The organism is Fundidesulfovibrio sp. YSD1 (assembly GCF_055397115.1).
Genome location: NZ_AP043666.1, coordinates 111,833 through 164,507, shown reverse-complemented (window position 1 = coordinate 164,507; position 52,675 = coordinate 111,833). Strand labels below are relative to the sequence as shown.

At 65.9% G+C, this 52,675-nt stretch carries 67 protein-coding genes and 1 tRNA gene (2 of these 68 cut by a window edge); 18 read left to right on the top strand and 50 right to left on the bottom strand.

The genetic code is table 11. From position 1 onward, the window contains the following. The 7 genes from ACZ5V4_RS00865 to ACZ5V4_RS00835 form a co-directional block, all read left to right on the top strand. Positions 1-808, top strand: partial view of a GGDEF domain-containing protein gene (locus ACZ5V4_RS00865; protein ID WP_464316291.1) — the 3' portion only. Its footprint begins 32 nt before the window's first position; only the last 808 of its 840 coding nucleotides appear in the window; the start codon falls outside the window, past its left edge; the stop codon is at positions 806-808. Beyond that, positions 805-1,632: a MinD/ParA family protein gene (locus tag ACZ5V4_RS00860; protein WP_464316290.1), complete on the top strand. Its 828-nt coding sequence runs from the start codon at positions 805-807 to the stop codon at positions 1,630-1,632. The genes ACZ5V4_RS00865 and ACZ5V4_RS00860 overlap by 4 nt, the downstream gene beginning before the upstream one ends. A gap of 5 nt (positions 1,633-1,637) precedes the next feature. After that, positions 1,638-2,012, top strand: coding sequence for an HU family DNA-binding protein (locus ACZ5V4_RS00855; RefSeq protein ID WP_464317854.1), 375 nt, complete (start codon positions 1,638-1,640; stop codon positions 2,010-2,012). Positions 2,013-2,021: 9 nt separating this feature from the next. Then, entirely contained in the window at positions 2,022-2,921 is a 900-nt protein-coding gene (locus ACZ5V4_RS00850; protein ID WP_464316289.1) for a UshA-like (seleno)protein family 2, read from the top strand. A 50-nt stretch (positions 2,922-2,971) separates the two neighbouring features. Further along, entirely contained in the window at positions 2,972-3,850 is an 879-nt protein-coding gene (gene dapA / locus ACZ5V4_RS00845) for a 4-hydroxy-tetrahydrodipicolinate synthase (protein ID WP_464316288.1), read from the top strand. Between the two features lie 163 nt (positions 3,851-4,013). After that, positions 4,014-4,889: a CheR family methyltransferase gene (locus tag ACZ5V4_RS00840; RefSeq protein ID WP_464316287.1), complete on the top strand. Its 876-nt coding sequence runs from the start codon at positions 4,014-4,016 to the stop codon at positions 4,887-4,889. Positions 4,890-4,907: 18 nt separating this feature from the next. After that, positions 4,908-6,116 (top strand): HDOD domain-containing protein, encoded by a 1,209-nt coding sequence (locus ACZ5V4_RS00835; protein WP_464316286.1) that lies wholly within the window; start codon positions 4,908-4,910, stop codon positions 6,114-6,116. Between the two features lie 75 nt (positions 6,117-6,191). Here ACZ5V4_RS00835 and ACZ5V4_RS00830 read toward each other — a convergent pair whose 3' ends face one another. Continuing rightward, entirely contained in the window at positions 6,192-6,944 is a 753-nt protein-coding gene (locus tag ACZ5V4_RS00830) for a tetratricopeptide repeat protein (protein ID WP_464316285.1), read from the bottom strand. A gap of 304 nt (positions 6,945-7,248) precedes the next feature. Between ACZ5V4_RS00830 and ACZ5V4_RS00825 the strand changes: the two genes are divergently transcribed. Further along, positions 7,249-7,875, top strand: a complete 627-nt coding sequence (locus ACZ5V4_RS00825) for a DUF2087 domain-containing protein (protein ID WP_464316284.1) — start codon at positions 7,249-7,251, stop codon at positions 7,873-7,875. Positions 7,876-7,929: 54 nt separating this feature from the next. On the opposite strand, the gene ACZ5V4_RS00820 is transcribed toward ACZ5V4_RS00825, so the two are convergent. The 10 genes from ACZ5V4_RS00820 to ACZ5V4_RS00775 form a co-directional block, all read right to left on the bottom strand. Continuing rightward, entirely contained in the window at positions 7,930-8,853 is a 924-nt protein-coding gene (locus ACZ5V4_RS00820) for a manganese-dependent inorganic pyrophosphatase (RefSeq protein ID WP_464316283.1), read from the bottom strand. Positions 8,854-8,947: 94 nt separating this feature from the next. After that, positions 8,948-9,562, bottom strand: coding sequence for a PTS sugar transporter subunit IIC (locus ACZ5V4_RS00815; protein ID WP_464317853.1), 615 nt, complete (start codon positions 9,560-9,562; stop codon positions 8,948-8,950). Between the two features lie 179 nt (positions 9,563-9,741). Then, the gene (locus ACZ5V4_RS00810; protein WP_464316282.1) at positions 9,742-10,197 is read right to left on the bottom strand and encodes a PTS sugar transporter subunit IIB; all 456 of its coding nucleotides are present in this window, start codon (positions 10,195-10,197) and stop codon (positions 9,742-9,744) included. Between the two features lie 4 nt (positions 10,198-10,201). After that, the gene (locus ACZ5V4_RS00805; protein WP_464316281.1) at positions 10,202-10,639 is read right to left on the bottom strand and encodes a PTS sugar transporter subunit IIA; all 438 of its coding nucleotides are present in this window, start codon (positions 10,637-10,639) and stop codon (positions 10,202-10,204) included. Positions 10,640-10,649: 10 nt separating this feature from the next. After that, complete coding sequence (gene rapZ / locus ACZ5V4_RS00800; protein WP_464316280.1) at positions 10,650-11,537, bottom strand: RNase adapter RapZ; 888 nt, start codon at positions 11,535-11,537, stop codon at positions 10,650-10,652. Between the two features lie 114 nt (positions 11,538-11,651). Further along, positions 11,652-12,104: a PTS sugar transporter subunit IIA gene (locus tag ACZ5V4_RS00795; RefSeq protein WP_464316279.1), complete on the bottom strand. Its 453-nt coding sequence runs from the start codon at positions 12,102-12,104 to the stop codon at positions 11,652-11,654. Next, positions 12,104-12,640 carry a ribosome hibernation-promoting factor, HPF/YfiA family gene (gene hpf / locus ACZ5V4_RS00790; RefSeq protein WP_464316278.1) on the bottom strand — a complete coding sequence of 179 codons (537 nt, stop codon included), beginning with the start codon at positions 12,638-12,640 and terminating at the stop codon, positions 12,104-12,106. The genes ACZ5V4_RS00795 and hpf overlap by 1 nt, the downstream gene beginning before the upstream one ends. Before the next feature lie 41 nt (positions 12,641-12,681). Then, complete coding sequence (gene rpoN / locus ACZ5V4_RS00785) at positions 12,682-14,121, bottom strand: RNA polymerase factor sigma-54 (protein ID WP_464316277.1); 1,440 nt, start codon at positions 14,119-14,121, stop codon at positions 12,682-12,684. Positions 14,122-14,314: 193 nt separating this feature from the next. Further along, positions 14,315-14,875, bottom strand: a complete 561-nt coding sequence (locus ACZ5V4_RS00780; RefSeq protein WP_464316276.1) for a KdsC family phosphatase — start codon at positions 14,873-14,875, stop codon at positions 14,315-14,317. After that, positions 14,872-16,509: a CTP synthase gene (locus ACZ5V4_RS00775; protein ID WP_464316275.1), complete on the bottom strand. Its 1,638-nt coding sequence runs from the start codon at positions 16,507-16,509 to the stop codon at positions 14,872-14,874. The genes ACZ5V4_RS00780 and ACZ5V4_RS00775 overlap by 4 nt, the downstream gene beginning before the upstream one ends. Before the next feature lie 143 nt (positions 16,510-16,652). Between ACZ5V4_RS00775 and ACZ5V4_RS00770 the strand changes: the two genes are divergently transcribed. From ACZ5V4_RS00770 to ACZ5V4_RS00755, 4 genes are all read left to right on the top strand, one after another. Then, positions 16,653-17,465, top strand: coding sequence for a phosphoribosylformylglycinamidine synthase subunit PurQ (locus tag ACZ5V4_RS00770; RefSeq protein WP_464316274.1), 813 nt, complete (start codon positions 16,653-16,655; stop codon positions 17,463-17,465). 361 nt (positions 17,466-17,826) lie between these two features. Next, positions 17,827-18,297, top strand: a complete 471-nt coding sequence (gene tadA, locus ACZ5V4_RS00765) for a tRNA adenosine(34) deaminase TadA (RefSeq protein WP_464316273.1) — start codon at positions 17,827-17,829, stop codon at positions 18,295-18,297. 21 nt (positions 18,298-18,318) lie between these two features. Then, positions 18,319-18,412: transfer RNA gene (locus ACZ5V4_RS00760), tRNA-Ser, on the top strand. 130 nt (positions 18,413-18,542) lie between these two features. Continuing rightward, positions 18,543-18,701, top strand: coding sequence for a helix-turn-helix domain-containing transcriptional regulator (locus ACZ5V4_RS00755; protein ID WP_464317852.1), 159 nt, complete (start codon positions 18,543-18,545; stop codon positions 18,699-18,701). Between the two features lie 211 nt (positions 18,702-18,912). Here the strand turns inward: ACZ5V4_RS00755 and ACZ5V4_RS00750 are convergent, their stop codons facing one another. The 13 genes from ACZ5V4_RS00750 to ACZ5V4_RS00690 form a co-directional block, all read right to left on the bottom strand. Then, positions 18,913-19,635 carry a hypothetical protein gene (locus ACZ5V4_RS00750; protein ID WP_464316272.1) on the bottom strand — a complete coding sequence of 241 codons (723 nt, stop codon included), beginning with the start codon at positions 19,633-19,635 and terminating at the stop codon, positions 18,913-18,915. 226 nt (positions 19,636-19,861) lie between these two features. Beyond that, the gene (locus ACZ5V4_RS00745; RefSeq protein ID WP_464316271.1) at positions 19,862-20,266 is read right to left on the bottom strand and encodes a bacteriohemerythrin; all 405 of its coding nucleotides are present in this window, start codon (positions 20,264-20,266) and stop codon (positions 19,862-19,864) included. Beyond that, positions 20,263-20,685, bottom strand: coding sequence for a hypothetical protein (locus tag ACZ5V4_RS00740; protein ID WP_464316270.1), 423 nt, complete (start codon positions 20,683-20,685; stop codon positions 20,263-20,265). The genes ACZ5V4_RS00745 and ACZ5V4_RS00740 overlap by 4 nt, the downstream gene beginning before the upstream one ends. 137 nt (positions 20,686-20,822) lie before the next feature. Beyond that, on the bottom strand, positions 20,823-21,815 hold the full coding sequence (ilvC, locus tag ACZ5V4_RS00735; RefSeq protein ID WP_464316269.1) for a ketol-acid reductoisomerase: 993 nt from the start codon (positions 21,813-21,815) through the stop codon (positions 20,823-20,825). 254 nt (positions 21,816-22,069) lie between these two features. Beyond that, positions 22,070-22,549 carry an acetolactate synthase small subunit gene (gene ilvN / locus ACZ5V4_RS00730; protein WP_464316268.1) on the bottom strand — a complete coding sequence of 160 codons (480 nt, stop codon included), beginning with the start codon at positions 22,547-22,549 and terminating at the stop codon, positions 22,070-22,072. 13 nt (positions 22,550-22,562) lie between these two features. After that, positions 22,563-24,263, bottom strand: a complete 1,701-nt coding sequence (ilvB, locus tag ACZ5V4_RS00725; RefSeq protein ID WP_464316267.1) for a biosynthetic-type acetolactate synthase large subunit — start codon at positions 24,261-24,263, stop codon at positions 22,563-22,565. 3 nt (positions 24,264-24,266) lie between these two features. Continuing rightward, positions 24,267-24,500, bottom strand: a complete 234-nt coding sequence (locus tag ACZ5V4_RS00720) for a DUF465 domain-containing protein (RefSeq protein WP_464316266.1) — start codon at positions 24,498-24,500, stop codon at positions 24,267-24,269. Positions 24,501-24,531: 31 nt separating this feature from the next. Further along, positions 24,532-24,837, bottom strand: coding sequence for a DUF167 domain-containing protein (locus ACZ5V4_RS00715; protein ID WP_464316265.1), 306 nt, complete (start codon positions 24,835-24,837; stop codon positions 24,532-24,534). A 3-nt stretch (positions 24,838-24,840) separates the two neighbouring features. Continuing rightward, on the bottom strand, positions 24,841-25,362 hold the full coding sequence (locus tag ACZ5V4_RS00710; protein ID WP_464316264.1) for a DivIVA domain-containing protein: 522 nt from the start codon (positions 25,360-25,362) through the stop codon (positions 24,841-24,843). Between the two features lie 16 nt (positions 25,363-25,378). Beyond that, entirely contained in the window at positions 25,379-25,684 is a 306-nt protein-coding gene (locus tag ACZ5V4_RS00705; RefSeq protein ID WP_464316263.1) for a YggT family protein, read from the bottom strand. Positions 25,685-25,774: 90 nt separating this feature from the next. Further along, the gene (locus tag ACZ5V4_RS00700) at positions 25,775-26,431 is read right to left on the bottom strand and encodes an HAD family hydrolase (protein WP_464316262.1); all 657 of its coding nucleotides are present in this window, start codon (positions 26,429-26,431) and stop codon (positions 25,775-25,777) included. A gap of 3 nt (positions 26,432-26,434) precedes the next feature. Next, positions 26,435-27,253: a hypothetical protein gene (locus ACZ5V4_RS00695; protein WP_464316261.1), complete on the bottom strand. Its 819-nt coding sequence runs from the start codon at positions 27,251-27,253 to the stop codon at positions 26,435-26,437. A gap of 11 nt (positions 27,254-27,264) precedes the next feature. Further along, a complete protein-coding gene (locus ACZ5V4_RS00690; RefSeq protein WP_464316260.1) occupies positions 27,265-27,636 on the bottom strand; it encodes a hypothetical protein in 372 nt (123 codons plus the stop codon). A gap of 75 nt (positions 27,637-27,711) precedes the next feature. On the opposite strand from ACZ5V4_RS00690, the gene tatA reads away from it, so the two are divergent. Continuing rightward, positions 27,712-27,900, top strand: a complete 189-nt coding sequence (gene tatA, locus ACZ5V4_RS00685; protein WP_464316259.1) for a twin-arginine translocase TatA/TatE family subunit — start codon at positions 27,712-27,714, stop codon at positions 27,898-27,900. A gap of 54 nt (positions 27,901-27,954) precedes the next feature. On the opposite strand, the gene ACZ5V4_RS00680 is transcribed toward tatA, so the two are convergent. From ACZ5V4_RS00680 to ACZ5V4_RS00590, 19 genes are all read right to left on the bottom strand, one after another. Further along, positions 27,955-28,536, bottom strand: coding sequence for a CDP-alcohol phosphatidyltransferase family protein (locus ACZ5V4_RS00680; protein WP_464316258.1), 582 nt, complete (start codon positions 28,534-28,536; stop codon positions 27,955-27,957). Between the two features lie 15 nt (positions 28,537-28,551). Continuing rightward, the gene (locus ACZ5V4_RS00675) at positions 28,552-29,658 is read right to left on the bottom strand and encodes an N-acetylmuramoyl-L-alanine amidase (RefSeq protein ID WP_464316257.1); all 1,107 of its coding nucleotides are present in this window, start codon (positions 29,656-29,658) and stop codon (positions 28,552-28,554) included. Then, a complete protein-coding gene (gene miaA, locus ACZ5V4_RS00670) occupies positions 29,655-30,656 on the bottom strand; it encodes a tRNA (adenosine(37)-N6)-dimethylallyltransferase MiaA (protein WP_464316256.1) in 1,002 nt (333 codons plus the stop codon). Before miaA ends, ACZ5V4_RS00675 begins: the two co-directional genes overlap by 4 nt. 46 nt (positions 30,657-30,702) lie before the next feature. Continuing rightward, on the bottom strand, positions 30,703-31,215 hold the full coding sequence (coaD, locus tag ACZ5V4_RS00665) for a pantetheine-phosphate adenylyltransferase (RefSeq protein ID WP_464316255.1): 513 nt from the start codon (positions 31,213-31,215) through the stop codon (positions 30,703-30,705). Continuing rightward, the gene (gene rsmD / locus ACZ5V4_RS00660) at positions 31,161-31,757 is read right to left on the bottom strand and encodes a 16S rRNA (guanine(966)-N(2))-methyltransferase RsmD (protein ID WP_464316254.1); all 597 of its coding nucleotides are present in this window, start codon (positions 31,755-31,757) and stop codon (positions 31,161-31,163) included. Before rsmD ends, coaD begins: the two co-directional genes overlap by 55 nt. Before the next feature lie 2 nt (positions 31,758-31,759). After that, the gene (gene fusA, locus ACZ5V4_RS00655; RefSeq protein ID WP_464316253.1) at positions 31,760-33,802 is read right to left on the bottom strand and encodes an elongation factor G; all 2,043 of its coding nucleotides are present in this window, start codon (positions 33,800-33,802) and stop codon (positions 31,760-31,762) included. Between the two features lie 8 nt (positions 33,803-33,810). After that, positions 33,811-34,635: a hypothetical protein gene (locus tag ACZ5V4_RS00650; RefSeq protein ID WP_464316252.1), complete on the bottom strand. Its 825-nt coding sequence runs from the start codon at positions 34,633-34,635 to the stop codon at positions 33,811-33,813. A 138-nt stretch (positions 34,636-34,773) separates the two neighbouring features. After that, entirely contained in the window at positions 34,774-35,508 is a 735-nt protein-coding gene (locus ACZ5V4_RS00645) for an outer membrane protein assembly factor BamD (protein WP_464316251.1), read from the bottom strand. Between the two features lie 20 nt (positions 35,509-35,528). Next, positions 35,529-36,458: a thioredoxin-disulfide reductase gene (gene trxB / locus ACZ5V4_RS00640; RefSeq protein ID WP_464316250.1), complete on the bottom strand. Its 930-nt coding sequence runs from the start codon at positions 36,456-36,458 to the stop codon at positions 35,529-35,531. A gap of 3 nt (positions 36,459-36,461) precedes the next feature. Next, positions 36,462-36,782, bottom strand: coding sequence for a thioredoxin (trxA, locus tag ACZ5V4_RS00635; RefSeq protein ID WP_464316249.1), 321 nt, complete (start codon positions 36,780-36,782; stop codon positions 36,462-36,464). Positions 36,783-36,918: 136 nt separating this feature from the next. Continuing rightward, a complete protein-coding gene (tsaD, locus tag ACZ5V4_RS00630) occupies positions 36,919-38,001 on the bottom strand; it encodes a tRNA (adenosine(37)-N6)-threonylcarbamoyltransferase complex transferase subunit TsaD (RefSeq protein WP_464316248.1) in 1,083 nt (360 codons plus the stop codon). Further along, positions 37,998-39,011 (bottom strand): class 1 fructose-bisphosphatase, encoded by a 1,014-nt coding sequence (gene fbp / locus ACZ5V4_RS00625; RefSeq protein WP_464316247.1) that lies wholly within the window; start codon positions 39,009-39,011, stop codon positions 37,998-38,000. Before fbp ends, tsaD begins: the two co-directional genes overlap by 4 nt. A 10-nt stretch (positions 39,012-39,021) precedes the next feature. Then, positions 39,022-39,882, bottom strand: a complete 861-nt coding sequence (locus tag ACZ5V4_RS00620) for a hypothetical protein (RefSeq protein WP_464316246.1) — start codon at positions 39,880-39,882, stop codon at positions 39,022-39,024. Positions 39,883-39,980: 98 nt separating this feature from the next. Next, complete coding sequence (locus ACZ5V4_RS00615) at positions 39,981-40,856, bottom strand: tetratricopeptide repeat protein (RefSeq protein WP_464316245.1); 876 nt, start codon at positions 40,854-40,856, stop codon at positions 39,981-39,983. Beyond that, positions 40,840-41,157 (bottom strand): FtsB family cell division protein, encoded by a 318-nt coding sequence (locus ACZ5V4_RS00610; protein ID WP_464316244.1) that lies wholly within the window; start codon positions 41,155-41,157, stop codon positions 40,840-40,842. The genes ACZ5V4_RS00615 and ACZ5V4_RS00610 overlap by 17 nt, the downstream gene beginning before the upstream one ends. A gap of 9 nt (positions 41,158-41,166) precedes the next feature. Further along, positions 41,167-41,442: a hypothetical protein gene (locus tag ACZ5V4_RS00605; protein WP_464316243.1), complete on the bottom strand. Its 276-nt coding sequence runs from the start codon at positions 41,440-41,442 to the stop codon at positions 41,167-41,169. Positions 41,443-41,551: 109 nt separating this feature from the next. After that, entirely contained in the window at positions 41,552-42,103 is a 552-nt protein-coding gene (pgsA, locus tag ACZ5V4_RS00600; protein ID WP_464317851.1) for a CDP-diacylglycerol--glycerol-3-phosphate 3-phosphatidyltransferase, read from the bottom strand. Positions 42,104-42,131: 28 nt separating this feature from the next. Next, on the bottom strand, positions 42,132-43,073 hold the full coding sequence (locus ACZ5V4_RS00595; protein ID WP_464316242.1) for a P-loop NTPase: 942 nt from the start codon (positions 43,071-43,073) through the stop codon (positions 42,132-42,134). Positions 43,074-43,097: 24 nt separating this feature from the next. After that, a complete protein-coding gene (locus ACZ5V4_RS00590; RefSeq protein WP_464316241.1) occupies positions 43,098-43,742 on the bottom strand; it encodes a protein-L-isoaspartate(D-aspartate) O-methyltransferase in 645 nt (214 codons plus the stop codon). Between the two features lie 130 nt (positions 43,743-43,872). On the opposite strand from ACZ5V4_RS00590, the gene ACZ5V4_RS00585 reads away from it, so the two are divergent. After that, positions 43,873-44,304, top strand: a complete 432-nt coding sequence (locus tag ACZ5V4_RS00585) for a CBS domain-containing protein (RefSeq protein WP_464316240.1) — start codon at positions 43,873-43,875, stop codon at positions 44,302-44,304. Between the two features lie 84 nt (positions 44,305-44,388). On the opposite strand, the gene ACZ5V4_RS00580 is transcribed toward ACZ5V4_RS00585, so the two are convergent. Then, a complete protein-coding gene (locus ACZ5V4_RS00580) occupies positions 44,389-45,612 on the bottom strand; it encodes a M24 family metallopeptidase (RefSeq protein ID WP_464316239.1) in 1,224 nt (407 codons plus the stop codon). 66 nt (positions 45,613-45,678) lie between these two features. On the opposite strand from ACZ5V4_RS00580, the gene ACZ5V4_RS00575 reads away from it, so the two are divergent. From ACZ5V4_RS00575 to ACZ5V4_RS00560, 4 genes are all read left to right on the top strand, one after another. After that, entirely contained in the window at positions 45,679-46,539 is an 861-nt protein-coding gene (locus ACZ5V4_RS00575) for a DMT family transporter (RefSeq protein WP_464316238.1), read from the top strand. 74 nt (positions 46,540-46,613) lie between these two features. Beyond that, a complete protein-coding gene (locus ACZ5V4_RS00570; RefSeq protein ID WP_464316237.1) occupies positions 46,614-47,033 on the top strand; it encodes a CoA-binding protein in 420 nt (139 codons plus the stop codon). Between the two features lies 1 nt (position 47,034). Next, positions 47,035-47,490 carry a YkgJ family cysteine cluster protein gene (locus ACZ5V4_RS00565; protein WP_464316236.1) on the top strand — a complete coding sequence of 152 codons (456 nt, stop codon included), beginning with the start codon at positions 47,035-47,037 and terminating at the stop codon, positions 47,488-47,490. Next, entirely contained in the window at positions 47,487-48,251 is a 765-nt protein-coding gene (locus tag ACZ5V4_RS00560; protein ID WP_464316235.1) for a J domain-containing protein, read from the top strand. Before ACZ5V4_RS00565 ends, ACZ5V4_RS00560 begins: the two co-directional genes overlap by 4 nt. A 103-nt stretch (positions 48,252-48,354) precedes the next feature. On the opposite strand, the gene ACZ5V4_RS00555 is transcribed toward ACZ5V4_RS00560, so the two are convergent. The 6 genes from ACZ5V4_RS00555 to ACZ5V4_RS00530 all read right to left on the bottom strand — a co-directional run. Next, positions 48,355-48,804: a metal-dependent hydrolase gene (locus ACZ5V4_RS00555; RefSeq protein ID WP_464316234.1), complete on the bottom strand. Its 450-nt coding sequence runs from the start codon at positions 48,802-48,804 to the stop codon at positions 48,355-48,357. Between the two features lie 101 nt (positions 48,805-48,905). Then, positions 48,906-49,319 (bottom strand): response regulator, encoded by a 414-nt coding sequence (locus tag ACZ5V4_RS00550; RefSeq protein ID WP_464316233.1) that lies wholly within the window; start codon positions 49,317-49,319, stop codon positions 48,906-48,908. 242 nt (positions 49,320-49,561) lie between these two features. After that, positions 49,562-50,719, bottom strand: coding sequence for a SufB/SufD family protein (locus ACZ5V4_RS00545; protein WP_464316232.1), 1,158 nt, complete (start codon positions 50,717-50,719; stop codon positions 49,562-49,564). 13 nt (positions 50,720-50,732) lie between these two features. Further along, positions 50,733-51,491 carry an ABC transporter ATP-binding protein gene (locus tag ACZ5V4_RS00540; RefSeq protein ID WP_464316231.1) on the bottom strand — a complete coding sequence of 253 codons (759 nt, stop codon included), beginning with the start codon at positions 51,489-51,491 and terminating at the stop codon, positions 50,733-50,735. A 94-nt stretch (positions 51,492-51,585) separates the two neighbouring features. Further along, positions 51,586-52,323 (bottom strand): rhomboid family intramembrane serine protease, encoded by a 738-nt coding sequence (locus ACZ5V4_RS00535; RefSeq protein ID WP_464316230.1) that lies wholly within the window; start codon positions 52,321-52,323, stop codon positions 51,586-51,588. 6 nt (positions 52,324-52,329) lie between these two features. After that, positions 52,330-52,675: the end of a dephospho-CoA kinase gene (locus ACZ5V4_RS00530; RefSeq protein ID WP_464316229.1), read on the bottom strand. 1,235 nt of this gene lie beyond the right edge of the window; 346 of the gene's 1,581 nt are visible here — the last part of the coding sequence; the start codon falls outside the window, past its right edge; it ends in the stop codon at positions 52,330-52,332.

Sequence of the window (52,675 nt, the reverse complement as noted above, 5' to 3'; positions counted from 1 at the left end):
GATATCCAGGCTGCGCGAGGCGTTGCTCAAGAAATCCCTCTCCCTCGCGGACTCCTGCCCCGAGGGCCTCGTCATCGCGCGCTTCTGCCCGGGGCTCACGCTGGACGACTGGGAGGAGATCGTCAGGGACGGGCGCTTCCTGCACTGGCTGGCCCTGCCCTCCTCGGGCCTGGCCCTGCCGCACCTGAAGCGCATCCAGCACACCCTGGAGGAGCTCGCCCACCAGACCCGCCACGACCCCCTGACCGGGCTGGCCAACCGGCGCGCCTTCGAGAAGACCCTCAAGATGGAGTTGGAGCGCGCCCACCGCAGCTCCACGAGCCTGACGCTCGCCGTGCTGGACCTGGACGACTTCAAGGCCGTCAACGACAACTACGGCCACCCCTGCGGCGACCGCGTGCTCACCTCCGTGGCCGGGATCATGCTCGGCCAGAAGCGCGCCTACGACATGGCCGCGCGCATCGGCGGCGAGGAGTTCGCCCTGATACTGCCGGGCTCGGGCCTGGTCCAGGCCGAGGCCACGGTGGAGCGCCTGCTCGGGGAACTGCGGGGCCGAAAGGTCTACTGCGAGGGCGTGGCCAAGCCCGTGAGCGTCACCGCCTCCGTGGGCCTGGCCTGCACCAAGGGCCGCGTGCCCGTTTCGGTGGACCACCTAGTGGACCTGGCGGACAAGGCCCTCTACGAGGCCAAGGCCCAGGGCAAGGACCGCGTGGTCAAGGCGCCCATCCCCGACCTCTTCGAGACGCCCAAATCCACCCTGGTGCACGCCAGGGAAAAACAATTCCTTTTCACGGGGCCGGACTCATGACTCACGAATCGGTCAATCCCCGCTCCACCCTGAGCGTCTCCATTCTCTCCGGCAAGGGCGGGGTCGGCAAGACCAACCTGGCCCTGAACCTGGCCTACGCGCTCTACAAGGCCAACCACAAGATGCTGGTCATGGACTTCGACGTGGGCCTGGCCAACGTGGACGTGCTGCTCGGCGTCTCGCCGGAAAAGAACCTCCAGGACCTCCTCAAGCCGGGTGTCACGCCAGCGGACGTGGTCGCGGCCGTGGAGCCGGGCGGGTTCGACTTCCTGCCCGCGGCCAGCGGCGTGCCCGAGCTGCTGGAGCTCGACGAGGACATGCGCGACCAGGTCTTCGGCAAGCTCAACGCCGTGCTCGGCGAATACGACTACGTCCTCTTCGACCTGGGCGCGGGCATCGGCAACACGGTCATGGCCCTGGCGGCCATGACCCGCATGCGCATCCTGGTGGTCACCCCGGAGCCCACCTCGCTCACGGACGGTTACGCCGTGGTCAAGGTGCTCAACTCCCAGCAGGGGATCACCGACTTCCAGGTGGTGGTCAACCAGGCGGCCAACGCGGCCGAGGCCCAGCTGACCTTCGACCGGCTGCACGGGGCCTGCAAACGCTTCCTGGATCTGGACATCGGCTACCTCGGCGCTGTGCGCACCGACTCCGCCGTGCCCGAGGCAGTGCGCAGGCAGGTGCCGCTGATCAAGTTCTCGCCGCAGTGCAAGGCCTCGCAGGACATCCTGAGCCTGGCCATCAAGATCGGGCGGAACCGGGCCGAGGCGCGCCCCCTGCTCAAGGAAAAAGAGATTTTGAAAAAAATAACACATGCTTAACTTGACTGCTTCCCCGCTATCCGCAATACATACGAAAAAGTGAAAATCGTTTTGCCAGTCCGGGCGGCCCAACCCCGCCCCGAACGCCCCAAAGGGAGGAAGTCATGAACAAGAGCGAACTCATAAGCGCCCTTGCCGAAAGCCGCGAAATCCACGTCGACGAGGCCTCGGCCATCGTCAACTCGTTCATCGACTCCATCAAGCAGGCCCTGGTCGATGGCGACAGGGTCGAGATCCGCGGCTTCGGCAGCTTCAAGGTCAAAGGCTACAAGGGCTACACCGGCCGCAACCCCAAGTCCGGGGAAGTGGTCAACGTCGCGCCCAAGCGTCTCCCGTTCTTCAGGCCCGGCAAGGAACTGAAGGAATTCCTCAACAAGTAGGTTTTTTTCATGCGATTTTTCTGTTTGCTCCTGGCGGCGTTCCTCGCCGTTTCAGGGCTCGTTTCGACCGCCCGCGCGCAGGCCGTGGCCACGCTGGTCTTCACGGGCAACTCCTGGGGCTACCTCAAACCCTGCCCCACCTGAGGCAACCGCACCATAGGCGGACTGGCCCGGCGGGCCAGTGCATTCGAGAAGTTTCGCGCCCAGGCCGGCGCGATCAAGCCCGTGTTCATCGCCGGGCCTTACGAGTTCATCTCCGACGACGGCCTGGACCACGCCCTGGACGAGGCCTACCTGCCCCTGCTTACGGCCTACGGCTCGCTGGGCTACGACGCGGGCGCGCTCTCCGTGGAGGAGGCCCAGAGGTTCACGTCCCTGGGCGCGGCACTCCCTTCGGGGTGGCTGGCGCTTGTACCCAAGGAGCCCGTGTCCACCGTGGTCGAGCGTTCGGGGCACAAGATCGGCGTGGTCTTCTTCCCCGAGGGCAAGAAGCCCGGCGACGGCCCGGACGAGAAGGCGGCCCAGGCCATCGCCCGCAAACTCAAGGAGCTCAAGGGTTCGGTGGACCTGCTGGTGGGCGTGAGCCCCTGGGGCACCCAGGCCGAGAACGACTACCTGGAAAAGGCCAAGCCGGACATGGACATCCTCCTGGGCAGCGGCTCGGGTGTCCCCTTCTCGGCCAAGACGGCCAACGCGGGGCGTACATTGTGGATGCGCACCTACTCCAAGGGCAAGGCCGTCTACACCGTTGACGTGCTGGCCTGGCCGGGTGCAAAGAACTTCAAATGGGAACCGGGAACGACCTTCACCACGCAGGCCGTGGCGTTGGACGACACCTTCACGGCCGATCCCGCCATGGAGAAGATGCTCGAGAACGTTCCCGACCCTGGCGAAAAGCAGGCGAAGTAGGCCACAGGGCGAGGCCTGACCGGCGGTTCAACTCATTTTCGGAGGGCAGCATGCAGTTTACCGGCGCTTTCACCGCACTCGTAACCCCCTTCAAGAACGGCAAGGTGGACGAGGAGGCTTACCGGGCGCACATCGAGTGGCAGATCGAACAGGGCATCGACGGCGTCGTGCCCTGCGGAACCACCGGCGAATCCGCCACGCTGTCCCACGCCGAGCACGCGCAGGTGATCAAGATCTGCGTGGACCAGGTCAAGGGCCGCGTGCCCGTCCTGGCAGGCGCGGGCTCGAACAACACCACCGAAGCCATCGAGCTGACCCGCTACGCCAAGGACGCGAAAGCCGACGGAGCCCTGCTGATCACGCCCTATTACAACAAACCCACGCAGGCGGGCCTTATCGCCCACTTCGCGGCCATCGCCCGCGAAGTGCCCATGCCCTTCATCGTGTACAACGTGCCGGGGCGCACCTCCGTGAACCTGCTGCCGCAGACCGTGGCGGCCATGCGCAAGCAGATCCCCGAGGTCATCGGCATCAAGGAGGCCACGGGTAACCTCTGCCAGGTCTCCGAGGTCATCGAGTACTGCGGCCGTGATTTCATCATCCTCTCGGGCGACGACTTCACGGTGCTGCCCACCCTGGCCATCGGCGGCCACGGCGTGATATCGGTGGTCTCCAACGTGGCCCCGGGCATGATGCGCAAGCTGTGCAAGGCCTGGCGCAAGGGCGACATCGAAAAGGCCCAGCGACTGCACTACAAGCTCTCGCCGCTCAACAGGGCCATGTTCATGGAGACCAACCCCATCCCGGCCAAGACCGCGCTCGGCCTCATGGGCCGCATCTCGCCCGAGCTGCGCCTGCCCCTGGTGCCCATGGGCGAGGAGAACAAGGCCAAGCTCGAGAGCATCCTCAAGAAGTCCGGGATTCTCTGATCCCGGGCCGCATCCGGTTCGTCTTGAAAGCGCGGGGCCAAGCCCCGCGCTTTTTTTGCCCCCGGCGGGGCGCGGGGCCAAGCCCCACTCGGCCGGCGTAGGCAAGCTGTCTTGCATTCCCTCCGGCATTGTTCTAATTATCGGTCATACCGGCAGACAGCCAATGAACACGTCCCCTGTCACATCTTTTCTTCTGCGCAAGGCTTCCGCCATCTCGGACGAGGAATTCATCCAACTCCGGGACTTCATCTACGCCAAGTGCGGCATCTGGATCGACGAGAAGCGCAAATACCTGATCCAGAACCGTTTCGAGGGCCGCGTGGCCAAGCTGGGGATGAAGACCTTCACCGAATACCTGAAGTTCCTCCAGTACGACGCCAACCGCGACAAGGAACTGCCCTTCGTCTTCGAGCTGATCACCACCAACGAGACGAGCTTCTTTCGCGATCAGAAGCAGCTCGACGCCTTCACGGACCACATCCTCATGCCCGTGCTGGCCCAGCAGCGCGCCAAGAACAGGTTCGAGCTCTCCATCTGGTCGGCCGGGTGCTCCTCCGGCGAGGAGCCCTATACCCTGGCCATGATCCTCGCCGAGAAGCTGGGGCCGGAGCTCAGGAAGTGGCGCATAAGCATCCAGGGTTGCGACATCTCCCTGCCCATGCTCGCCAAGGCCAAGTCGGGCGTCTATTCCGATTACGCCTTCAAGACCACGCCCGAGACCATGCGCCGCAAGTACTTCACCCCGGTGGAGGGCGGCTTCAAGATCTCGCCTGCGGTGTCGTCGATGGTCAGCTTCCAGCACCTCAACCTGAACGACGCCGCGGCCATGAAGCGCCTGCCCAAGTCCCAGGTGGTCTTCTGCCGCAACGTTATCATCTATTTCGACACGGCCATGCGCAAGAAGGTGGTGTCCGCGTTCTACGACAACCTGCAGCCCGGCGGCTACCTGATCCTGGGCCACTCCGAGACGCTCCACGGCATCACCATGGCCTTCGCGCCCAAGTTCTTCCCCGGCGCGGTTGCCTACCTCAAATCCTAAGCGGAGCACACAAGCGCCATGCCAACCATTGGAATCAACGAACTCAAACCGGGCGTCATCGTGGCCGAGGCCGTGGTTTCCCGGGACGGCCGGGTGCTCTTGGCCGCCGGAGGCAAGGTTGAGGCCAGGCACGTGGCGCTCTTCAAGGGGTTGGGGGTCTCGGGCGTAGTGGCGGCCGGGGGCGCGGGCGGCGCGCATGACGAGGCCGCAGCCGGATACGTGCGGGATTATTTCGTGTTCCTGAACCCGGATTCGCCCGTGGTGAACGAGCTTTTCTCCTACGCGGCCCAGGCCGTGGCGCGGCGCATGGAGTCCGGCTGGACGCTTCCCTCGCTGGCCGAGCGGCGCGCGGAGAACGTGGAGCACCTGAGCGACGTGCTGCCCATGGAGACGGCGGACCCGGACAAGATCGTGGACCACGAGGTGCAGCTGGCCAGCTTCCCGGACGTCTACTTCAAGCTGCGCCAGGAGATGGACTCCCCCACCGGCTCGGTGCAGAGCCTCGCGGAGATCATCACCCGCGACGTTTCGCTCACGGCAAAACTGCTCAAGCTGGCCAACAGCCCGATCTATTCGCTGCCCGAACCCGTGGAGAGCATCGCCCGGGCCATCGCGGTCATCGGCACCAACGAGCTCTCCACCCTGGCCCTCGGGGTGAGCACCATCAACTATTTCAAGGGGATTCCCAAGGAACTCATCGACATGGCCGCCTTCTGGCGCCACTCGGTCAGCTGCGCCATCTTCGCCCACATCCTGGCCAAGGCGCTGGGGGAGCAGAACACCGAGCGCTTCTTCATCGCCGGGCTCCTGCACGACGTGGGCAGGCTGATCCTCTTCAAGGAGATGCCCTACGCCTCCTCGGAGGCGCTCCTGCACGCCCGCGAGAACTCCCTGCCCATTGTGGAGGCCGAGCGGGCCATGCTGGGCTTCACCCACACGGACCTCGGCAGGTCGCTGCTCGCGCGCTGGGACTTCCCCCCGCAGATCACCGTGCTGGTGAACCAACACCACGACCCCATGTCCGCCCCGTCCCCGCGCGAGGCGGCCATCGTGCACCTGGCGGACTTCTTCGCCAACGTGGCGGGCGTGGCCGCGGGCTGGCTCTACGTGCTGCCGCCCCTGGACGAGAAGGCCTGGGAGCTCACCGGGCTTCCGCCCTCCTCGGCCAGGCGCGTGATGAGCGACTTCGAGAGCCAGGCGGAAAAGACTTTCAGCGCGTTCTTCTAGCGGGGCGTCCGCCGCGCGGCCCGAAACGCCCGCGTCCCGGCCGGACGGCGGGGATGGCCTTTCGACAAAGTGGCCTCAGGCCTGTCCCGCGCCGCCCTCCTCCATCCTGCGCTTGCAGTGCTCCAGGAACTTCTTCGCCTCCGCGAAGTCCGGGTTGATGGCCAGGGCGATGTCCAGGGCGTTGGCGCACTCGGCCAGGGCGTCCTTCTCGTAGTGCGCGCGGGCCATGTTGAAGTAGACGTGCTCGTCCATGGCGTCGAGTTCCAGGGCGCGCTCGTAGAACGTGAGCGCGGCGTCGTAGTGCCTGTTGCGCCGCAGGGTGATGCCGAAGGTGTTGAACTGCTCGCGGTACTCCTGGGAAAAAGCGTCCTCGAGGTTGAGGAGGGTGTTTATGACCTTGGCGAGCTTCTGGAGGTCCTTCTTCTCCGAGTACACCGTGCCCAGGCCGTAGTTGGCCTTCACATGCTTCTCGTCGATCATCAGGGCCTTGATGAAGGCCTTCTCCGCCTCGTCGAGCTTGCCCTCGGCCAGGAGGTCCTCGCCTTCGGCCAGCTTGCGAGCCAGGCTGTTCAGGGCGGGCACGGTGTACATGCGGTAGTATTGCGGCTCGGGCGTGTATTTGCCCAGGAACTCCCCCGCGCCCAGGTGCGTGATCACGCCGGAGGGCACGTGGTAGATGTTCAGGGGCTGCACGTCGAAGCTCTCCGGCCCGGTCTGGCGTGCGAACCAGTAGGTCACGGTGTCTCGGCGCGTGGACGTGTCGCCCATGCCGATCCCGCTTTCCTGCTTGAGGGAGTAGACCCCGAGTATCACCGGGTATTCCGGCATGCGCGTTCCTCCGCTGGCGTGGTTCCGGGATAGGTCCCGGAAACGGGCCACTTCAATAATACACACTCGCGCGGCGTTACAAGTGGTGAGGTGGGCTAAGGAACGCTGATAAACTCCCGGAGTGGTTGCATCCGGAGGCTTCCGGCGCTATCAGGGGGGCGGTCGGCAGTTCACCCAGGCGTCGCCGCCCCGCGAGGGGAGCTAAACCTGCCTTCATTTCGTTTCCTCCGACACCTTATCCCGTGCCGGGCCGGAAGTCGGCGACCACGGCGATCCTTCATGGATCGGCGCGAAAGGATAAGCCATGTCACCGAGGACCATCCTTCCCCTGCACGCGCAGGACATCTCCGTATTCGCCAAGTCCCTTCGCCGCCAGCTCGCCGAGTGCGGGCGCGTGCCCGGGCACCTGGAGCTTCTGAACATGCTGGCCCGGGCCACGGGCTTCCGCAACTTCCAGCACTTCAGGGCCGGGGCGGAGCCTTCGGCCGCTTTCGAGGCCCTCGCTTCGGACGCCGAGGCGGCCGCCGCGCCCATGACCGCCGAACCCGCCCGGGAGCCCGAGGCCCGCGAAACGCGCCAGGCCGCGCCGGAGCCCGGCCCTTCGGACGCGGCGCTCCTGAAGAAGCTCGCCCGCTACTTCGACGAGGCCGGCCGCCTGGTGCGCTGGCCGGGCAAGTTCAGCCACACCGGGCCGTGCCTGTGGGTGCTCTGGGCGGCCATGCCGTCCGGACGCGACCTGGGCGAGCCCGACGTGAACAGGATACTCGACGAGCGCCACCTGTTCGGGGACCCCGCGCTTTTGCGCCGGGAACTCTTCGACCGGAGGATGCTCGACCGCACGCCGGACGGCCGGGTCTACCGCAGGATCGAGAAGAGCCCGCCGCCGCTGGCCCTGGAGCTGATGCGCCGCCTGCGAGGTTCGACGGCATAAAAAAAGCCCGGAGCGGGAGACCGCTCCGGGCTTCGTCATTCAGGCGGGTTTCGCTCAGCCGGCGAAGACCTTCTCGAACTTGGGAACCACGTCCTTCTTGCGGCTCATCACGCCGGGCAGCCACACGGAAGAGCCGGCGGCCTTCACGCCGAAGGCCTTCTCGACCACGGAGGCGTCGTCGGTGGCGATCAGCATCTCGCTGCCTTCCTTCATGATGTCGGTGAGCAGCAGGAACACGGAGTGCAGGCCCTTCTCGCTCTTCACCTTGGCGATGTCGGCCTGGAGATCGGCCTTGTACTTGTCGAGGATGGCGAGGTCCACCACTTCGAGCTGGCCGATGCCCACGCCGGTGCCGGACATGCTGAAGTCCTTGTAGTCGCGGTAGACCAGCTCGCGGATGGGGGTGCCGTCCACGGCGGACTTCACCTTGAACATCTCCATGCCCAGGGCCATCATGTCGGCCACGCCCGCGATCTTGGCCAGCTTCTCGCAGGCCTTCTTGTCCTCGGGGGTGCAGGTGGGGGACTTGTACATGACGGTGTCGGAGAGAATGGCGCACAGCATGATCCCGGCCATGGCCTTGGGGATCTCGATGCCGTAGAAGTCGTACATGTTGGCGATCACGGTGCAGGTGCAGCCCACGGGCCAAACCCACATTTCCAGCGGGTTCGGGGTGGTCACGTCGCCCAGCTTGTGGTGGTCGACGACGCCCAGGATCTCGCCCTTGGAGAGGTTCTCCAGGCTCTGGGCCAGGTCGGAGTGGTCGACCAGGATGATCTTCTTGCCCTCGGCGTCGGTGACGATCTCGGGGGCCTTCACGCCGAACTTGCCGAGCACGAAGTCGGTCTCGGGGTTGGTCTTGCCCTGGGCGGCGGCCACGGCTTCGATGCCGCGCTTGGTCATCAGGTCCGCAACGGCAATGGCCGCGGCGATGGAATCGGTGTCCGGGTTTTTGTGTCCAACGACGTACGCTGCCATGTTCGAATCCCTCCTGAGGTGATGTGCAAATTGATCTTGTGGAAAATATCACAATGAAGCGCCCTTGCCAAGGGGCATCATCGCGGCCCCCGGCCTATACCACCAGCCTGGTGACGATGGCCAGCACCACCCCGCAGGCAAGAAGCACGTAGGCGGGCTTGTGCCTGAGCGAGAGCACCGCGCCGATGCTGGCCACCACCCACAGGTGCGGCCATTTCAGGGGAAGCGGCGCGAGGACGGCGGAGAGCGGCGGGAGCACCACGTGCGCCATGGCCAGGAGCAGGATGGTGGCCAGGGCGAAGGCCGCACCGCTCACGGGCAGCATCACCAGCATGGACCGGCGCGTGAGCGCGCGGGGGCCGTTGCCCCTCTCCGGGTGCTTGGCCCAGACCACCAGGCGGTTGTAGGCGTCGTTCTCGTACTGGCGGTGGTAGCGCTCGATGCGCGCAAAAATTCTCCCAAGCGGCAGGGCCGCGAGCATGATCACGGCCGCCTCGGCCGGTCCGGTCAGCGAGTACATGTGCATCACCGTGAGCGTGGCCAGGGCCGAGGCGATGGCGTTGGGCGGTATGATGGTCCCGGCCGGGAAGAGGTCCAGCCAGTAGAGCTCGAAGAAGAGGCAGACTCCCAGGCTCGTGGCCCAGTCGCCGCTGAAGAGCCCCCAGAAGAAGCCCACGGTCAGCGGGCGGTCAAGCAGGGGAAGGTTGATTATGAAGCGGAAGCAGGAAAACAGGGCAAAAAAAAAGCGCTGGCGAGGATGAAGAGGACGGCGTTCGCTTGCAGTTCCATGGATCGTTCCCGGGAAGCGTTTAGGCGAGGATGCACCAAAACGGGTGAATTGAAAAGCCCGCTGCCTCTCTCATGCCGCCCTCCCCGTTCTCCGGGCGCTCAGGAGATTTCCACCGGGTCGCTGGGGATGCAGCGGTAGTCCAGGTGCACTCCCTTGCCCTGCAAAAACGACAGGCAGCTCTCGTCCTCCTTGCTCAGGGCGACGTGCTGGCAGACCTGCTTCTTGCCCGGGCCGTAGTGCAGGTTGCCCAGGTTGAGCGTGCCGAAGCCCAGGCCCGCGTCGAAGGCCCGGCGCGCGTCCAGGCAGGAGGAGAAGAGCACGAGCACGTCCTTGTCCGTGAGCTTGCGCCCGACGAGGTAGGCGCCTATGGCGTCCACCTTCACGAAGGAGATGTCCACGCCCAGGGGGATGGCGATGGACATGATCTGCTGGCGCAGCTCGTCCGCGGCCAGCTCGTCGTTGGCCACCACGATGTTGCGCGCGTCGGTGAAGGGCAGCCAGGATTCGATGATCTGTCCGTGCACCAGCCTGTTGTCGATGCGCACCCAGAACACCGGCCTACTCCCCGGACACTTTCTTTCGCAGTATCTCTCCCGCCACCACGATGCCCTGCACGCCCGCGCTCTTGGCGTCGGCGGCCAGCTGCTCCAGGGGCTTGGTCCTGGTGGAGAGGATCTTGATGAGCATGGGCAGGTTCACGCCGGTGACCACCTCGATGCGGTGCTGGCCGAAAAGCGACAGGGCCAGGTTGGTGGGGGTCCCGCCGAACATGTCGGTGAGGATCATGGCCCCGCCGCCCTGGTCCACGGCCTTGATGGCGGCCTCGAGCTCCTTGACGGTCTGCGCCGTGTCCACGCCCACGTCCACGGCCACGGTCCTGGCGTTCAGCTGGGGGCCGATGATCATCTCGGCCGCCTTCAGGAGCTTCTCGGCGTAGTCGGTGTGGGTCACGATGACCACGCCCACGGGGGCGTCGGTCGGAGTAATCTTGCTCATCGTTGAAATATCAGCCTTTTTCTATATGGCGGTGTTCCAGCGACACCGTGTAACCCGCCTTGCGCAAGGTGTCAAAAACCGCCTCGGCCGTGGCCACGGAGCGGTGCCGCCCGCCCGTGCAGCCCAGGGACACGGTCAGGCGGTAGCGGCCCTCGCGCGCGTAGCGGGGCACCAGGTCCAGGAGGAACTCCTTGAGCCTGGGCAGGAAGGTCCTGCCCTCCTCCGAGCCCAGCACGTACTCCACCACTGCCTGGTCCTGCCCGGAGAGCGGCTTGAGCTCCGGGTCGAAGTACGGGTTGGGCAAAAAGCGCAGGTCCATGACCAGGTCGGATTCCGTGGGGATGCCGTACTTGAACCCGAAGCTCATGATGTGGATCTTCATGGCCGGGCCCTGGCCTTCCAGGAACTTCCACTTGTCCTGGAGCTGGCGGCGCAGGTCGTGGATGGAGAAGCCCGTGGTGTCCATGACCAGGTCGGCGGCCTCGCGCAGCGGGGCCATGCGCCTGCGCTCCTCCTCCACGGCCTCGCCCAGGCCGTAGCCCTCGGACTCGAAGGGGTGGGGCCTGCGCGTGGTGGCGTAGCGGCGCATGATCTCCTGGGTGGACGCCTCCACGAACACGATCTGCGGCGAGTCGCCCGCGGCCCTGAGATCGGCGATGGCCGGCTCCCAGCCCGTGACGAAATCGGCCTCGCGCAGGTCCATGCCCAGGGCCAGGCCCCGGTAGCGGTTGGCCCCCTGGCCCTTGAAGAGGCTCACGAGCTTGGGCATCAGGCTGGCGGGCAGCCCGTCCACGCAGAAATAGCCCAGGTCCTCGAAGACGTTGAGCGCCGTGGACTTGCCCGATCCGGACAAGCCCGAAATCACGACGACCGGCAGGTCGGCACCAGCACCCGGCATAGCCCAGCTCCTTGTGAAAAGTCCCCGCACGCTTTCGCGGGCGGGGACTTCCTAGCACGACATCGGTCCGGTTGCATGACGGAAGCGGCCGCGCCTTCCCGAGGCTTCACGCCATCAGGAATGGCTGGCCAGTACCCGCCAGAGGCCGTCCTGGTCCTGGGCTTCGAGGAAGGACTCCCTGAAGCCTTCGTCCGAGAGCAGCCTCGATATCTGCGCGAGGATGCGCAGGTGCATGCCCGCCACGTGTTCCGGGGCGAGCACCAGGAAGAATATCCTGCACCGCTTGTGGTCCAGGGCCTCGAAATCCACCCCGGACTTGCTGCGGCCGACCACGATGACGATCTCCCCCAGGGAGTCCATCTTTCCGTGCGGGATGGCCACGCCGTCGCCGATGCCCGTGGTGCCCAGGTTCTCCCTGTCGAGCAGGACCCTCAAGGCTTTTTTCGGGTCCACGTCCGCGAAGGCTTTCGCCACGGGCGCCACCAGTTCGGCCAGGACCTCGGGCTTGTCCGAGGCCTTGAGGTCGTCCAGCACGAAATCCCTGCGCAGGAACTCTCCCAGCCGCATCAGAGGGATACTCCAGGGTCGATCAGGCCGTAGTCGGCGTTCTTGCGCTTGTAGATCACGTTGATGCGCTCGCTCTCGGAGTTGAAGAACACCAGGAACTCGAACTTCATGGCGTCGAGCTGCAGGGCGGCCTCTTCCACGCTCATGGGCTTCGGGTTGTACTTGTCGGACTCCTCGATGGAGCTGACCTTGCCCTCGGCCATGCTGACCACGCCCATGGTCACGGAGGCGGAGGCGGCCTTGCGGCGGTCCTTCATCTTCTCGCGCATCTTGCGCATCTGGGCTTCGAGCTTGTCCGTGATCATGTCGATGGTGGAGTACATGTCGTCGGAGCGCTCATGGGCGGAGATGTGCATGGCGTCGGCGTCGATGACCACGTCCGCGATCTGGCGGGTCTTCTCCACGGAGAGGGTGACCACGACCTCGGCGTTCTCGGCGTTGGGCATATATTTGTTGAGCTTGTCGAAACGCTTGCCAGCGTATTCGCGCAGACCGGGAGACGGCTCGAAATTCTTGAAATGGAAAGCGATGTTCATGATATCCTCCGGAAATGGCCGCTTTGGACGATGCGGCGTTTTTACAGGACTTCCTTGCGCTTGGACGAGGACTCGATGCCCATGGCCATGCGGTACTTGGCCACGGTGCGCCGGGCTATGTTCACCTGAAGCTTCTGCTTGAGGATGTCCGCGATCTGCTCGTCGCTGACGGGCTTTTTCGGGTCCTCCGCGGCGATGAGCTGCTTGATGAGCGCCTTCACCGACTCGGAGCCCACGCTCGACCCGTCGTCGAGCTCCAGGGCCGAGTTGAAGAAGAACTTCAGCTCGAAGATGCCATGGGGGGTGGCCACGTACTTGCTGGTGGTGATGCGGCTGACGGTGGATTCGTGCATGCCGATGTCGTCGGCCACGTCCTTGAGGATCAGCGGCTTCAACTTGGTCACGCCTTCCTCGAAGAAATCGCGCTGAAACTTGACTATCGATTCCAGCACCTTGAACAGCGTGCGCTGGCGCTGGTAGAGGCTCTTCATCAGCCACTGGGCCGAGCGCATCTTGTCCTGGAGGTAGTCCTTGTCCTTGCCCGTGCCGATGCGGGACATGTCCTCCATGTAGTACGGGGAGAGCTGGAGCTTGGGCAGGCCGTCCTCGTTGAGCACGATGACGAAATCCTCGCCGTACTTGTACACGTAGGCGTCCGGGCTCACGTAGACGGGATCGGATCCGCTGAAGTGCGAGCCGGGCATGGGGTCGAGGGACTGGATGATCTCAAGGTATTCCTTGATGTCCTCCAGCGTGATCCTGAACTTCTTGGCCAGCTGCTTGTAGCGCTTCTTCTCCAGGTCCTCCAGGTGGTCGCGGACGATCTCCAGGAGCACCGGGTCCTTGTAGCGGTAGACCTCCAGCTGCACCAGCAGGCACTCCTGCGGGGTGCGGGCGGCCACGCCCACGGGGTCGAAGCGCTGGAGCGTGTAGAGAACCTTCTCCACCATGGCGGGCTCCACGGCGCAGTCGGCCGCGATGTCCTCCACGGACTCGCCCAGGTAGCCCTGGGCGTTCAGGTTGCCCACGATGCCCTCGGCCACGCGGCGCTCTTCGGGCGTGAAGGGCGAAAGATTGATCTGCCAGGCGAGGTGGCCCTCCAGGGAGGGCTTGGAGGAAAGCCTGGCCTCGAAGGACATGCCCTCCTCCGGGGCCTCGTACTCGCGCACGGTGGCCTGGCGGGAGGTGGAGGCGAAGTCGCCGATGTAGTCGTCCCACTCGGCGGTCTTGAGCAGCTCGCGCTGCATGGCCCCCTCTTCCTGGGTGGCGTCCGGCGCGTGGGAGTCTTCCGCGATGGTGGGCTCGGGCCGGTCGTCGTCCTGGTAGGTCTCCTCCAGAAGGGGATTCTCGAGCATCTCCTTCTGGACGGTCTCCACCAGCTCCAGCCTTGAGAGCTGCAACAGCTTGATGGCCTGCTGCAACTGCGGAGTCATCACCAGTTGCTGCGAAAGCTTGAGTTGCTGTCTGAGCTCAAGAGCCATGCGCGCTCGGTACCTCTCGGTCGGGTTCAGGGGCTAGCAAGAAAAATGCCGGAAACACCTAATCGGCAACGGCGGTTATGCACTAAAAGAGGGAACGTGGCAAGACTTGACGCGGTTTCTCCGCAAGGCCCAAGGGTGCGCCGGGCGGTTTTGCAGGTCGCAAGGGGAGCAAGGCGGCGTTTTCGGGGCCGTTTCAGCACGACCAGCGGTCCCAGATGCCCGAAAGCAGGCCCTGGGCCAGGAGCAGGAACCTCGCGGCCTCCCGCACCGCCCCGTGCCCCCCGGGCCTGCGCGACACCCACTGGGCCAGGCGCAGCACCTCGGGCTGGGCGTCGGAGGGGGCCATGGGCAGGCCCGCGCGGGCCATCACGGACGCGTCCAGCCAGTCGTCGCCCATGTAGGCGGCCTGCTGGGCCTCCAATCCCTTCGATTCCAGAATGCCCTCGAACACGGGCAGCTTCTTCAGGTGCCCGCCGTGGAACTCGCGGATGCCGAGTTCGCGCATGCGGTGCTCGGCCTGGACGTTGCCCAGCCCCGAGATGACCGCCACCTCGATCCCGGCCTGCATGAGGAGCTTGAGCCCCATGCCGTCCTGGACGCCGAAGCGCTTGAAGCCGACGCCGTGCTGCGAGGCCCCGTCGTGCCAGACGCCGTTGTCCGTGAGCACCCCGTCCACGTCCAGGACGAGGAGCTTCACGGACCTGGCCAGGCCCAGGGCCCGGCGGTTGACGCCGGGCCTGACGGGCCGCCTCACTTGCCCTCGCGGGCGGCCTTGGAGGCCCTGATGAACTCGCGGAACAGCGGGTGCGGCTTCATGGGGTTGGACTTGAACTCCGGATGGAACTGGCAGCCCAAAAACCACGGATGCCCGGGCAGCTCGACAACCTCCACCAGGGACTCGTCCGGCGAGAGCCCGGAGAAGACCATGCCCTTCTCCTCCATGCGCGCGAAGTAGGCCTTGTTGAACTCGTAGCGGTGGCGGTGGCGCTCCTCGATGTTGGCGGCCTGGTAGGCCTCCATGGCCGCGGTGCCGGGCTTGACCACGCAGGGGTAGGCGCCCAGGCGCATGGTGCCGCCCATTTCGGAGTCCACGTCGCGCTTCTCCACCTTCTTGGTGCGGAAGTCGTACCATTCGCGCATCAGGTAGATGATCGGGTCGGGGCTCAGGCGGTTGAACTCCTCGGAGTTGGCCTCGGGCAGGCCGAGCACGTTGCGCGCGAACTCGATGCAGGCCAGCTGCATGCCCAGGCAGATGCCGAAGAAGGGAACCTTGTTCTCGCGGGCATACCGGATGGCCGCGATCTTGCCCTCCACGCCGCGCGAGCCGAAGCCGCCGGGCACGAGGATGCCGTCCATGCCCGCCAGGCGCTCGGCCACGTTGGCCGGGGTGACCTCCTCGGAGTTCACGTAGACCAGGTCGACCTTCACGTCGTTGGCCACGCCGCCGTGCACCAGGGCCTCGTGCAGGCTCTTGTAGGCCTCCTTGAGGTCCACGTACTTGCCCACGATGCCGATGGTCACCTCGCCCTTGGGGTGGGCGAGCTTCCTGCACAGGTTCTGCCAGGGGTCGAGCTCCGCGTTCTTGGCGGGCAGGCGCAGGAGGATGGCGATCTTCTGGTCCACGCCCTCGGCGTAGAGCTTGAGGGGCACCTCGTAGATGCTTTTCACGTCCACGGAGGTGAACACGGCGTCCGGGTCCACGTTGCAGAAGAGCGCGATCTTGCTCTTGAGCGACTGGTCCAGGTCGATCTCGGAGCGGCAGAGGATGATGTCGGGCTGGATGCCGATGGAGCGAAGCTCCTTGACGCTGTGCTGGGTGGGCTTGGTCTTCAGCTCCCCAGCCACGCGGATGTAGGGGATCAGCGTCAGGTGGATGTAGAGCACGTTCTCCTTGCCCAGGTCCGTGCGCAGCTGGCGGATGGCCTCCAGGAAGGGCTGGCCCTCGATGTCGCCCACGGTGCCGCCGATCTCGATCAGGGCCACGTCCTCGTCCTTGGCCACGCCCAGAATGGCGCGCTTGATCTCGTCGGTGATGTGCGGGATCACCTGCACGGTGCCGCCCAGGTAGTCGCCCCGGCGCTCCTTCTGGATCACGTTGAAGTAGATGCGCCCCGAGGTGATGTTGTTGGCCTGGGACATGGCCACGCCCAGGTAGCGCTCGTAGTGGCCCAGGTCCAGGTCGGTCTCGGCCCCGTCGTTGGTGACGTAGACCTCGCCGTGCTGGAAGGGGTTCATGGTGCCCGGGTCCACGTTGATGTAGGGGTCGAGCTTCATGATGGTGCAGCGAAGCCCGCGCGCCTGCAGAAGCGCGCCGATGGAGGCCGCGGCCAGGCCCTTGCCCAGGGAGGAAAGCACGCCGCCGGTGACGAATATGAACTTGGTCTTCATAGGGATAGAGACTCCTTGGATGCTCTGGAAGAAACATGGAAAACCCCCGCCCGGTTGACGCCTTGCGCGGGGGCACGTAATGTCGCTCGGATACGTCTAAGCGACCGGCCCGGATTTTTCAAGAAACCCCTGGAGCATTGTTCATGGCCCAAGTGAGAACCCTGGTCATCACCGGATACGGCACCAACTGCGAGGCGGAGTCCGCCCACGCGGCCAAACTCGCCGGTTCCGACCAGACGGACATCGTCTTTTTCTCCGACATCATCGCCGGACGGGTGCGCCTGCCCGGCTACAATTTTCTCATCTTCCCCGGCGGATTCCTCGACGGCGACGACCTTGGCGCGGGACAGGCCGGGGCCATCCGCTGGAAATACGCCAAGCCCGTCTCGGGCGACCCGCTGCTCGACCAGCTGCGCGCCTTCTTCGAGGACGGCGGGCTGATCCTTGGCATCTGCAACGGCTTCCAGCTGCTGGTGAAGCTCGGCCTCCTGCCCGCGCTGGACAACAAATATTTCGAGCGCCAGGTGACGCTCTCCAACAACGACTCCGGCCGCTTCGAGGACCGCTGGGTCACCGTGCGCGTGAACCAGGCCTCGCCCTGCGTGTTCACCAAGGGGATCGAGCACCTGGACCTGCCCGTGCGCCACGGCGAGGGCATGGTCATCCCCGAGGACAACGCCACCCTGTCGCGCATCGTCACCGAGAACCTCATCGCCCTGCAGTACGCCGACCCGGCCACCGGGCGGCCCAGCATGGAGTATCCCTACAACCCGAACGGCTCGCCCATGGCCATCGCCGGGCTCACCGACCCCTCGGGCAGGATTCTCGGGCTCATGCCGCATCCCGAGGCCTTCAACGACCCCACGAACCATCCCGGATGGACGCGCGGGGAAAAGCCGCGCCTGGGCATTTCCATCCTTGAGAACGGCATACGCCATCTCAAGGAGAATGCGTAGGGCGAAGAAGAAGAGCAAACGGCCGCAATGACGCCTTCCATGGCCTCGGGGATTGCGCGCCCGGACGCCCAAGCCGATCCAAGCTGCCGGCGCTTCGCGCCTCTGGCGCAAGCGCCAGCGCAAGATCGCCTTGAACGCCCGGGCGCGCCCCCCCCGAGACCACGGGAGGCGTTTCGCTTGGCCGCAGGTTTTGGGAAAAAAACAAGAGGCATCACCCCGCGCGGGATTCCAAAGGGCGAGAGCCCTTTGGCCGCCGGAGGCTGAATAACGTCACCCCTCTCACACCATGAAAGCCCCCTCCCCTCCCGTTTCCACGCTCCTGAACCAGCCCCCTCCAGGCTGGCGGTCCTGGCGGCTGGTGATGACGCGCGCGCTCAAGCAGGCCTGGCTCGCGGGCAGGCGCGGCGAGTCGCCCGTTGGGGCGGTGGTGATCGAGGCGGCCACGGGGCGCGTGCTGGCCGAGGCCTGCAACGGCCCCATCGGCGCGAGCGACCCCACGGCCCACGCCGAGATATTGGCCTTGCGCCAGGCCGGTCAGGCCCTGGGCAACTACCGCCTGAACGGGGCGATACTGGCCGTGACGCTGGAACCGTGCCTGATGTGCGTGGGGGCCATGGTGCACGCGCGCATCGGCGGCTTGGTGTTCGGCGCGCGCGACCCCAAGGCCGGGGCCGTGGTCTCCAACCTGGACCCGGCGGGGCTGGCGTTTTTGAACCACCGCTTCCCGGTGCTGGAGGGCGTGCTGGCCCAGGAGTGCGGGGCGACGCTGACGAGATTTTTCGCGGGCAGGCGCAAGGAGAAGAGGCTTGCCAACCGCGCCGGATTCGACTAGTTTGCGCTTCCCCATCGGCGCGGAGAGGTACCGAAGTGGCCGTAACGGGCCCGACTCGAAATCGGGTTGTGGGCTAATAACCTGCACGTGGGTTCGAATCCCACCCTCTCCGCCATCTTACTTCCCGTGCATTTTCGCATAGTCAAAACGATCCCCAGGGATCGTTTTTTTTGTTGCCTTGACTTCCGTATCCGAACGGGTACGCCTGTGGGCAATGCCGCCAAGTCAAAGGGCTATTCAAGGAAATCAGTAAGTTCGACGCTGTGCAGTACCTCGACAGCGAGGAAATGATTGCCGAATACCTCGCCGCCGCTATGGAAGACGAGAATCCCGATGTGTATTTGGCTGCGCTTGCGGATGTGGCCAAGGCGCGCGGGAGAGCGCAACTGGGCATGGGCTCCTGACTGGGAAGGGGGAACTTTTAGTAGACCTTGCCCGGGGCGAAGCCGTGGTTCGATACGATCATGAAGATCACGAAGGCGCTCGGGGTGCCGCTTGACTTGAAATTGAGATAAAAACTTGCATGGTGGCTTCATTGCACAATGCGCACATTGGAAGCACAAGCGTGCTCCCCGCAGGCCAAGTGATACGGCTACGCTTTCCGACTACAACAAGCTACTTCTTATTATTTTTCTTGTTATTTTGTTGACTGTTAACTGGAGGATCTAGTGATGGCGTAAAATAATTCGCACTGATTAGCTGCGGAAATTGCTTTAATTTTTTGTTCATGTCGCGCCCAACAAACCGTACCATTCCATTGTCTAAATATTCAACTATCTCCACTTGCGTCCCAAATTCAAACTTGACATACTGAATTATTGTCGAACCATCTGGCCATGGGATGTGAGGAATGTACTTCCTTGTTTTTGCATATCGAACCCCTTTTGTGATGACGGGATAGTCTCGATTGAACTTTGCGACCTGCTCATCAATGGCTTGTGACTGAGTGGCTTTGTATTTTTGTGTCTCATAATATTCAAATATTGATATAACAGAATAAACAAGAATCCAAACAAAGATGCAGCCAAAAACAAAAGTTCCTAGCCCAGAAGACCTATTTCCCTGTAGACTTGTGCCCCTAGACCATCCGCTACCACCAGCCCATGTATTATGACTTGAGGAGACAGAAGAAGCCGATGCTTCCCCATTGTTATTGCTTGTTGAAAAGTCTGAACTTCCTATTCCGTAAACAGCAGACTGTGAGCTATAGTAGCGTTCAGAGTTTTCACGCTGATGGCGATGAAAGATGTTTCCTTCTTGATAACCGACTGGCATCGATTGGCCGTGCTTGACAGCGCTATCAACCTGCTGAAATAAGAAGTTTTCATCTTCTGACATGTCATCGTCCATTCGTGCTATTTTGGTTTATCTATTCATAACACATGCAAATGAACTACACCAAGTTTGCTAATAGGTCAAAAACACTGCCGATCCGCCCGCCTCGGTTCCCAGAAATATTGGGCTACTTTCACTGTTGCGATTAAGTTCAAGAGAGGAATCAATCGCATGAAAATCCAGTCTAGTTAGAGCCTAGACCTGGAGACTACCACTCTGCTCCGTCATCTCACTCCCCCTTCCGCCACTCAAAGAACCCCTTGTCCTGCACGCGGATATGGTCCACGAGCCAGCGCAGCAGAAACCGCAACATATCGAGCGAGGTCCATTCGCTGTCAATGAGCGCCTCGCCGCTGAACATGTTGGTGCGCCGCATGAACTCCCCGTGCATCTGGCGGTGTTCGTGCAGGCCATGCCAGCCGGAGGCCTCCATAATCGCCTCTTCGTCCTCGAAGTGCGTGGCCGCGTAGGCCTTCATCCCCTGGAGGGCGTCCAGCGCTCCCTGCCCGTACTGTCCCCGGCTCATGCGCTCGTCGAGCTCCACGATCATCTCGAAGAGCGCCCGGTGCTGTTCGTCGATGGGTTCCACGCCGAGTTCGAGGGCCGGGTCCCAGGCTTCAGGTGCGTTGATCATTTGTGCGCCTTCCTCAGTTCGTTGATGAACGCTCCCACGTTCTTGTCCCCGTGCGCCTGGCGCGCCACGACCCAAACGCCCCAGAAGATGGGGATGTTGCGGTTCTCGACGGTCTCGTAGAAGGTGTCCAGGCCGGTTGCGATCTGGGCCGTGGTCAGGTTGTCCATGTACTTGGCGGTCTGGGCCATGATGCTTTCGATCACGTCCGTGCAGACCGTGTAGTTGTCACGGATGACGATGTGGATCAGGCTCTCGGAGAGGGCCATCCCGTCGAACACGCCCAGGATGATGTCGAGCTTCTCCGTTTCGGGGATGCTGCGCCAGTAATGGCCGTCGCGCCGGTCCTGCGCCTGGGCCTGCGCGGCGGCCAGGAGCGTCACGAGCGCGATCAGCACGGACAGACGCCTCAATGTCAGCATGGTCGGCCCCCTGAAGAGGGCGGAGGATTTCACGAACGGCATCGGCACCACCAGATAAGGTACTTCTCCCAAGGCATATAAAAAAAGGCCGTGGTCCCGTCCAGGACCACGACCGATTTTTCAGGTATTCCTACCAACTATTTCTTGAGCCAGCTCATCATGGAGCGCAGCTTGCCGCCGACTTCCTCGACCTTGTGTTCCGCGTTGACGCGGCGCATGGCCAGGAAGTGGGCGCGGCCGCCCGCGCGGTTCTCCAGGATGAACTCCTTGGCGAACTCGCCCTGCTGGATTTCCTTGAGGATCTTGGCCATCTCCTTGCGGGTCTCGTCGGTGATGATGCGCGGGCCGCGGGTGTAGTCGCCGTACTCGGCGGTGTCGGAGATGGAGTAGCGCATCTTGGCCAGGCCGCCCTCGTAGATCAGGTCCACGATGAGCTTCAGCTCGTGCAGGCACTCGAAGTAGGCGATCTCGGGCTGGTACCCGGCGTTGACCAGGGTCTCGAAGCCGGCCTTGATCAGCTCGGACACGCCGCCGCAGAGCACGGCCTGCTCGCCGAAGAGGTCGGTCTCGGTTTCCTCGCGGAAGGTGGTCTGGAGCACGCCGGAGCGGGTGCCGCCCACGCCCTTGGCGTAGGCCAGGGCGATGTCGAAGGCCTTGCCCGAGGCGTCCTGGTGCACGGCGGCGATGCAGGGCACGCCGGAGCCCTCGGTGTACACGCGGCGCACCATGTGGCCGGGGCCCTTGGGGGCGACCATGATCACGTCAACGTCGGCCGGGGGCACGATCTGGTTGAAGTGGATGTTGAAGCCGTGGCCGAAGGCCAGGACCTTGCCGGCCTTCAGGTTGGGCTTGATGCACTGGGCGTAGAGGTCGGCCTGGTACTGGTCCTGGATGAGGATCATGATCAGGTCCGCGGCGGCGGCAGCGGCGGCGGCGTCCATGGGCTCGAAGCCGTGCTCCTTGGCGAGCTTCCAGTTGGGGCCGCCTTCGCGCTGGCCGATGACGACCTTCACGCCGGAGTCGCGCAGGTTCTGGGCGTGGGCGTGGCCCTGGGAGCCGTAGCCGATGATGGCCACGGTCTTGTCCTTGAGCAGGGAAAGGTCGGCGTCCTGATCGTAATAAACTTTCATCGAAGGGGCTCCTTTGAATCTCGTAGAGAGAGGGAATAGCTGGTAGTCGTGGGACAGGCACTTTAGGCCAAAAATGTCAAGTCCGCAAGCAGGAACACCAGGCGCGGTATGGTATCAGCCGCACTCGCGCAGGCACGGCAGGGCTGCCTTGGGACCCCGTGCGAGTGCGCCGGTCACGACGCGAAGCGGAAGGGGGATTCCAAAGGGACATCGTCCCTTTGGCCGCCGGAGGCATCCCCCTCGCCTTCCTGATTCTACTGCATGCTGCGGCGCATGGCCACGGCGCCGGTGCGGGCGATCTCCTTGATGCCGAAGCGGTGCATCAGGTTGATGAGCGCGGTGAGCTTGTCCTGGGTGCCGGTGATCTCGATGGTCAGTTCGTCGAAGCCCACGTCCACCACCTTGCACCTGAAGACGTCGACGATGCGCAGTATCTCGGCGCGCTTGCCGTCCTCGGCCGAGACCTTGAGGAGCATCATCTCGCGCTCGACGTTTTTCACCTCGGTCAGGTCCACCACTTTGATGACGGTGACCAGCTTGCGCAGCTGCTTGATGATCTGCTCGATGATCTGCTCGTCGCCGGTGGTTGTGATGGTCATGATGGAGACCCCGGGCTCCAGGGTGGGAGCCACGTTGAGGGTCTCGATGTTGAAGCCCCTGCCGGAGAAGAGCCCGGACACCCTGGAGAGGACGCCCGGCTCGTTCTCCACGAGAACCGAAAGAATATGGCGCATTGCGTCCTCCTTCTCAGACCAGGATCATGTCCGTGAGGGACTTGCCCGCCGGGACCATGGGATAGACGTTCTCCTCCGGGTCAACGACGACGTCGATGATGCAGGGCTTGGGCGTGGCGAAGGCCTTCTTGAGGGTGGCCTCCAGCTCCTTGGCCTCGGTGACCCTGAACCCGGCCGCGCCGTAGGCCTCGGCCAGCTTGACGAAGTCGGGGGCCACGTCCAGGCAGGTGTTGCAGTAGTTCTTCTCGTAGAAGAGCTCCTGCCACTGGCGGACCATGCCCAGGTAGCCGTTGTTCAGGATGAGGATCTTCACGGGCAGGTTGTAGCACATGGCCGTGGCCAGCTCCTGGATGCACATCTGGATGGAGCCGTCGCCCGCCACGTCCACCACGAGCTTGTCCGGGAAGGCCGCCTGCGCGCCGATGGCCGCCGGGAAGCCGTAGCCCATGGTGCCGAGCCCGCCGGAGGTCAAAAGCGTGCGGGGCTTCTTGTAGTTGAAGAACTGGGCGGCCCACATCTGGTTCTGGCCCACCTCGGTGGCGACGATGCAGTCGCCCTTGGTGATCTTGTAGAGCGCCTCCACCACGGCCTGGGGCTTGATGAAGCCGCCCTTTGCGGCGGGCTTGTACTTGAGGGGCTGCTTGGCCTTCCACTCGGTGATCTGCTCGACCCACTTGTCCTTGGGCGAGCAGGCCTCCCCGGCGGCGGCCATGGCCGCGAGCTCCTTGTTCAGGGCCTCCAGGAACAGCCGGCAGTCGGCCACGACGGGCACGTCCACGCGCACGTTCTTCTGGATGGAGGTGGGGTCGATGTCGATGTGCACCACCGTGGCCTTGCTGGCGAACTCGGAGAGCTTGCCGGTGACGCGGTCGTCGAAGCGCGCGCCGACGGCCAGGATCAGGTCGGCCCCGGCCATGGAGTGGTTGGCGGCGAAGGTGCCGTGCATGCCGAGCATGCCGAGCCACAGGGGGTCGTCGCCGGGGTAGCAGCCCAGGGCCATGAGCGTGGCCGTGACCGGGACGCTCTGGCCCCTGGCCAGGGAGGCGAGCTCCTTGGAAGCGCCGGAGCTTATCACGCCGCCGCCCGCGTAGAGCACGGGGCGCTTGGCCTTGCACAGAAGCTCGGCCACCTTGCGCACCTGCTTGAGGTTGGGCTCGTAGTGCGGGTTGTAGCTGCGCATGGCCACCTTCTTGGGGTAGCTGAAGGCGCAGAGCTGCTGCTGGACGTCCTTGGGCAGGTCGATGAGCACGGGCCCGGGCCTGCCGGACTGGGCCAGGAAGAAGGCTTCCTTGATGGTCTTGGCCAGCTTGGTGATGTCCTTCACCAGGTAGTTGTGCTTGGTGCACGGCCGGGTGATGCCCACGATGTCCACTTCCTGGAAGGCGTCGTTGCCGATGAGCGGCGTGGGCACCTGCCCGGTGACGATCACCACGGGGATGGAGTCCATGTAGGCCGTGGCGATGCCCGTGACCGTGTTGGTGGCGCCGGGGCCCGACGTTACCAGGCATACCCCTACCTTTCCGGTGGCCCGCGCGTAGCCGTCCGCCATGTGAATGGCGCCCTGTTCGTGGCGTACGAGCACGTGCTTGATGTTGGGGTAGTTGGGGAGCTGGTGGTAGATGTCTATCACCGCCCCGCCTGGGAATCCGAAGATAACGTCGACTCCCTCGCGTCCCAAGGACTCGAGGAGTATCTGGGCCCCGGTCAGTTCCATGATCTAGTTCGCCTCCGCCTTGCGGTAGTTGTCCAGGATGCCGTGTATGCGTGTCTTGCCGGCGAGCTTCTTCTTCTTGAGCTCCTTGACCTCCACGTCCTCGGCGGCGTTGAGGTAGGGCTTGTTTTCAAGCTTTTCGATCAGCTTGTCCAAAGCCACGTGGTCGTCGTAGAGAGCCCTGAGTTCCGCGTCCGATTCGCTATACTTTGCGATGAGTTCCAGGTCGCGACTGTCCATGGGCGTGGTCTCCTGTTTGTGGTTTCAGAACTCAGCGTTGCGCCTCGCCTGTCTCGATCCAGGCCGGGGTCTCGCCCGGGCGGATTCGAAGTGTCTTGCGGCGGCTGGCCTGGCCCGAGGCCAGCTCCAGCGCGCTTTTGGAAAGCCCCAGCTCGTGGGCCAGGAAGGCCACCAGGGCTTCGTTCGCCTTGTTGTCCTGGGCCTGGGCCCTGAGGCGGACCTTCAGGCTGCCGTCCACGAGGCCCACGGCCTCGTCGCGCTTGGCCCCCGGCTGCACCCAGACCTTGATCCGCCAGCCGCCCTGCTTGTCGGGCTGGGCGTACACGGGCGGTTCCACGAGCTATTCCTCCTTGCCCTCGGCAAAGGTGAAGTCGCCGCCGGGGCCTGCCGCCCGGGCGGATTCGTCGGAGGATTCCAGCAGACGGAAATGGTCCTCCAGGAGCTTGCGCAGCTCCTGTTCGAAGGCTTCGCGCTGGGCGCGGATGTCGGCGATTTCCTCCAGGACGCGGGCCTTGGCCAGGTTGGCGTCGGCGCGGATGCGCGAGGCCTCGGCCCGAGCCTCCTCGACGATGGCCCGCGCGTCGATGCGGGCGTTCTCCTGGATGTCCTCCACGATCTTGCGCCCTGCGGCCAGCGTGCCGCGCAGGCCTGACGAAGGGTCGTGCTGCGGGGGGTCCTGCGGCCGGGGGGCCGGGGCGCGCTCGAAAGCGGCCAAGCGTTCCCTGAGCCTGCGGTTCTCGTCGGCGGCCTCGCCCAGGGCTTCGGCCGCGTCGTGGATGACCAAGTCCACCTCTTCGGTGCAGTAACCGCGCATGCAGCGGTTGAACTTCTTTCCCAGCAGGTCGATCTTGGAGATCGTCACGTACTTGTCCCGGTTGTTAGTGCATCATGAACGCCAACTGCATGATCGACTCCACGATGAACACCTGGCCGATGAACTGGAGCGCCAGGATGACGACGATGGGAGAGAGATCGAAGCCGCCCATCATCAAAAACGGCATGGCGCGGCGCACCCGGTAGAGGACGGGCTCGGTGGCGGCGTACAGGAAGCGGATGATCGGGTGATAGGGGTCGGGCCGGATCCACGTGACCACGGCGGCGATGATGATGATCCACTTGTAGGCGCCGAAGACGAAGTCGAGAATCAGGGCGACTGTCTTGAGAAGCGGTCCGACGAAAGGCATGATATTCCTCGTATTTCAGGCTGGCCGGGAATTCCGGCCGCTATGGTCAGATTCTCACACGCCCCTTGCCAAATCAAGGCCTTTTTGGCCTCAAGGCTTGTGCGCGGCCGTACGCAGCAGGTTGAGGAAGCCGTCCACGTGCAGCCGCGCGGCCAGCCTGGGGTTCTTGTAGGCCCAGAAGCCCACCCCGGCGGCGCGGGCGGTCTGCTCGTCCACCGAGGTGTCGCCGATGTAGACGGCCTCGTGACGCGTCACGTCCCAGTCGCGCAGGATGCGGTGCACGCCCTCGGGGTTGGGCTTGGGGTGCTTGACCTTGGCCGCCGTGATCACCGGGTCGAAGAAGTGCGTCAGGTCGAAGGTTTCCAGCAGGAATTCCATCGAGTCCGTGCGGTTGGTGTTCACGGCCAGGCGAAGCCCCCTGGCGCGCATCACGCTCAGGAAGTCCACCAGCCCGGGCTCCAGGTAGGTGTATTCGAGCATGTCCGCGAAGGCGATCTCGCGCCGGGCGGCCTCGGCCTCCCCCAGGCGCTCCCGGGGGATGATGTAGGCCAGGGACGCCGTGACCGCGTGGGCGTGGACGTACTCCTCCTCGTCCGGGGTCATGGGCAGCATGCCCAGCTTCTGGCGGACGAAGTTGTAGTACATGCGGTTGGCGTCCTTGGAGTCCACCAGCACGCCGTCGCAGTCGAAGATGATTCCCTTGACCCCTTGGAGGATGTCCTCGGGCTCGTGGTGGCGCACGGGCATCGGCTACTCCTTGGCCGGGGCCACAACGAGGCGCGGGGCGTCAAGCCAGGGCCTGGCCGGGTCGGCGCGTTTGGAAAGGCAGAGCAGGTGCCCCGGGGCGCTCGCGGCCAGGTATTTGCCGCTCAGGCCGAAGGGGGCCAGATCCTCGGGCGAGGCCTCGCGGAAGCTCACGCCGTATTCCTCCCAGTCGGCCAACACGGAGGGGTCCGCGCAGTAGAGCCCGGCACCCTCGGGCACGAAGGCCAGCATGGCCCCGAGGAGCATCCCGAAGGGCACGCGCGGCGCGTCCGGGGCCAGATCCGGCCTGGCTCCGGCCAGGGCGGCCTGGTCGTCGTCCAGGGTCTCCTCCTCGTCCAGGCCCAGGGTGTTCGAGAACGCGGCCCACTGGTCGTCGAGCTTCCGGCCCAGATTGCCCAACTCGCGGGCGTAGTCCTCGAGCGACCAGGCCAGGCAGAGCTCGGTCTGGGCCTTGGAGAGCGCCCTGGCGCGAAGCTCGGCGTCCTGCTTGCCCTGGCGGGCCGACTCGATCTCGGTGCGCACGGCGAAGCTCGTGCCCGAGTAGAAGTCGTCGTACTGCCCGGAGGCGAAGGCCGACACGTCGGCCACGCTCCTGGACTCCCGGGCCAGCTGGGCGAACTGGGCCAGCATGGCCTTCACGGTGGGGCCGTCCATGGGCAGGTTTCCGGGGGTGTAGAGCCGCCCATCCTCCTGCGGGGAGAAGACCCCCGGGTTCAGGAAGCGGATTCCGGCGGGCGCTTGCGGGGCCGAAGCCGGTTGCAGGGCGGGGACATTGACGAGGAAAGCGGATGCGTCTTGGCTCATAAGCCCCGGGTTCATGTTCGAGGTTTGGGTGCGTAGTTGCGGCAACGCCCGGCGCACTCGGGAAGCCTGAGCACGCAGACGTCCCCCAGGCAGTTGGCGCAACCGGGAAAATTGTTCATATCACCGGGCTCGTAGGCCTGACAACCCGTATCCTTCCCGTACATCTCCCTGAAGCGCTTCTCCCAGATGGTGGAGGCCGAGGCTTCGTTCAGCCCGAAGGCCTCGGCCTGGCCCAGGAAGTCGTCGTAGAGGTTTTCGAGCCTGCCGAGCACCGGGCAGCGGTAGGACCTGTGGTAACCGGGGTTCAGGATCTCCTCGTAGTCGCAGCGCCCCTTGACGAAGTGCCTGCACGTCCCGGCGGGCAGGCGCAGCACGCGGCTCATGGCCTCACCCCGCGAACTTGACCGGAGCATAGGCCCGGTGTAGCCTTCCGGGACAAATCACCCGGGAGGCCTCGCATGTTCGGTCTTGGAATCTGGGAGCTTCTGCTTCTTCTGGTCATCGTCCTGCTTCTCTTCGGCGGCAGCAAGCTGCCGGGACTCGGGCGCGGCCTGGGCAAGGCGATCAAGGAATTCAGGCGGGCGGGCTCGGAGCCGGAAGAGATCGACGTCTCCAAGGACAAGAACGATCCCCACAAGCCCCAGTGAGGCCCAGGCGCCCCACCCTTCCCCAACAAGCCTCTTCGTCGCGGGCCGGGCCCATCACGGGCGCGGCTCCGCGTTTCTCCCGAACATGGCCAGGCCCTTGGCCACGTAGTGCCCGCCGGAGACCACGGTCAAGGCGGCCGTGACCCACACCAGCGCGTCCACCAGCCCGCCCGCCCCTTCCGGCATCCATCCGGCCCCCAGCAGGAAGGCCGACAGCACCAGGGCCATCTGCGAGGCCGTGGTGGCCTTGCTGGCCGGGCTCGGGCGGATGCGCGAGCGCATGTCCTGCCCCCAGAAGGTCAAAAGCGCCACCCCGCCCAGGATCACCACGTCCCTGCTGACAACGGCCACGGCCAGCCACGGCGGCACCCACCCCGCGTGCGCCAGGCACACGTAGGACGTGTCCAGGAGCACCTTGTCCGCCAGCGGGTCCAGCACGGCCCCCAGGGGCGAGCGCTGGTCGAGCACGCGGGCCAGGAAACCGTCCAGGGCGTCCGATACCCCGGCCAGGAAGAACATGGACAGCGCGGCCAGATGGTTGCCGTCCAGGAAGAAGGCGACGAACAAGGGCGTCAGCAGGATGCGCGCCACGGTGAGCGCGTTGGGAACGGTCCAGTTGGTCGATCCGGAGCCCATGAAAAAGGGAAAAACCTATCCCGCGTTGTCCGTCAAGGCCTGTGCGATGGCGGCGGCCGTCCTGGCCAGCGCCGCGTCGTCGCCCAGGCGCGCCGCGTCGCGTTGCGAGCTCAGGTACCCGGCCTCCACGAGGATGGCCGGGCAGGCGGCCCCGCCGAGCACCTTGAGCGGCGCGCCCAAGGCGTTGGCGCTTGCGCCCGAGCCCTCGCCGGCCAGCGCGGCGCGCACCCTGGAGGCAACATCGGCGCTGGCCGAAACCTTGCGCCGCTCGCGCCATCCGGCCAGGAACTCCCCCGCCCCGGGCGCTGGCATGGCCGGGGCCAGGGCGCGCTCGAAGCGCGTGACGCCGTTTTCCAGCTCGGCCACGCCGTGGGCCTGCGTGCTCGAGGCCTGCGGCGCGAAAGTGAAGACGTCCGCCCCGGAGACGCCCGGGTCCGCGGCCGTGCAGTGCAGACTGACCATGAGGCTGGCGGCGAAGAGCCCGGACATGGCCGAGCGCGCCCACAAGGGCACGTCGTGGTCGGCCTCCCGGGTGAGCACGGGCCTGACGCCGGGCCGCGCCCGGAGCTCGGCCGCCAGGGCCAGGCCGAGTTTCAGGCAAACGTCCTTCTCGTTGAGCCCCTGCGGCCCGGAGACTCCGTGGTCCGCCCCGCCGTGCCCGGGGTCGATAAGGATCACGCGCTCGCCAGGAGCCTTGCCGGTCCTGGCGTAGGCCTCAAGTTCGGCCCGGGCGTCGTCCTCCAGTTGCGAGGAGCGCCTGCGCTTTTCGGGCCGCGCCTCCTGCTTCGCCGGCCCGAGGGGCCTTTGCGAGAGGATTTCGAGCATCATGCGCGAGTAGCCGTCGGCCGCGTCGATGCGCAGCGCCGTGCGGAAGGCCTCCGTGGCCTGGCGCGCGTCCCCGGCCTCGAACGCCGCGCGGCCCATGAGGTTGAAGAGCCAGGGGTTGGCCGGGTCGAGCCTGGCGGCCTCGCGCAGGGCGGTCAGGGCCTCGCCGGGCTTGCCCTCGGAGAGCAGGTTGAACCCCTTGGACGCGAGCTCCTGGCCTTGCGACCCGGCCGCCAGGCACTCGGCCGGGGCCAGGGCGGCCAGGGCCACGAGCATGAGCGCGCCGCGCCGGGTCATGACGAAGCCTCGACAGTCGCGGGCTCATCCTGTTGGAGCCAGGCCTTGGCGTAGCCGATCATCTCCCGGGCCTGCCCGGGGCCGAACCAGCGCACGTCCGGCTCCTTCTTGAACCAGGTCATCTGGCGCTTGGCGTAGGCCTTGGTGTTGGAGAACCACAGGGCCTTGGCCGCGCCCAGGGAGAGCCCGCCGCGAAGATGAGCGGCCAGTTCGGCGCAGCCGATGCCGCTCAAGCCCGGGGCGTCCAGGCCGCCGCAAGCCTCCATGGCCCGGCGGACCTCTTCGAGCGCGCCCGCTTCGAGCATGGCCTCGATGCGCAGGGCCAGGCGCTTGTCCAGCAGGGGTTTCTCCAGGCCGATGCCCATCTTCAGGCAGGCGGCGTCCAGGGGCGTGACGGCCGAGGCGTGCCACTGGCTGAAGGTGCGGCCAGTGGTTTCGAGCACCTCCAGGGCGCGCGTGACCCGTTGGCGGTCGTTGAAGTGCACCTTGGCCGCGTAGGCCGGGTCGGCCTGGGCCAGGCGCTCGTGCATGGCCAGCCCGCCCTCCTCGTCCCACCGGCGCTGCACGGCCTCGCGCACGTGCGCGGGCGTGTCCGGGATGCGGGCCAGGCCTTCGAGCAGCGCGCGCAGGTAGAGCCCGGTGCCGCCCACGAGGATGGGCGTGCGCCCCACGCGGGCGATCCCCTGGATGAGCGGCGCGGCCATGTCCGCGTAGGCCCCGGCCGAAACCGACTCGTTGCAGGGGAGGAAGCCGTAGAGCAGGTGCGGGCAGGCGGCCTGCTCCCCGGGCGTGGGCTGGGCCGTGGTCACGGGAAGCTCGCGGTAGACCTGGCGGGAGTCGAAGTTGACCACCGCGCCGTGGAAGGCCTCGGCCAATGCCAGGGCGGCCTCGGTCTTGCCCGCGCCCGTGGGGCCGAGCAGGCACAGGACCTTTACGCCCTTCACCGGGAAAGCCTCGCAAGAGGCCGTGCCCGGCGCGCCGGGAGAATGTGTGCGCACGCGGTTTCACCAACGGGGCGAAGCGTGCGCCGGAGCGTGGCCCGGCTCATTTCCTTCTGCCGTGGGGCGCGCCGAAGCGCTCGCGCAGCCTGCGCATCACGGGCTCGGGCACGAGGCCCTCGTAGTCGCCGCCCGCCCGGGCCAGCTCCTTGATGATGGTGGAGCTTATGTAGAGCCACTTGAAGTCGGTCATCAGGAAGACGCTCTCGATGTCCTTGTCCAGGCGGCGGTTCATGAGCGCCATCTGGAACTCGTAGTCGAAGTCCGAGACGGCGCGCATGCCGCGCAGGATGACCTTGGCCCCGGTCCCGCGCACGTAGTCCACCAGAAGGCCGCCGAAGGGCTGGGCGCTGACGCGGGGCTCGTTGGCGAAGACCTCGCGAATCATGGTCACGCGCTCATCCAGTGTGAACATGGGCTGCTTCGGGGTCTGTTCGGCCACGGCCACGATGACGCGGTCGAAGACCTTGAGCGCGCGGCGCACGAGGCTTCGATGCCCCATGGTCAGGGGATCGAAGGTTCCGGGGTAGACGGCGGTGCAGTGTCTTGGTGAGTCCATATGAGTATCCTGGTCTGTCCGTAGAGGCGGTCCGTCTCCAGCTCAAGGGAGCCGGGCCAGGTTGTTGGCGAAAGCGCCTTCTCCACCTCGGCCACCACCAGGGCCCCCGGCGCGAGCCAGCCCTTTTCGGCCAGCAGGGAGAGCACGGGGGCCATGAGTTCGCGCCCGTAGGGCGGGTCCACGAAGGCCAGGTGGAAAGGCTCCTTGGGTTTTTTCGAAAGAAGCTTGAGCGCGTCCGAGGGCGCGGCCGAAAATTTCGCCGGGGCGAGCCCCAGGGAGCGGGCGTTGTCCGCGATGCGCCTGGCCAGGGCCTTGTTGGCCTCCACGAAGTGCGCGAAGGCCGCGCCCCTGCTCAGGGCCTCGAAGCCGAGGCTCCCTGTGCCCGCGAACACGTCGATCACGCGCGCGCCGTCGAGAACGAGGCCCCTGGCCGCGAGCATGTTGAAAAGCGCCTCGCGCACCTTGGCCATGGCCGGGCGGCAGCCGTCGCCCGCAAGCGTCGGCAGGTCGCGGCCCTTGAAGGCTCCTCCCAGGATGCGCACGGCTATTCCAGGAGGTCGAACCGGGAGAACTTCATCACCATGCCCGCCCTGCCCTGCGTGGCGGAACGCAGCTCCGTGGAGAAGCCGAACAGCCTGCGCAGGGGGGTGAGGGCCTGGACGACCTTCTGGCCGGCCCGGTCGAAAAGGTTTTCGATCTTCGCGCCCTTGGAGCCCAAGAGCCCCACCACGTCGCCCACGAAGGCGTCGGGCACGCCGATCTCCAGGAACATGATCGGCTCAAGCAGCGCGGGGCCCGCGTCCCTGAGCGCGTTTTTCAGCGCCTGGGACGCGGCCATGCGAAAGCCCACGGCCGTGGACACGCCGTCCTGCCTGCCCAGGTCCTGGACGCGCACGGAAACGTCCTGCACGGGCGCGCCTTGCAGCGCGCCGGCGGCCAGGCCGTCCTCCAGGCCCTCGGCCACGGCGTCGAGCCAGGCCTTGGGCCAGAGCTTGGGGTCCATGGGCGGGACGAATATCTGCTGGCCCTTGCCCCTGGCCAGGGGGGCCACGGTGAGCGCGACCCTGCCGTGGTGCGCCTGGCCGCCGAGCTCGCGGCTGAACTCGGCCTCGCCCCGCCCCTCGCGGGTGACGGTCTCGTGGCAGACCACCTGGGGCTTGCCCGCGCGCGGGGACAGGCCGTACTCGCGGCGCACGCGCTCGAGCACCACCTCGAGGTGCAGCTCGCCCATGCCCGAGAGGATGAGCTGGCCCGTCTCCTCGTCGTGGGCGCAGGAGAGCGTCGGGTCCTCGATGAGCAGGCGGTCCATGACCTCCTTGAGCTTGTCGAGCTCCTCGGTGTTGCGCGGCTCCAGGGCCATGGAAAGAACGGGCTTGTACTGGGAGATGCTCTCCAGGAGCACGGGGCGGGACTTGTCCGCCAGGGTGTCGCCGGTGCGCGGCAGCTTCATGCCGGAAAGCGCGACGATCTCGCCCGGACCGGCCTTTTGCAGGGGCTCCTTCTGGTCCGCGTGCAGGCGGAAGATGCGCCCGATGCGCTCGGCCTTGCCTTGGGTGACGTTTTGCGCCTCGGCGCCCTCGGCCAGCGTGCCCGCGTAGACGCGCGCCAGGGCCAGCTTGCGCCCGCCCTCCATGATCACCTTGAAGACCAACGCGGCCAGCGGGGCCTTGGGGTCCGGCGGCAGCTCCTCGGCCTTTTTGGTGTGGGCGTTGACGCCGTGCGCGGGCTCGATGTCCGCCGGGCTCGGCAGGTAGTCGCAGATGGCGTCCATCACGGGCTGCACGCCGGCGTTCTTGAGCGCCGAGCCTGCAAGCACGGGCGTGGCTTTGCGCGAGAGCGTGGCCTGGCGGATGGCGGCGCGCACGGCCTGGGCCGGGATGTCCTCCCCGCCCAGGTAGGCCTCCATGAGGGCGTCGTCGGTTTCGGCCAGGGCCTCGAGCATGCGCTCGCGCCAGGGCGCGGCCAGGGCGGCCTCGGCCTCGGAGAGCGGCGAGCGCACGGCGTCGTCGCCCGAGAAGGTGATTCGCTCCATGCTCACCAGGTCGGCCACGCCGGAGAAGTCGGCTCCAGAGCCCAGGGGCACCTGCACGGCCAGGGGGGCGGCGTTCAGGCGGGAGCGCATGGAGTCCAGCACGGCCTCGAAATCCGCGCCCAGCCGGTCCATCTTGTTCACGAAGGCCAGCTTGGGCACGCGGTAGCGCTCGGACTGGCGCCAGACCGTCTCGGACTGGGGCTCCACCCCGGCCACCGCGCAGAACACGCCCACCGCGCCGTCCAGCACGCGCAGCGAGCGCTCCACCTCGATGGTGAAGTCCACGTGGCCGGGGGTGTCGATGATGTTGATCTGCCTGCCGTTCCAGTAGCAGGTGGTGCAGGCCGAGGTGATGGTGATGCCGCGCTCCTGCTCCTCGGGCAGGTAGTCCATGGTGGCAGTGCCCTCGTGCACCTCGCCCATGCGGTGGATCTTGCCCGCGTAGTAGAGGATGCGCTCGGTGAGGGTGGTTTTGCCCGCGTCGATGTGCGCGATGATGCCGATGTTGCGAAGCCCGGCCAGGCCGGGCTTTCCGCCGTGGGATTGCGAAGCCATGATTGCTCTCAACTATAGACGAGACGGCGGCTAAAGAAAAGCTCGCCCGGCAGTCCGGGCCAGTCCCAGACCGTTTCGCGCCCCGGCTCCACCACCAGCGAGGCGCCCGCCGGAGCGCGGCCCGCGGGGGCGTACACGGCCCAGTGCCCAGCCGCGGCCAGGGAGGCCTCGTCGAGGTGGGCGGCGATGGCCGCCTCGCCCAGGCTGAAGGAGAGCGCGTCCAGGTCCCAGGGAATGTCCGGCGAGGCCAGAAGCCCCACGGACCCGGGCGGCGTAAGCTCCACCCAGGCGCATCCGCCCGGTACCAGGGCGCGCACGCGCGCGGCAAAGTCCGGCTGGCCCATGCAGGCCACCCCGCCGAAACCGTGGGTGTCCGCCAAAAACTTCAAGCAGGACTTAAACTCTTTCAGCGGGGGCGCGTACGCCTGCTCCACCCCGCAAAGCTCCAGCGTGGCCAGGAGCGGGTCCGGCCAGCCGCGCGCGCCCAGGCGCACGGCCATGACCAGGGGCAGGCGGGCGGCGACGGCGGGCAGCAGGGCCGCCGCGAGCATGGATGGCGAGCGCGCGTCAGGGCCGATCACCAGCGCGTACCAGGGCCTGGGGTGGCGCTCCTCGGTGCGCACGAGCCCCGAGTGGTGCAGGGAAGTGGCGGACGTTGCCGCCGGGCCGTGGGCTCCCAGGCCCTCGAAAAGCGCCGCGATGCAGGACTTGACGAGCGCCCTGCCCTCGTCGCCCGTGCGGGCGTAGGCCCTGGCGAACCTGGCGTCGGGCACGCGCCAGGCCTCGAAGTCCTCGAGCACGTTCACTGGCTGGCTGGTGTTCGGTTCTGTCATGGTGTGATCCATTGGCGCTCCCGTTTGGCGCGCCGCACGCAGAAGGCGGCCCGGAGGCCGCCTTCGTCGCTTGTCATGTCATCCTGCCGCTCTCAAGCCGGTCCCCGGCGGTCGCGGAGGGCCCGGCCGATGTCGGCGCTACAGCCACTTGAGGAACTTGTGCCAGGTGCCTTCGGCCTCGCGGCGTTCCTTTTCCGTCAAGGTCTTCTGGTACTCCAGGTAGGAGACCTGGGCCCTTTCCTTGGAGTACTTGAGGATCTCCGGCAGGTCCTGGAAGTTCTCCACGACGAACATGTACCTGCGCCACGCCGCGCCGAAGCGCCCCGTGTTCCAGTAGAAGTCGGCGATGAAGATCTCGTGGGAGGCCATGCGCGTGCGGCACTTGACGATCCAGTTCCCGGCGTCCTTGCCCCACTCGGTGTTGGGGTAGGTGTCCTTGAGGATCGTGAAGTACTGGATGGCCTCCTGGAGCCCGTCCTGCGGCAGGTCGATGGACTCGAGCCTGCGGTAGGTGGAGACGCCGACCTGGTAGAGCACGTAGGGAATCTGCTCGTTGCGCGGGTGCAGCGACTCGAATTCCTTGTAGGCGTCGGCCGCCTGCATGAACTTGTCGTCCATGAAGTAGGCGTCGCCCAGGCCAACCAGGCCGTCAGGGGTGTAGGGGCTGAAGGGGTAGCGGTCCTTGAGCTTCAGGAAGAATTCCTGGGCCTGTGTGTACTGCTTTTCCTTCATGGCGTCCCGGCCGGCCTCCCAGAGCTCCTGGGCGGTATCCTCCGGCGGGGGGAGGAAGTAGTAGTCGATGAACCCGCAGCCGGAAAGGCCGAACAGGAGCAGCGCCAGGGTAACGGCGCGAAGGACGTTGATTCTGATCATGGGTGTGGTTCGAGCCTGTGTTAATGGTGGCCCAGGGTCTCCAGGTACGTGATCACGGTGCTGGCCGCTCCGGCCCCGTCGCCCACGGCCGTGGCCACCTGGCGCACGTTCTTGGAGCGCACGTCTCCGGCGGCGTAGATGCCGGGCACGCTCGTGCGGTAATCCTGATCGGTGGTGATGAACCCTCCGGAATCCAGCTCCATCCCTTCGGGGAAGAAACCGCCGTGCGGCTCGTAGCCGACGAAGACGAACACGCCCTCGACGTCCACCCGCTGGACTTCTCCGGTCTTGAGGTTGCGCACAATCACCGCCTCGACCTTGTCCTCGCCCACGATCTTCTCCACGACGCAGCTGCGCAGGATCTCGATGGAGGGGTTGACCTCGCAACGGTTCTGGTAGCAGCGCTGCGCCCTGAAGTCGTCGCGGCGGTGGATCAGGTAGAGTTTTTTGACGAGTCTTGCAAGGTAGAGCGATTCCTCGAGCGCGGAGTTACCCCCGCCGATGACCGCCACGTCCTGGCCCCTGAAGAAGTTTCCGTCGCACAGGGCGCAGTAGGACACGCCCTTGCCCAGGAGCTCCTTCTCGCCGGGGATGCCCACCCGCTTGTAGCGGGCGCCCGAACAGATGACGACCGCCCTGGCCTCGATCCATTCGCCGTCGATGAGCACCCTGTGGGCGCCCTCCTTGGGCTCGATGGCCTTGACCTCGCCGGTCATCCTGGCGATGGCCGGGTAGGCCTCCAGGTGCTTGGTGAAGATGTCGGCCAACTTCCAACCCTCGATCCCCTCCGGGAAGCCCGGATAGTTCTCGATGAAGTGCGTCATGAGCACCTGGCCGCCGGGGGAGAGCTTCTCCACCATGGCCACGCTCAGCTGGGACCTGGCCAAGTAGAGGGCGGCCGTCATTCCTGCCGGCCCGCCCCCGATGACCAAGGCGTCGAAACGTTTCATGGACTAAAGCGCCTTCTGGCTGATCATTTCCTTGATGGAGGACTTGGAGACCGCACCCGTGATCTGCTCCACCACTTCGCCGCCCTTGAACAGGATCAGGGTCGGGATGGCGCGGATGCCGTACTTGCTGGGGGTGGAGGGGTTCTCGTCCACGTTCATCTTGGTCACCTTGACCTGGCCCGCGTACTCGTTGGCCAGTTCATCGATCACCGGCCCCATGGCGCGGCAGGGGCCGCACCAGGGAGCCCAGAAGTCCACCAGGACGGGCAGCTGGCACTTGAGAATCTCTTCTTCGAAATTGGCGTCGGTGACTTGGATAGCCATTCGTTTTCTCCTTTGCTTGTCGTGAACGCGAGGGCTTATCACCCGCCGCGAAAGCCTCCGGAAGGACGGGAAACCCGGGCGTCCCGGCCTTTTGCTTCTTACAGAACGTCCGAGATTTTGAGAAGTGAATAATTCCTCAATTTTTCGAATCCGCAGGCCTTTCCGGCGCGGCCTTCCGGTAGTCGTCGGGCACGGGGCGGCCGCGCGGCACCGCCTCCAGGTCCAGGCCGTGGGCGAACCCGGCGCGGGCCAGCCCGCAGCCCAGGTGGGCGATCATGGCCGCGTTGTCCGTGCACAGCTTCATGGAGGGGAACACCGCCTCTATGCCCGCTTCGGCGGCGAGCACGGCGAGGATTTCCCGGATCATGGAGTTGGCGGCCACGCCCCCGGCCACGATGAGCGACTTCACGCCGGGATGGGCCTTGAGCGCCCGTCCGGCCTTGATGCGCAGGGTGTCCGCCACGGACCAGTTGATGGAGGCGCAGAAGAGCGCAAGCCCGGGCGTTGGCGGAAACTCCTCCACGGGCAGCGCGGGCAGCTTGAGCTCGGGATGCTTGGCCACATGGTTGGCCACGGCGGTCTTGAGCCCGCTGAAGCTGAAGTCCAGGCCCTGCACGGAAGTCAGGGGCCTGGGGAAGAGCTTCCTGTCGGGTTCGACTCCCCTGCCCAGCACGTCGATGAACTTTCCGCCGGGATACGGCAGGTTCACGAGCTTGGCCGCCTTGTCCAGGGCCTCTCCGGCGGCGTCGTCCAGGGTGCGGCCCAGGAGCTCGAAATCGAAGGGCGAACGGATGAGGTAGAGGTGGGTGTGCCCGCCCGAGATGAGAAGCCCCAGGGAGGGGAAGGCGAGCTCGCGCTCCAGCCCGGCTGCCATGAGGTGCGCGTGCAGGTGGTTCACCCCCACCAGCGGGACGCCCAGGCCCAGGGCCAGGCCCTTTGCCAGGTTCATGCCCACCAGCAGGCTGCCCAAAAGCCCGGGGCCGCGCGCCACGGCCACCGCGCCCACGGCCGAGGGCTCGACGCCTGTGCGCGAAAGAAGCGCGCGGTAGAGCGCCGCGCCCTTGCGCAGATGCTCCCGCGAGGCCAACTCCGGCACCACCCCGCCGAAGAGGGCGTGCAGGTCCTCCTGGCTGGCCATGGCCTCGCCCAGGAGCCTGCCGTCCTCGACAAGGGCAAGCGCGGTCTCGTCGCAGGAGGTCTCGACCCCCAGGCAGATCATTTTTTGTGCTTGCGGAAGATCTCGGCCACCTTCTCCACGTCCTTCCTGCTGCCGATGAACAGAGGCACGCGTTCGTGGAGCTGGGCGGGTTCGATGTCCAGGATGTTGCGCTCGCCGTCGATGGCCAGGCCTCCGGCCTGCTGGGCCACGAAGGCCAGGGGGCTCGCCTCGCACATCAGGCGCAGCTTGCCCCGCGGCTTGGAGGGGTCCAGGGAGTCGGCCGGATAGAGGAAGATGCCGCCGTAGAGCAGGTTGCGGTGGAAGTCCGCCACCAGCGAGCCGATGTAGCGCAGGGAATAGGGCTTGCCGCGCTCGTTCTCCGGGCTCTTGAAGTAGCTCACGGCCTCGCGCGCGGCGTCGTCCCAGTAGTGCCAGTAGGACTCGTTCACGGAGTAGATCTTGCCCCGCTCCGGGGTGCGGATGTCCGGGTGCGAGAGCAGGAACTCGCCCACGCTGGGGTCCAGGGTGAAGCCGTTGACGCCCTTGCCCGTGGTGTACACGAGCATGGTGGACGTGCCGTAGAGGAAGTACCCGGCGGCCACCTGCTCGTAGCCCTTCTGGAGCACCTCGCAGAGCCTGGCGGTGCAGTCGCTCTTCTCCTTGCGGCGAAGCACGGAGAAGATGGTGCCCACGTTGACGTTGGCGTCGATGTTGGAGGAGCCGTCCAGGGGGTCGAAGATGAGGATGTAGTCGCCCTTGGGCAGGTGGTCGGGGATCTCCACCAGGTCGGCGTTCTCCTCGGAGGCGATGGCGCAGAGCACGCCCGCGCGCTGCATGCGGTGGATCAGCACGGAGTTGGCGTATTCGTCCAGCTTGCGGACGGCCTCGCCCTGCACGTTCACCTCGCCCGTGAGCCCGAGCACGTCCACCAGCCCGGCCTTGTTCACCTCCCGGGAGATGATCTTGGCCGCGAGGATGAGCTCGTTGAACATGGACGTGAAGCGCCCGGTGGCCATGGGCGATTCCTTCTGGTGCAGCAGCAGATGCTCCGTGACGGTGACCTGGCGCATGGTCCCTCCTTTATTCGGGTTGCGCGGGCTGCTCGGCTCCGGCCGCCGGGGCGGGCTGGGCCTTCTGGGGCTCGGGCTTCGGGGCCTCCTGCTTGGGGGCCTTGGCGGCCGGCGGCACGGCGGCCACGGCGTAGACGATGCGCGTCTGGGCCACGTAGCGCGACTGCCAGAGGTAGAGCGCACCGCCGATGCGCTGCTCTCCGGAGACGTTGCTCTTGAAGATGTCCTTCCACTTGAGCTGCGCGAGGGACTGGGCCGCGCCGGCGTCGTCGCCGTTCCACAGGGGCGCGCCAGGGGCGACGATGAGCAGCTTGCCGGGCTCGGGCGAGAACTTGGCCAGGTTGCCCGGATCGAAGTGGGCCACCAGCAGGCCCTTGTACTCGTTGTCCGCGAAGAGCGGCTTGGCGATCATGATCTCGGCCCCGAGCTCCGAGGAGGCCACCACCGCGCCCATCTTGCGGGCCTTGTAGAGCTTCTCGAGCTCCAGGAGCGGGGCGTAGTCCACGGGCTTGAGCGTGTAGGCGGGCAGCTTGTAGGTCACGGTGCCGGAGTCGGTGAGCACGGCCATGCCCGAGAGCCAGGGGAAGGCGTCCATGAGGCCCTGGCACCAGTCGGGGCTCGGCGGCAGATCCTGGGCGGAGAGCGAGCGCAGCAGGAACTCCAGGCGCTCGTCCACGGGTGCGAAGAGCTCGGCAAGCTTGCGCACGCTGGGGTCGTCGATGCCCGGGTTCTTCAGGTCTATGGCGGGGTCCACGTTGATGTAGTCCTTGTAGAACTGCTTCGTGGACTTCATGTAGGGTCTTACGGTGTCGCAGCCGGCGGACGCGAAGACCGCGCAGGCCGTCAAGGCCAGGAAAACGCGTTTGAGCATGACGCTGTCCCTTGTTTACCAGGTGGAATGGCGGGGCAAGCCCCGTGTGTTCCCGGCCCGTTTACTCTTTGGGCCGGGCGTTATCAAGACAAAGCGGTTCAGGCGATGGCCCGGGCGTCCAGGCGGGTCGCGAGCGCTTCGAGCATGCTCACGAGCTTGGCCCTGGACTTGGGCTCGCGCGGGGGGGGCTGCTTCGCGGGGGCGGCCCCTGACGCGGCCCAGGATTCGATCTCCTGGATGCGCGCGGCGAAGGCCTGTTTTTCCTGCGGGGTGGAAGCCATGCGCAGAAGCTCGCCGTAGATTTCAAGCGCCGAGGAGAAGTCCCCGTGCCTGGCGAGCAGGTCGGCCATGGTCCTCGTCTTGACGGCCGCGACGGAAGCGGAGGCCGAGGCGCACTCGGGCGGAAGCTGCTCGGCCGGGGCGCGGCGCTCGCTGGCTTCGATGCGCTGCGTCAGGGCCATGACCTCGTCGGCCCCGCGCAGGCTGAACTCTCCGGCGGGCTCTTCGGCCGGGGACGCTTCATCCTCGGCCTGCCTGTCCTCCGGGGCAACGGTGCCTCGCGGCCCGGCGGACCCGGGCGAGGCGGCCAGGCCCTTCTCCAGCACCTCGAGCCAGGAGGGGCCGCCGCCGGAGAGCGACAGCGCCAAAAAGCGCAGGGCCAGGGCCCCGTCGCGGCTGAGCCCGGGGGCCTTGGCGGCCCAGAGGGTCCAGACGGCGGGATAGTCGCTCAGAAGCGAGGACAGGCTTTCGAAAACTGTCTCGGCCTCGGCGCTCCGGCCAAGGCGGGAAAGCAGCTCCACCAGGAGGAACCTGGCCTCCAGGTGGGCCGGGTGCAGGCCGATGGCGCCCAGGAGCACCTCCACGGCCTCGCCGGTCTCGCCCTGCTGGGAGAGGAGCTTGGCCAGGGGGAAGAAGACGCGCGAATTGGGGTCGTCAGCCAGAACTTCGCGGTAGAAATCAATTTTTGATGTCATCGCCTACGCTTCCTTCGGGAGCGTTCCCTGGGAAAAGATAGATGATTTCGTTGTCGCGCAGATAGTTGCCGTGGGCGCGGGCCATCTTTTCGGTGAAGGCCCTGTCCGACTTCAGCCAGCGGATCTCCTGGCTCAGGTCGAGGGAGCGCCCGGCCAGGCCGTCGAGCCTGGACTTCAGCTGCTTCTGGTGGTTCTTGAGGTCGAGGTAGGCGAAGACGCCCTTGTCGCTCCAGATCAGGTTGTAAAGCAATACGGCGTTGCAGGTCAGTATCAGTGCGAGGAGCAATCGCCGTATGAACATGGTGTCTTTTTATTGGAGCGTCACGTTTTTCGTTTCGCCCGCGACCACGGCGGCGGGCGTTTTCAATTCCTGGAGAAAACGTTCTGTGGCAGTCTCTATACGTGCCACATCATCTTCGTCAAGCTTCACGGCGTCCATTCCGCTCAGGAACTCCTTGAGCACGCCGAATTCTGACAGGAGCAGGCTACCGGTGTCCATGCGCCGCAACATGGGTTCGAGCTCAAGAATCGTATGAAGACAATTCATGATGCGCGCAGCCAATGCAGAAGACTTCATCGCGTCCATGATCCACCCGTCCCATCCGTGCGGTGCCGATCCTTCCGCCCGTCCTGGAACTTCCTACGCCACTTTCCCGCACAAGGCAATCCCGCCCCGGGCCGGGCGGAGCGTCCGGCTACGTCTTCTGGCCCTGGTTCAAGGACCGGAAGAACGCGTACATGTAGTTGGCCCCCGAGCCCACGGTCAGGCCCAGGGCGACGTAGATGAGCATGGAGCCCAGCGGCGCGGGGTCGATGCCCCAGCGCGGGTAGTGCAGTATCAGCGGGCACATGGCCGCGATCTGGATGATGGTCTTGAGCTTGCCGAACCTGTCTGCCGCCAGGACCACGCCCGCGTCCGAGGCCACGGCCCTAAGCCCTGTCACGGCCATCTCCCGGCCGATGATCAGCACGGCCACCCAGGCGCCGACCCAGTCCAGGCGCACCAGCATGATGAGCACCGAGCAGATGAGCAGCTTGTCCGCCAGCGGGTCCAGGAACTTCCCCAGGTTGGTCACCAGGCCCATGCGCCGGGCCAAGAGGCCGTCCACCATGTCCGTCACGGAGGCGGCGATGAACACGATCATCGCCGCCAGGCACATGCCGGGCCCCGGGAAGTAGAGCATGAGCACCAGTACCGGCACCACCGCGATGCGGGCCAGGGAGAGGATGTTCGGCAGGTTCAGCACCGGATGCGCCACGTCTCGTCCTCGCGGTTCAGCGGTTCAGGGTTGAGTGCGCCTCCAGGCTCGACTGGGCGGCGCGGTCGATGTTGCCGGCCAGGGCCATGAGCGCGTCCTTCACGGGCGAGGGCTCGTCCATGAGCACCACGGGCTTGCCCACGTCGCCAGCCACCACGGTGACCGGGTCCAGCGGGACCGCGCCCAAGAACTCGATGCCGTACTTCTTGGCCAGTTCCTCTCCCCCGCCCTTCTTGAACAGGTCGATCTCCTTGGAGCAGTGCGGGCAGATGAGCCCGCTCATGTTCTCCACGATGCCCAGGATGTTGGCCTTGGCGTATTGCAGGAAGTTGATGGCCTTGCGCACGTCGGCCAGGGAGACCTCCTGCGGGGTGGTCACCACTACGCACAGCGCGTCCGGGATGGTGCGCAAGACGGTCATGTGCTCGTCGCCCGTACCCGGGGGGGAGTCGATCACAAGGTAGTCCAGTTCGCCCCACTTGACCTCGCTGATGAACTGCCGGATGGCCGAGGTCTTCATGGGGCCGCGCCAGAGCACGGCCTGGTCGGGGTCTTTCAGGAGCGACTCCATGGAGACCACCGAGAGGTTGCCCCCGCAGTCCTTGGGCGAGACCTCGCCCTTCTCGTTGGCCTCCAGGTTGCCGGAGAGCCCGAGCATCCGGGGGACGCTGGGGCCGTGCAGGTCCACGTCCAGGATGCCCACCTTGTAGCCCTTGCTGGCCAGGGCGGCGGCCAGGTTCACGGTGATGGAGCTCTTGCCCACCCCCCCCTTGCCGCTCATGACGAAGAGCTTGTACTTGATCCTGGACAAGGCGGAGCTGATGCGCACGTCCTGCTGCTTGGCCTTGTCGTCCCCGCAGCCGCCCGCAGCGGACTTGGAGCCGCAGCTGCTGGCCTTGGCGCAGCTCGCGCACGCCTCGTTTTCCTTGGCCTCGCCCTTCTTCTTGATCTTCACCATAGGTCCTTCAAGCCTCCCGGCCGCCTACCACGCGTGGCGGCCCACGAGATCCACGAACATCACCTGGCCCACCGTCTTTCGCCCGATCCTGCCGTCCTTCTTGCGCACCACGGTCAGGTTCTGGCTGCGCTTCTCAGCGCCCACCGGGATCACCAAAAGCCCCGGGTCGGCCAGCTGTTCGATATAGGGTTCGGGCACCTTGGGGCCGCCGGCCGTGACGATGATCCGGTCGAACGGGGCGTGCTCGGGCCAGCCCAGGGTGCCGTCGTCGAGTTTGAGGAAAACAGTGCCGTAGCCCATGGACGAGAGCCTGTTCCGGGCCAGCTCGTTCAGTTCGGGCACGCGCTCCACGCTGTACACGCTCGCGCCCATCTCGGCCAGGACCGCCGTCTGGTAGCCCGATCCCGTACCGATTTCCAGGACCTTCATCCCCGGGCGCACGTCCAGGAGCTCGGTCATCCAGGCCACCACGTACGGCTGGGAAATGGTCTGGCCCTGGCCGATGGGCAGGGGGTGGTCCTCGTAGGCCTGGGGCTTCAGGGCCTCCTCCACGAAGAGGTGCCTGGGCACCTTGCGCATGGCCGCCAGCACCGCCGGGGACAATATCCCCCGTGCGGTTATCTGTTCGCGCACCATGCGCTCGCGGCTGCGTCTGGGATCGATTTCCATGTGGAAGTACCGGGTCTTGGAGCGGACTGCGGAGCAACACCAGATTTCCAACCGCAAGTCAACGCCCGCACTTGACAGAAACACGGTTCGAGGATGGAATGCCTGCGAACCCCTTGAAAGGAGATCGGCCATGCTCACCGTCGGCGACCTCATGACCACCCAACTCTTCACCCTGTTGGAGTCCGACTCCCTCTACACCGCCAAGCAGATAATGGAAATGGCCCGCGTGCGCCACGTGCCCATCGTGGACGCCTCCGACCACTTCATCGGGCTCATCACCCACCGCGACATGCTGGCCCTGGCCGTGTCCAAGCTTTCCGACATCGACTCCTCCACCCAGGACGAACTCGACGCGGGCATTCCCCTGCGCGAGATCATGCGCACCGACGTGGCCGTGGTGGCCCCGGACACGCTCCTGCGCGACGCGGCCCAGCAACTGCTCGAGCACAAGTACGGCTGCCTGCCCGTGGTGGAGAACGGCAGGCTCACGGGCATCATCACCGAGGCGGACTTTTTGCGCCTGACCATAAGCCTCATGGACGCCCTGGAAGGCAAGGACTGAAAACCCCGAACCGGACGGACGGCCGCCCTCCCCGGACAGGCTCCGGCGGAGGGCGACTTTTTTTCGCCTCCGGGGCCCGGCGCCCTACTCCACGTGGATCATCTCGAAGGCGTCGCCGGTCAGGCACACGCCGCCCGCCTCCGTGACCTCGAAGGTGTTCTCCACGCCGACCATGCCCAGGCCCGAAACGCCCATCTTGGGCTCCACGGCCATCACCGTCCCGGCCTCCAGGGGCTCGTCGAAGCCCTTGGCGAACACGGGCCAGGCGTCGATCACGAGGCCTATGCCGTGGCCCAGGAAGGGCACCTTGTTGCCCCCCAGGCCCATGAAGCCCTCGGCCAAGCCCTCGCGGGCGGCCCATTCCACGCAGTGGGCGTAGAGCGCCGAAGGCACGGCCCCGGGCTTGAGGTTCTCGGCCACGTAGGCCTGCACGTCCATGCAGAACGCGTGCGCCCTGGCCGCCTCGTCCGGGACGGACGCCTTGGGCCCGGCCCAGAAGATCTGGGTCTTGTCCGTGGTGTAGCCCTCCAGGACGAAGCCGCAGTCCACGCTCAGGGGCTGGCCGCGCAGCCAGGCCTTGCCCGCGTAGCCCATGAAGGGCACGGCCGGGTGCTCGCCGCGAAGCCCCAGCGGGCCGTTGAACACGCTCGGGTAGTTGCCGGAATCGCCCGCGGCCACGTGGCCCAGGAAGATCTCCTCCCCGTGCGCGCCCATGCGCATCATGCCCTGGTGGCCGAGCTCGAAGAACACGTCCCACACCGCGTGGGAGACCTCGCGCTCGCTCATGCCGGGGCTGAGCTTCGCCGGGAGCAGCTCCGTCATGGCCCTGGCGTGGCGCGCGCCGCACAGGCGGATCTTGCCGAGCTCCCAGGAGGTCTTCACGGCCTGGGCCCGGCTCAGGATCATGTCCCCGGGCACGAAGCGCACCCCGGGCAGCCGCGAGGTCAGAAGCCCGGAGAGCGACCAGGACAGGCCGTTCATCTCGGCGGCCACCACCTCGCCCATGGGCGCGCCCGCCTCGGCGCAGATGCCGGGGATGTCGCCGTAGGAGCGGAAGGGCACGATGCGCGCCAGGGGGGACTCGAGCCTGGCGCGCTCGATCCCCTTGCGGACCATGAGCACGGGCTCGCCCTCCATGGGCAGCCAGAACACTCCGTTGCCAAAGGTCCCGGTAAGATAGTAGATGGCCAGCCGGGAAAACACGGCCAGCCCGCCCGCCTGGGGCAGGTGTTTGGCCATGAGGGCCCGGCAGCTCGCGTGGCGCCGGGCTGTTTCACTTTCGGGCATCACTTCCAAGGCTTCGAACATGCTGAACACTCCGATGGTGGTTGCCGCCCGCGCCGGGCTTGCGCCCCGCCGCGCCAGGCGGTGTCTGTGAACGTCGCTGCCAACGCCGCGCTTCTGGCGGCCATGTTCCTCTACGGCGGCTCCTTCGTGGCCATGAAGGCCGCGATCCAGGTCCTGGACCCGTGGCTCATCGTGCTCGGGCGCATGCTTCTGGCCATGGCGGCCTTCAGCCTGTTCTGGCGGCGCATCCCGCCAGCGGCCCACGTGCGCCGGCACCTGCCCGCGCTTCTGGTGATGGCCCTCTCCGAGCCCTGCCTCTACTTCGTCTTCGAGGCCAAGGCGCTCACCCTGACCACGGCCTCCCAGGCCGGGATGATCACGGCGATGCTGCCGGTGATGGTGGTCTGCGCCGCCGGGGTGTTCCAGGGCGAGCGCACCGGGGCGGCGGGCTGGGCGGGCCTGGCCCTCGGCGTGGGCGGGGCCGGCCTCCTGAGCGCCTTCGCGCCGCAAGACCAATACTCGCCGGACCCCCTGCTAGGCAACCTGCTGGAGTTCGCGGCCATGGCCTGCGCCACGGTGTACACGCTCATGGTCAAGCGGCTGGTGCGCCACTTCTCGCCGTTTTTCCTCACGGCCTTCCAGGTGGTAGCGGGCTCGGCGTTCTTCGCGCCCGCGCTCTTCATCTCGCCCTGGCCGCAGGATTTGAACTGGCAGGCGGTGGCTTCCGTCGCTTTTCTGGGGATCGGGGTCAGCGTGGGGGCCTACTCGTTCTACAACTACAGCCTGTCGCGCCTGTCGGCCTCGCGCGTGGCCGGGGCGGTGAACCTGATCCCGGCCATCACCCTGGCCCTGGGCTGGGCCGTGCTCGGCGAGACGATCCAGGGCTGGCAGTGGGTCGGGATAGCCATGATCCTGGCCGGAGCGCGCCTCACGGGACATTCCTCTTGAGCAGCGCCCCGGTTTGCGTTTACTAACGCGTTCTGCGGGACGGCTGTCCCCATATCCATGAACAAGGCGGGAGTATGCTCGTAAACGACGCCGAACTGCGCCAGGCCCTGGCGGCCTGCTCCTCGGTGGCCGTGGTCGGGGCCAAGGACAAGCCCGGCAGCGCCGTGGACCGGGTGGGGCGCTACCTCATAAGCATCGGCTGGACCGTCTATCCCGTCCATCCCGTGCGCAAGGGCGTCTGGGGGCTGGAGACCTACGCCAGCCTGGCCGACATCCCGCACCCCGTGGACGTGGTGAACCTGTTCCGCGCCTCGGACAGCTGCCCCGAGCACGCCCGCGAGACCCTGGCCCTGCCCGCCCCGCCCAGGATATTCTGGATGCAGCTGGGCATCTTCAGCTTCGAGGCGCGCACGATACTTTCCAAAACGCCCACCATGGTGGTGGAGGACCTCTGCCTCATGGTGGAGCACCGCCGCCTCTTCCACCAGGACTGAAATGACCACTGGAGACAAGGCCTTCGAGTGCCGCCGCTGCGGCCACTGCTGTCACGGCGAGGGCGGCATCGTGCTCACGCAAAAGGATCTTCTGCGCCTGGCCGCGCACCTCGGGCTCGCCCCCGAGGACTTCGTCGAGGCGCACGCCACCCGCAAGGGCGACAGGCTGCACCTGGGCGTGCGCGAGGACGGCTGGTGCGTGTTCTTCGCCGACGGCTGCGGCGTGCACCCCGCCCGGCCGGACATCTGCCGCGCCTGGCCCTACTTCAGGGGCAACCTCATGGACGCGGCCAGTTGGGAGATGTCGCTCGAATACTGCGCGGGCATCAACCCCTCGCTTCCCCACGAGGAGTTCGTGCGCCAGGGGCTTTGCGAACTGAAGAGCCAGGGCGTCGGCTGCTGCGGCGACCCCGATTCCCCCCACGCCCTGCGCCTCGACGGGATCGACAAACCGTGAACGTCGCCGAGGCCCGCCGGATCCTGGGCCTTGAGGGCGACGCCGGGCCCGAGGAGCTCAAGAGGAGCTACCGCGCCCTGGCCTTCCGCTACCATCCCGACCTGAACCCCGGCGACAACCTCGCCAAGCGCAAGTTCCAGCACCTGAACGAGGCCTACCTGCTGCTCAAGCAGGTCATGGCCGAGGGTCCGCCCAAGGGGGCCAGGCGTCCCGGGCGGGCAAAGCCCCAGGAGCCGCCGCCGAAGCAGGACGAGGCCACCAAGCGCAAGGCGAAGACCGCCTACACCCAGGCCTCCACCCAGGACACCACCAAGACCAACTATTATTTCCGGCGCGAGGACGTGCTCCAGGACCTGCTCAAGGACACCTTCGCCCGCCAGGTCTTCGAGGACATATACAACGAGCTCAAACGCTCCGGGCCGCACGAGGGCAAGCCCTCCTCCGAGGAGCGCCGGGTGAACGTGAGCGCGGGTGGGTCCAAGTGGTCCATGGACGTCTCGGGGGGCTTTCTCGGCGGGCTCAAGGGCTTTCTGCTCAAGCAGCTGGACGACGAGCAGACCGTGGCCGTGCCGCCCGCGAGCCTTCTGCCCGGGGCGAAGCTCCGCGTGGGCGTGGCGCAGGGCATGTCCGGCGAGCCGAAGACCGTGGAGTTCACCCTGCCCAAGGACTACGCCCTGGGCCAGCCCATCAGGCTTAAAGGTCTGGGCAGGCGCATCGGCCCCTGGAAGGGTGACCTGTACCTGCGCCTTACCCTGGGCTGAACGGGCATCCCCCATCCTTCCTTGAGGCTTGCAAGGCCCCGCTGGTTTCATCGCCCGCGGGGCTTTCTTCATTTTCAGGCACGCCAGAACGCGCGCTCCGCGTTCAGAACGTCCCGTCCAGCAAGAGGTGCGAATAGTAGCCGAGAACGGCGGCGAGGTAGTACGGCAAGAGCGTCTGCCAGGCCATGCCCATGAGCATCATGGGCGCGACGACGATGGGGCTCGGGATGATGAGGCCCGCCCACCAGGTGTGGGTCCAGCCCCTGTGCGAGCCCACGGCGGGCAGGATGGCGCAGAAGCCGAGCAGCGCGGCGTAGCGGTACTGCTCCTTGAGGATGAGCACGGCGTCGGCCAGCAGGGCCACGCCGTAGTATAGGTGGCGGCCCTTGGAGTTGGTGTCCACGTCGGGAAAAAGCGCGCCGAGCACGGTCAGGGCGGCCAGCATGGCCATGACCTTGGGCTCCGGGCGGTAGAGCCCGAGCCACCACGCTCCGCCGAGCGCCCCTCCGGCGGCGGCCAAGGCCCCGGCCACGTGTCCCTTGAATCCTGGCATGATTGTATCGCCCGGTGTAAAGTCTTGTTCGGGCGCTTTGATGAGGCTTCGAAAGCTCCGCGCCGGGGCTTGGGTAGCCCGGAAGCGGGCGGGAAGGCAAGTCAGGCGTGAACGGCCTTGCGCGCGAGTTCGAGCAGGAGGCCCAGGTTCACGGGCTTTCCCACCACGGTCTGGTTGCCCACGCGGTAGCCGCGCACGCGCGTCTCGTCCGGGGTGAGCAGGCCGGTAAGGAAGATCACCCGGGTCTGGATGCCCCTTTCGTGCATCATCTCGGCCAGTTCCTGGCCGCCGAGCGCCGGCATGACCACGTCCAGGATGGCCAGGTCCGGCGGCGAGGCGGCAATGGCCTCCCAGGCCTTCCTGGCGTCGGTGAAGGCCCGGGCCTGGAAATCGTTCGCCTCGTCGAAAAAGAACTTCAGGGCCTCGCACCAGCCCGGATCGTCCTCGACGATGACCACGGTCTTGCGCGCGCCCGGTTCTTCGGGATTCCTACCGCAAGAAGCGGATATGTTCATTGTCGAAACATACCAGAGCCTGCCGCATGGCGCAACAGTTATCGGGCAAGCGAATGTTCTCCCTGGCACACGGCGCGAAAAAACCCGGCCGGGCGTGCAAGCCGCCGGGCCGGGTTTCGTAGGTCATTGCCTAGTGAGGCACGTACCGAACGCTTTCCAGTGGGAATGACCGGGAAACGTAGACTTCCTTATCGAAGCACGACCGAGGAATGCAAGATAACAACCTAAAATTGCTGATAAAACTAAAACATGTCCTTCTCGCATTCGCCAATAGTCTCGTCGATGACCTTCTTGAGCTTCTCGGGCAGGCCCATGATGTCCACGTTCAAAAAGCCGCGCACGATGGTGGAGGTGGCTTCCTCCTCGTCCAGGCCCCTGGCCATGAGGTATTCGATCTCCTCCTGGGCGATCTTGCCCACCGCGGCCTCGTGGGAGAGCTCCACGCCGTCCACCGTGGCCTCGAGCTCCGGGATGGCGTGGATCACGCCGCCGCCGAGGATCAGCCCCTTGCACTCCAGGTGGCCGCGAGCGGGCACGGCGTTGCCCGCGATGTGGCCCCTGGCGATGATGGTGCCGCCGGTGGTGATGGTGCGCGCGATCATCTCGCCCCGGGTCTCGGGGGCGGCGAGGATGATGCGGCTGCCGGTGTCCAGGTAGGAGCCCTCGGGGGCCACCATCACGGAGTTGAACCGGGCAACGGCGCCTTTGCCCGCCAGGGTGATGGTCGGGTACATCTGCAGGTCGCGCACGGGCTTGAGCAGGACGTAGTTGTTCAGGAACACGCCGCCCTCCTCCACCACGCCCGCCGAGCGGGGCCGCACCACGGTGTTCTCGGCCCAGTTGTGGATCATGGTGAAGGTCAGTTTGGCGTTCTTCTTCACGAAGAACTCCGAAATGCCCAGGTGCGCGGCGCCCTTGGAGGCATGCGACACGGAGCAGCCGGTGATGATGTGCAGCTCCGAGTCTTCCTCGACGACAATGATGTTGTGCACGGCCTGGCCGGTCATGTCGCCCTTGATGAACAGGCAGGACTGCACCGGCTCGGTGATCTTGGCCCCCTTCTTGGTGCGGATGAAGTATCCGCCGTGCAGGGAGTCGTGCGCGGCCCGGGTGAACTCGTCCTTGTCCTTGTCCACCTGGGTCCACATGTATTCCTTGAGGCCGTCGTACTTCTCAAGGGCGGTCTTGATGTCCAGGATCTCCACGCCCTCGCGCTTGGACTTGCAGTGCACGGCCCCGTGGTCCATGTGCATGTAGGTGCCGCTGACCGCGTTGGCGGAGACGTCCACACCGGCCATGAGCAGCTGGTGCTTGTCTTCCTCGGAGAGCTTGGTCAAATCCGCGATCTCGCCGGGGGCGGGAGCGGTGAAATCGAAGGCTTTCAGGTCGATGGGCTTCATGTGAGAACTCCGGTTAGGCCAGGCAGCGCAGGCATTCCTGGTAGCCGAAGCGGCTGATGTGATCCAGGATGTCGCGGGGGTTGGATTCGCAGCAGAGCTTGCCCTCGTACATCACCTGGCCGCGGTCGGCGTTGATGTACTCCAGGATGTAGCCCGTGTGGGTGATGATCAGCCCGGCCACGTGGCGGCCGCACTTGGCCATGCGCAGGGAGCGCTCCGTGCCCATGGCGCATTCGCCGCCCAGGAGCTCGCGCACCGTGTTGCCGATGAGCTTCATGTTCTCCAGGTCCACGCCGGACTCGGGCTCGTCGAAGAGCACCATGTGCGGCTGCTGGGCCATGAGCTGCAAGAGTTCCGAACGCTTGATCTCGCCGCCGGAGAAGCCCGCGTTCACGTCGCGGTCCAGGAAGTCGGTCATGTTCACGCGCTTGGCCATGGCGTCCACGTCCACCACGTTGCTCTGGGCGGCCATGCGCACTAGGTGGCTGAGCTTCAGGCCGTGGATCGTGGGCGGGCGCTGGAAGGACATGCCGATGCCCAGCTTGGCGCGCTCGTGGATCGGGGCGTGCGTGATGTCATGGCCCCGGAAGGTGATCTTGCCCTGGGTGATGCTGTAGTTGCCGAAGCCCATGAGGGTCATGAGCAGGGTGGTCTTGCCCGAGCCGTTGGGTCCGAAGAGGATGAACGTCTCGTTTTCCTTGATTTCGAGGTTGATGCCCTTGAGCACCTCCCTCTCGCCGATGGTAACGTGCAGGTCTTCTATGGTCAGCATTGAGGCCTCGCGGTTTGGTCGAAAAAAGCCTTAACTCATTGGAACCAGGGAGGGGTATGTCAGATGGGCCGCGTTGTCCAGCGCGCCGCGAGGATCAAGAACCGGAATGGTTCCGCCTTTCGTAGGAGCGCGACTCGGGCAGGTAGCAGTAGCGGCAGTCCAGCCCGCCGAAGTGGCGCACCAGAAGCATCCCGAAGGCGAACCCGCCCGCGTGGGCCCACCAGGCCACGGCCTGGCCCTCGGCCGAAGGCGCGGCCGAGGCCAGCCCCGAGGTGATCTGCACCAGGAACCAGAGCCCCAGGAAGACAACGGCGGGCACTTCCACGATCCAGGGGATGAAGACGATCGGGATGAGCACGATGACGCGCGCCTGGGGGAAAAGCCTGAAATACGCCCCCATGACCCCGGCGATGGCCCCGGAGGCCCCCACCACGGGCATGTCCGAGCTCGCGTTGAAGGCCACGTGCAGCGTGAGCGCCGCCAGGCCCGAGAGCAGGTAGAAGGCCGTGAAGCGCCAGTGCCCCAGGGCGTCCTCCACGTTGTCCGCGAAGACCCAGAGCACCCACATGTTCAGGATGAAGTGCAGCCAGCCCCCGTGCAGGAACATGTAGGTCAGGGCCGTCGTCCAGGCCCCGGGCGGATACCCGGCCCAGGCCGCCCATTCGGGGTTGGTGAAGCGTGCGGGCACGGCCCCGTAGACGTGGACCACGGCAATGAGCGCCCTGTCCGGGAGCATCATCTCCCAGAGGAAGACGATCAGGTTGATGGCGAAGATGGCCACCACCACCACGGGGAAACGGATTCGCGGGATGTTGTCCTTGAGGGGGATCATGGCAGTTCAGGCGTACTCCCTGGAGCGCATCCAGGCAAGGAGCTCCGAGGCCCGCGAGGCCCGCAGCCGCCTGAGCGACTGAAGCAGCGCGCGGGCACTCTCCTCCAGGGCCTCCGGGGAGCCCGCGTTGTCCACCACGAACCGGCACTGGCCGAGCTTCTTCTCCTGGGGCCACTGCCAGGAGTCCACCAGGGCGACCGTGGCGTCGTCCCAGCCGCGCGAGGCCTTGAGCCTGGCGTGGCGCACCTCGCCCGGACAGCTGACCCCCACGGCCAGGTCCACCACGCCGCCGCCCAGCCACCCGGCCTCAAGGAGCATGGGCACCTCGGCGAAGGCCGCCCTGCTTTGGGCG

Coding starts and splice junctions, on each gene's coding strand:
- ACZ5V4_RS00860 (WP_464316290.1), top strand. CDS start 805: ATGACTCACGAATCGGTCAATCCCCGCTCCACCCTGAGCGTCTCCATT.
- dapA (WP_464316288.1), top strand. CDS start 2,972: ATGCAGTTTACCGGCGCTTTCACCGCACTCGTAACCCCCTTCAAGAAC.
- ACZ5V4_RS00840 (WP_464316287.1), top strand. CDS start 4,014: ATGAACACGTCCCCTGTCACATCTTTTCTTCTGCGCAAGGCTTCCGCC.
- ACZ5V4_RS00835 (WP_464316286.1), top strand. CDS start 4,908: ATGCCAACCATTGGAATCAACGAACTCAAACCGGGCGTCATCGTGGCC.
- ACZ5V4_RS00830 (WP_464316285.1), bottom strand. CDS start 6,944: ATGCCGGAATACCCGGTGATACTCGGGGTCTACTCCCTCAAGCAGGAA.
- ACZ5V4_RS00825 (WP_464316284.1), top strand. CDS start 7,249: ATGTCACCGAGGACCATCCTTCCCCTGCACGCGCAGGACATCTCCGTA.
- ACZ5V4_RS00820 (WP_464316283.1), bottom strand. CDS start 8,853: ATGGCAGCGTACGTCGTTGGACACAAAAACCCGGACACCGATTCCATC.
- ACZ5V4_RS00805 (WP_464316281.1), bottom strand. CDS start 10,639: ATGAGCAAGATTACTCCGACCGACGCCCCCGTGGGCGTGGTCATCGTG.
- rapZ (WP_464316280.1), bottom strand. CDS start 11,537: ATGCCGGGTGCTGGTGCCGACCTGCCGGTCGTCGTGATTTCGGGCTTG.
- ACZ5V4_RS00795 (WP_464316279.1), bottom strand. CDS start 12,104: ATGCGGCTGGGAGAGTTCCTGCGCAGGGATTTCGTGCTGGACGACCTC.
- hpf (WP_464316278.1), bottom strand. CDS start 12,640: ATGAACATCGCTTTCCATTTCAAGAATTTCGAGCCGTCTCCCGGTCTG.
- rpoN (WP_464316277.1), bottom strand. CDS start 14,121: ATGGCTCTTGAGCTCAGACAGCAACTCAAGCTTTCGCAGCAACTGGTG.
- ACZ5V4_RS00775 (WP_464316275.1), bottom strand. CDS start 16,509: ATGAAGACCAAGTTCATATTCGTCACCGGCGGCGTGCTTTCCTCCCTG.
- ACZ5V4_RS00770 (WP_464316274.1), top strand. CDS start 16,653: ATGGCCCAAGTGAGAACCCTGGTCATCACCGGATACGGCACCAACTGC.
- tadA (WP_464316273.1), top strand. CDS start 17,827: ATGACGCGCGCGCTCAAGCAGGCCTGGCTCGCGGGCAGGCGCGGCGAG.
- ACZ5V4_RS00750 (WP_464316272.1), bottom strand. CDS start 19,635: ATGTCAGAAGATGAAAACTTCTTATTTCAGCAGGTTGATAGCGCTGTC.
- ACZ5V4_RS00745 (WP_464316271.1), bottom strand. CDS start 20,266: ATGATCAACGCACCTGAAGCCTGGGACCCGGCCCTCGAACTCGGCGTG.
- ACZ5V4_RS00740 (WP_464316270.1), bottom strand. CDS start 20,685: ATGCTGACATTGAGGCGTCTGTCCGTGCTGATCGCGCTCGTGACGCTC.
- ilvC (WP_464316269.1), bottom strand. CDS start 21,815: ATGAAAGTTTATTACGATCAGGACGCCGACCTTTCCCTGCTCAAGGAC.
- ilvN (WP_464316268.1), bottom strand. CDS start 22,549: ATGCGCCATATTCTTTCGGTTCTCGTGGAGAACGAGCCGGGCGTCCTC.
- ilvB (WP_464316267.1), bottom strand. CDS start 24,263: ATGGAACTGACCGGGGCCCAGATACTCCTCGAGTCCTTGGGACGCGAG.
- ACZ5V4_RS00720 (WP_464316266.1), bottom strand. CDS start 24,500: ATGGACAGTCGCGACCTGGAACTCATCGCAAAGTATAGCGAATCGGAC.
- ACZ5V4_RS00705 (WP_464316263.1), bottom strand. CDS start 25,684: ATGCCTTTCGTCGGACCGCTTCTCAAGACAGTCGCCCTGATTCTCGAC.
- ACZ5V4_RS00700 (WP_464316262.1), bottom strand. CDS start 26,431: ATGCCCGTGCGCCACCACGAGCCCGAGGACATCCTCCAAGGGGTCAAG.
- ACZ5V4_RS00695 (WP_464316261.1), bottom strand. CDS start 27,253: ATGAGCCAAGACGCATCCGCTTTCCTCGTCAATGTCCCCGCCCTGCAA.
- ACZ5V4_RS00690 (WP_464316260.1), bottom strand. CDS start 27,636: ATGAGCCGCGTGCTGCGCCTGCCCGCCGGGACGTGCAGGCACTTCGTC.
- tatA (WP_464316259.1), top strand. CDS start 27,712: ATGTTCGGTCTTGGAATCTGGGAGCTTCTGCTTCTTCTGGTCATCGTC.
- ACZ5V4_RS00680 (WP_464316258.1), bottom strand. CDS start 28,536: ATGGGCTCCGGATCGACCAACTGGACCGTTCCCAACGCGCTCACCGTG.
- ACZ5V4_RS00675 (WP_464316257.1), bottom strand. CDS start 29,658: ATGACCCGGCGCGGCGCGCTCATGCTCGTGGCCCTGGCCGCCCTGGCC.
- coaD (WP_464316255.1), bottom strand. CDS start 31,215: ATGGACTCACCAAGACACTGCACCGCCGTCTACCCCGGAACCTTCGAT.
- fusA (WP_464316253.1), bottom strand. CDS start 33,802: ATGGCTTCGCAATCCCACGGCGGAAAGCCCGGCCTGGCCGGGCTTCGC.
- ACZ5V4_RS00650 (WP_464316252.1), bottom strand. CDS start 34,635: ATGACAGAACCGAACACCAGCCAGCCAGTGAACGTGCTCGAGGACTTC.
- ACZ5V4_RS00645 (WP_464316251.1), bottom strand. CDS start 35,508: ATGATCAGAATCAACGTCCTTCGCGCCGTTACCCTGGCGCTGCTCCTG.
- trxB (WP_464316250.1), bottom strand. CDS start 36,458: ATGAAACGTTTCGACGCCTTGGTCATCGGGGGCGGGCCGGCAGGAATG.
- trxA (WP_464316249.1), bottom strand. CDS start 36,782: ATGGCTATCCAAGTCACCGACGCCAATTTCGAAGAAGAGATTCTCAAG.
- tsaD (WP_464316248.1), bottom strand. CDS start 38,001: ATGATCTGCCTGGGGGTCGAGACCTCCTGCGACGAGACCGCGCTTGCC.
- fbp (WP_464316247.1), bottom strand. CDS start 39,011: ATGCGCCAGGTCACCGTCACGGAGCATCTGCTGCTGCACCAGAAGGAA.
- ACZ5V4_RS00620 (WP_464316246.1), bottom strand. CDS start 39,882: ATGCTCAAACGCGTTTTCCTGGCCTTGACGGCCTGCGCGGTCTTCGCG.
- ACZ5V4_RS00615 (WP_464316245.1), bottom strand. CDS start 40,856: ATGACATCAAAAATTGATTTCTACCGCGAAGTTCTGGCTGACGACCCC.
- ACZ5V4_RS00610 (WP_464316244.1), bottom strand. CDS start 41,157: ATGTTCATACGGCGATTGCTCCTCGCACTGATACTGACCTGCAACGCC.
- ACZ5V4_RS00605 (WP_464316243.1), bottom strand. CDS start 41,442: ATGGACGCGATGAAGTCTTCTGCATTGGCTGCGCGCATCATGAATTGT.
- ACZ5V4_RS00595 (WP_464316242.1), bottom strand. CDS start 43,073: ATGGTGAAGATCAAGAAGAAGGGCGAGGCCAAGGAAAACGAGGCGTGC.
- ACZ5V4_RS00590 (WP_464316241.1), bottom strand. CDS start 43,742: ATGGAAATCGATCCCAGACGCAGCCGCGAGCGCATGGTGCGCGAACAG.
- ACZ5V4_RS00585 (WP_464316240.1), top strand. CDS start 43,873: ATGCTCACCGTCGGCGACCTCATGACCACCCAACTCTTCACCCTGTTG.
- ACZ5V4_RS00580 (WP_464316239.1), bottom strand. CDS start 45,612: ATGTTCGAAGCCTTGGAAGTGATGCCCGAAAGTGAAACAGCCCGGCGC.
- ACZ5V4_RS00570 (WP_464316237.1), top strand. CDS start 46,614: ATGCTCGTAAACGACGCCGAACTGCGCCAGGCCCTGGCGGCCTGCTCC.
- ACZ5V4_RS00565 (WP_464316236.1), top strand. CDS start 47,035: ATGACCACTGGAGACAAGGCCTTCGAGTGCCGCCGCTGCGGCCACTGC.
- ACZ5V4_RS00555 (WP_464316234.1), bottom strand. CDS start 48,804: ATGCCAGGATTCAAGGGACACGTGGCCGGGGCCTTGGCCGCCGCCGGA.
- ACZ5V4_RS00550 (WP_464316233.1), bottom strand. CDS start 49,319: ATGAACATATCCGCTTCTTGCGGTAGGAATCCCGAAGAACCGGGCGCG.
- ACZ5V4_RS00545 (WP_464316232.1), bottom strand. CDS start 50,719: ATGAAGCCCATCGACCTGAAAGCCTTCGATTTCACCGCTCCCGCCCCC.
- ACZ5V4_RS00540 (WP_464316231.1), bottom strand. CDS start 51,491: ATGCTGACCATAGAAGACCTGCACGTTACCATCGGCGAGAGGGAGGTG.
- ACZ5V4_RS00535 (WP_464316230.1), bottom strand. CDS start 52,323: ATGATCCCCCTCAAGGACAACATCCCGCGAATCCGTTTCCCCGTGGTG.